49 protein-coding genes, 2 pseudogenes and 1 CRISPR repeat array are annotated in these 57671 nt (G+C 60.8%); of the genes and pseudogenes, 25 read left to right on the top strand and 26 right to left on the bottom strand.

The window, feature by feature from the left end:
• Positions 1-1043: 1043 nt before the first annotated feature.
• The 5 genes from QZ648_RS24970 to QZ648_RS12430 all read left to right on the top strand — a co-directional run bounded on the left by QZ648_RS24970 (position 1044) and on the right by QZ648_RS12430 (position 7603).
• On the top strand, positions 1044-1481 hold the full coding sequence (locus QZ648_RS24970) for a tyrosine-type recombinase/integrase (RefSeq protein ID WP_366144132.1): 438 nt from the start codon (positions 1044-1046) through the stop codon (positions 1479-1481).
• A gap of 698 nt (positions 1482-2179) precedes the next feature.
• A complete protein-coding gene (locus tag QZ648_RS12415; RefSeq protein WP_291997244.1) occupies positions 2180-3235 on the top strand; it encodes a hypothetical protein in 1056 nt (351 codons plus the stop codon).
• A gap of 652 nt (positions 3236-3887) precedes the next feature.
• Positions 3888-4382 carry a hypothetical protein gene (locus tag QZ648_RS12420; RefSeq protein WP_291997245.1) on the top strand — a complete coding sequence of 165 codons (495 nt, stop codon included), beginning with the start codon at positions 3888-3890 and terminating at the stop codon, positions 4380-4382.
• A 40-nt stretch (positions 4383-4422) separates the two neighbouring features.
• Positions 4423-4659 (top strand): hypothetical protein, encoded by a 237-nt coding sequence (locus QZ648_RS12425; RefSeq protein ID WP_291997246.1) that lies wholly within the window; start codon positions 4423-4425, stop codon positions 4657-4659.
• Between the two features lie 1315 nt (positions 4660-5974).
• The gene (locus QZ648_RS12430; protein WP_291997247.1) at positions 5975-7603 is read left to right on the top strand and encodes a DUF1254 domain-containing protein; all 1629 of its coding nucleotides are present in this window, start codon (positions 5975-5977) and stop codon (positions 7601-7603) included.
• A gap of 1224 nt (positions 7604-8827) precedes the next feature.
• On the opposite strand, the gene QZ648_RS12435 is transcribed toward QZ648_RS12430, so the two are convergent.
• The 3 genes from QZ648_RS12435 to QZ648_RS12445 all read right to left on the bottom strand — a co-directional run bounded on the left by QZ648_RS12435 (position 8828) and on the right by QZ648_RS12445 (position 10746).
• Positions 8828-9142 (bottom strand): nucleotide-binding protein, encoded by a 315-nt coding sequence (locus QZ648_RS12435; protein ID WP_291997248.1) that lies wholly within the window; start codon positions 9140-9142, stop codon positions 8828-8830.
• A 340-nt stretch (positions 9143-9482) separates the two neighbouring features.
• Positions 9483-9644, bottom strand: coding sequence for a hypothetical protein (locus QZ648_RS12440; RefSeq protein ID WP_291997249.1), 162 nt, complete (start codon positions 9642-9644; stop codon positions 9483-9485).
• Position 9645: 1 nt separating this feature from the next.
• Positions 9646-10746, bottom strand: a complete 1101-nt coding sequence (locus QZ648_RS12445) for a competence protein CoiA family protein (protein WP_291997250.1) — start codon at positions 10744-10746, stop codon at positions 9646-9648.
• A gap of 175 nt (positions 10747-10921) precedes the next feature.
• Between QZ648_RS12445 and QZ648_RS12450 the strand changes: the two genes are divergently transcribed.
• A complete protein-coding gene (locus QZ648_RS12450; RefSeq protein ID WP_291997251.1) occupies positions 10922-11872 on the top strand; it encodes a hypothetical protein in 951 nt (316 codons plus the stop codon).
• 457 nt (positions 11873-12329) lie between these two features.
• On the opposite strand, the gene QZ648_RS12455 is transcribed toward QZ648_RS12450, so the two are convergent.
• The 7 genes and pseudogenes from QZ648_RS12455 to QZ648_RS12485 all read right to left on the bottom strand — a co-directional run bounded on the left by QZ648_RS12455 (position 12330) and on the right by QZ648_RS12485 (position 17510).
• Positions 12330-12530: a hypothetical protein gene (locus tag QZ648_RS12455; RefSeq protein WP_291997252.1), complete on the bottom strand. Its 201-nt coding sequence runs from the start codon at positions 12528-12530 to the stop codon at positions 12330-12332.
• Positions 12531-12835: 305 nt separating this feature from the next.
• Entirely contained in the window at positions 12836-14944 is a 2109-nt protein-coding gene (locus QZ648_RS12460; protein ID WP_291997253.1) for an SIR2 family protein, read from the bottom strand.
• A 477-nt stretch (positions 14945-15421) separates the two neighbouring features.
• Entirely contained in the window at positions 15422-15706 is a 285-nt protein-coding gene (locus QZ648_RS12465; RefSeq protein ID WP_169068583.1) for an integration host factor subunit beta, read from the bottom strand.
• Between the two features lie 221 nt (positions 15707-15927).
• Positions 15928-16910: pseudogene (locus QZ648_RS12470) on the bottom strand (tyrosine-type recombinase/integrase).
• Between the two features lie 26 nt (positions 16911-16936).
• Positions 16937-17032 carry a hypothetical protein gene (locus tag QZ648_RS12475; protein ID WP_291997254.1) on the bottom strand — a complete coding sequence of 32 codons (96 nt, stop codon included), beginning with the start codon at positions 17030-17032 and terminating at the stop codon, positions 16937-16939.
• Positions 17029-17226 carry a type II toxin-antitoxin system RelE/ParE family toxin gene (locus tag QZ648_RS12480; protein ID WP_291997255.1) on the bottom strand — a complete coding sequence of 66 codons (198 nt, stop codon included), beginning with the start codon at positions 17224-17226 and terminating at the stop codon, positions 17029-17031. The genes QZ648_RS12475 and QZ648_RS12480 overlap by 4 nt, the downstream gene beginning before the upstream one ends.
• Positions 17219-17510 (bottom strand): annotated as a pseudogene (locus QZ648_RS12485) (type II toxin-antitoxin system ParD family antitoxin). Before QZ648_RS12485 ends, QZ648_RS12480 begins: the two are co-directional and overlap by 8 nt.
• A 224-nt stretch (positions 17511-17734) precedes the next feature.
• On the opposite strand from QZ648_RS12485, the gene QZ648_RS12490 reads away from it, so the two are divergent.
• From QZ648_RS12490 to QZ648_RS12510, 5 genes are all read left to right on the top strand, one after another.
• Complete coding sequence (locus QZ648_RS12490) at positions 17735-18013, top strand: antitoxin of toxin-antitoxin stability system (RefSeq protein ID WP_291997256.1); 279 nt, start codon at positions 17735-17737, stop codon at positions 18011-18013.
• The gene (locus QZ648_RS12495) at positions 18010-18294 is read left to right on the top strand and encodes a type II toxin-antitoxin system RelE/ParE family toxin (protein ID WP_291997257.1); all 285 of its coding nucleotides are present in this window, start codon (positions 18010-18012) and stop codon (positions 18292-18294) included. Before QZ648_RS12490 ends, QZ648_RS12495 begins: the two co-directional genes overlap by 4 nt.
• 329 nt (positions 18295-18623) lie before the next feature.
• Positions 18624-18869 carry a hypothetical protein gene (locus QZ648_RS12500; RefSeq protein ID WP_291997258.1) on the top strand — a complete coding sequence of 82 codons (246 nt, stop codon included), beginning with the start codon at positions 18624-18626 and terminating at the stop codon, positions 18867-18869.
• A 351-nt stretch (positions 18870-19220) separates the two neighbouring features.
• On the top strand, positions 19221-19679 hold the full coding sequence (locus QZ648_RS12505; protein WP_291997259.1) for a hypothetical protein: 459 nt from the start codon (positions 19221-19223) through the stop codon (positions 19677-19679).
• 1453 nt (positions 19680-21132) lie between these two features.
• A complete protein-coding gene (locus tag QZ648_RS12510; protein WP_291997260.1) occupies positions 21133-21909 on the top strand; it encodes a pentapeptide repeat-containing protein in 777 nt (258 codons plus the stop codon).
• A 519-nt stretch (positions 21910-22428) separates the two neighbouring features.
• Here QZ648_RS12510 and QZ648_RS12515 read toward each other — a convergent pair.
• The 6 genes from QZ648_RS12515 to traJ form a co-directional block, all read right to left on the bottom strand.
• The gene (locus QZ648_RS12515) at positions 22429-25062 is read right to left on the bottom strand and encodes a zincin-like metallopeptidase domain-containing protein (protein WP_291997261.1); all 2634 of its coding nucleotides are present in this window, start codon (positions 25060-25062) and stop codon (positions 22429-22431) included.
• A 5-nt stretch (positions 25063-25067) separates the two neighbouring features.
• Positions 25068-25331, bottom strand: a complete 264-nt coding sequence (locus QZ648_RS12520; RefSeq protein WP_291997262.1) for a protein TraD — start codon at positions 25329-25331, stop codon at positions 25068-25070.
• Positions 25332-25418: 87 nt separating this feature from the next.
• Complete coding sequence (gene traF / locus QZ648_RS12525) at positions 25419-25955, bottom strand: conjugative transfer signal peptidase TraF (protein WP_291997263.1); 537 nt, start codon at positions 25953-25955, stop codon at positions 25419-25421.
• A complete protein-coding gene (locus QZ648_RS12530; protein WP_291997264.1) occupies positions 25952-27862 on the bottom strand; it encodes a type IV secretory system conjugative DNA transfer family protein in 1911 nt (636 codons plus the stop codon). Before QZ648_RS12530 ends, traF begins: the two co-directional genes overlap by 4 nt.
• Positions 27859-29787, bottom strand: a complete 1929-nt coding sequence (gene traI / locus QZ648_RS12535) for a TraI/MobA(P) family conjugative relaxase (protein ID WP_291997265.1) — start codon at positions 29785-29787, stop codon at positions 27859-27861. Before traI ends, QZ648_RS12530 begins: the two co-directional genes overlap by 4 nt.
• 35 nt (positions 29788-29822) lie before the next feature.
• Positions 29823-30191, bottom strand: a complete 369-nt coding sequence (gene traJ, locus QZ648_RS12540) for a conjugal transfer transcriptional regulator TraJ (RefSeq protein WP_291997266.1) — start codon at positions 30189-30191, stop codon at positions 29823-29825.
• 328 nt (positions 30192-30519) lie between these two features.
• Here traJ and QZ648_RS12545 point away from each other — a divergent pair, with 328 nt between their 5' ends.
• The 3 genes from QZ648_RS12545 to QZ648_RS12555 are packed head-to-tail and all read left to right on the top strand — an operon-like array spanning position 30520 to position 32071.
• A complete protein-coding gene (locus tag QZ648_RS12545) occupies positions 30520-30909 on the top strand; it encodes a TraK family protein (RefSeq protein ID WP_291997267.1) in 390 nt (129 codons plus the stop codon).
• Entirely contained in the window at positions 30909-31634 is a 726-nt protein-coding gene (locus QZ648_RS12550) for a conjugal transfer protein TraL (protein WP_291997268.1), read from the top strand. The genes QZ648_RS12545 and QZ648_RS12550 overlap by 1 nt, the downstream gene beginning before the upstream one ends.
• Positions 31634-32071 carry a conjugal transfer protein TraM gene (locus QZ648_RS12555; RefSeq protein ID WP_291997269.1) on the top strand — a complete coding sequence of 146 codons (438 nt, stop codon included), beginning with the start codon at positions 31634-31636 and terminating at the stop codon, positions 32069-32071. Before QZ648_RS12550 ends, QZ648_RS12555 begins: the two co-directional genes overlap by 1 nt.
• Before the next feature lie 88 nt (positions 32072-32159).
• On the opposite strand, the gene QZ648_RS12560 is transcribed toward QZ648_RS12555, so the two are convergent.
• The 6 genes from QZ648_RS12560 to QZ648_RS12585 all read right to left on the bottom strand — a co-directional run bounded on the left by QZ648_RS12560 (position 32160) and on the right by QZ648_RS12585 (position 36999).
• On the bottom strand, positions 32160-32504 hold the full coding sequence (locus tag QZ648_RS12560; RefSeq protein ID WP_169068659.1) for a KfrB domain-containing protein: 345 nt from the start codon (positions 32502-32504) through the stop codon (positions 32160-32162).
• 263 nt (positions 32505-32767) lie between these two features.
• Positions 32768-33652, bottom strand: a complete 885-nt coding sequence (locus tag QZ648_RS12565; RefSeq protein WP_291997270.1) for a DNA-binding protein — start codon at positions 33650-33652, stop codon at positions 32768-32770.
• An 899-nt stretch (positions 33653-34551) separates the two neighbouring features.
• Positions 34552-36216, bottom strand: a complete 1665-nt coding sequence (locus QZ648_RS12570) for a DEAD/DEAH box helicase family protein (protein WP_291997271.1) — start codon at positions 36214-36216, stop codon at positions 34552-34554.
• Positions 36213-36410 (bottom strand): HNH endonuclease signature motif containing protein, encoded by a 198-nt coding sequence (locus QZ648_RS12575; RefSeq protein WP_291997272.1) that lies wholly within the window; start codon positions 36408-36410, stop codon positions 36213-36215. Before QZ648_RS12575 ends, QZ648_RS12570 begins: the two co-directional genes overlap by 4 nt.
• Positions 36407-36682: a helix-turn-helix domain-containing protein gene (locus tag QZ648_RS12580; RefSeq protein ID WP_291997273.1), complete on the bottom strand. Its 276-nt coding sequence runs from the start codon at positions 36680-36682 to the stop codon at positions 36407-36409. Before QZ648_RS12580 ends, QZ648_RS12575 begins: the two co-directional genes overlap by 4 nt.
• 17 nt (positions 36683-36699) lie before the next feature.
• Positions 36700-36999 (bottom strand): hypothetical protein, encoded by a 300-nt coding sequence (locus tag QZ648_RS12585; protein WP_291997274.1) that lies wholly within the window; start codon positions 36997-36999, stop codon positions 36700-36702.
• Positions 37000-37154: 155 nt separating this feature from the next.
• Here QZ648_RS12585 and QZ648_RS12590 point away from each other — a divergent pair, with 155 nt between their 5' ends.
• The 11 genes from QZ648_RS12590 to QZ648_RS12640 all read left to right on the top strand — a co-directional run bounded on the left by QZ648_RS12590 (position 37155) and on the right by QZ648_RS12640 (position 52519).
• Positions 37155-37475: a hypothetical protein gene (locus QZ648_RS12590; RefSeq protein WP_291997275.1), complete on the top strand. Its 321-nt coding sequence runs from the start codon at positions 37155-37157 to the stop codon at positions 37473-37475.
• Positions 37472-38443 carry a CRISPR-associated endonuclease Cas1 gene (gene cas1, locus QZ648_RS12595; RefSeq protein WP_291997276.1) on the top strand — a complete coding sequence of 324 codons (972 nt, stop codon included), beginning with the start codon at positions 37472-37474 and terminating at the stop codon, positions 38441-38443. The genes QZ648_RS12590 and cas1 overlap by 4 nt, the downstream gene beginning before the upstream one ends.
• A 216-nt stretch (positions 38444-38659) precedes the next feature.
• Positions 38660-39277: direct repeats of the CRISPR family, unit length 36 nt; unit sequence GTCCGTCGCACCTGCCCGCTGATAGGGCTTTGTGAC.
• A 643-nt stretch (positions 39278-39920) separates the two neighbouring features.
• Complete coding sequence (locus QZ648_RS12600; RefSeq protein WP_291997277.1) at positions 39921-40757, top strand: hypothetical protein; 837 nt, start codon at positions 39921-39923, stop codon at positions 40755-40757.
• A 53-nt stretch (positions 40758-40810) separates the two neighbouring features.
• Positions 40811-41860: a hypothetical protein gene (locus QZ648_RS12605; protein WP_291997278.1), complete on the top strand. Its 1050-nt coding sequence runs from the start codon at positions 40811-40813 to the stop codon at positions 41858-41860.
• A gap of 3 nt (positions 41861-41863) precedes the next feature.
• On the top strand, positions 41864-42904 hold the full coding sequence (locus QZ648_RS12610) for a hypothetical protein (protein WP_291997279.1): 1041 nt from the start codon (positions 41864-41866) through the stop codon (positions 42902-42904).
• A complete protein-coding gene (locus QZ648_RS12615) occupies positions 42901-45885 on the top strand; it encodes a hypothetical protein (RefSeq protein ID WP_291997280.1) in 2985 nt (994 codons plus the stop codon). The genes QZ648_RS12610 and QZ648_RS12615 overlap by 4 nt, the downstream gene beginning before the upstream one ends.
• The gene (gene cmr4, locus QZ648_RS12620; protein WP_291997281.1) at positions 45882-46778 is read left to right on the top strand and encodes a type III-B CRISPR module RAMP protein Cmr4; all 897 of its coding nucleotides are present in this window, start codon (positions 45882-45884) and stop codon (positions 46776-46778) included. The genes QZ648_RS12615 and cmr4 overlap by 4 nt, the downstream gene beginning before the upstream one ends.
• A 10-nt stretch (positions 46779-46788) precedes the next feature.
• Positions 46789-47199, top strand: a complete 411-nt coding sequence (locus QZ648_RS12625) for a hypothetical protein (RefSeq protein ID WP_291997282.1) — start codon at positions 46789-46791, stop codon at positions 47197-47199.
• Positions 47200-47205: 6 nt separating this feature from the next.
• The gene (locus QZ648_RS12630; protein ID WP_291997283.1) at positions 47206-47994 is read left to right on the top strand and encodes a hypothetical protein; all 789 of its coding nucleotides are present in this window, start codon (positions 47206-47208) and stop codon (positions 47992-47994) included.
• 1751 nt (positions 47995-49745) lie between these two features.
• Positions 49746-50756, top strand: a complete 1011-nt coding sequence (locus QZ648_RS12635; protein ID WP_291997284.1) for a hypothetical protein — start codon at positions 49746-49748, stop codon at positions 50754-50756.
• Positions 50753-52519: a hypothetical protein gene (locus QZ648_RS12640; protein ID WP_291997285.1), complete on the top strand. Its 1767-nt coding sequence runs from the start codon at positions 50753-50755 to the stop codon at positions 52517-52519. The genes QZ648_RS12635 and QZ648_RS12640 overlap by 4 nt, the downstream gene beginning before the upstream one ends.
• Before the next feature lie 39 nt (positions 52520-52558).
• Here the strand turns inward: QZ648_RS12640 and QZ648_RS12645 are convergent, their stop codons facing one another.
• From QZ648_RS12645 to QZ648_RS12660, 4 genes are all read right to left on the bottom strand, one after another.
• Positions 52559-54340: a hypothetical protein gene (locus QZ648_RS12645; RefSeq protein ID WP_291997286.1), complete on the bottom strand. Its 1782-nt coding sequence runs from the start codon at positions 54338-54340 to the stop codon at positions 52559-52561.
• Between the two features lie 230 nt (positions 54341-54570).
• On the bottom strand, positions 54571-55776 hold the full coding sequence (locus QZ648_RS12650; protein ID WP_291997287.1) for a hypothetical protein: 1206 nt from the start codon (positions 55774-55776) through the stop codon (positions 54571-54573).
• Positions 55773-56438: a hypothetical protein gene (locus QZ648_RS12655; protein ID WP_291997288.1), complete on the bottom strand. Its 666-nt coding sequence runs from the start codon at positions 56436-56438 to the stop codon at positions 55773-55775. Before QZ648_RS12655 ends, QZ648_RS12650 begins: the two co-directional genes overlap by 4 nt.
• Positions 56439-56540: 102 nt before the next feature.
• Positions 56541-56930 carry a hypothetical protein gene (locus QZ648_RS12660; RefSeq protein ID WP_291997289.1) on the bottom strand — a complete coding sequence of 130 codons (390 nt, stop codon included), beginning with the start codon at positions 56928-56930 and terminating at the stop codon, positions 56541-56543.
• Positions 56931-57671 lie beyond the last annotated feature (741 nt).

Below are 57671 nucleotides of genomic sequence, written 5' to 3' on the forward strand. Positions count from 1 at the left end.
GCCAGGACGCTACGGGCGCAGACCTAACAGCACCTTGATTGGGGCCTGGGGCTGGCCGCAACCGGCTGCGTTTTTTCCGGAAGCCATCAGCCTCCATCTTCCAGACTTTCCGCGACGGCTTGGGTGACCGCACACGAAGTTTAAAAAAGGCCGGCTGTGCACGTTGCCCTCGACGACCCAGCTGCAACGGAGCGATATCTTTCGAACGCCGCCGAGTTGCCACAATGATGCCCATATGTTCCTCTCGACACAGCGGGTCGTCCATTGAGTCCCTACGCCAGTGTATCCGTACTGGTGCGGCACAAACTCCTTTCAGTCCCTGCGGTCTTCCCCTCCAACAGGGCACCGATGCCCGGCCGGCTGATCGATTTTCGTCACAAGAACCTTTGCGTCGAATGCGCTGATAGCTTCCCCATGCTCCGACCCACAGTGGTACCCATGCTGGCACTGATGAACGCTACCTTGGTCCGCCCCAAGCAGCCCACTATACTGGTATGTGGAAAAGCTCGCCACTATGATTGTAGGATATCGTCGACGTATTCGGCGCTTGTTCGAGGAGCAAACGCCATGACACCGAATCGCCCCGCGCATACACCAGCCTTTTGCGCGAACGCCGCCCGCAACGTGGCGCTATCGAGACACTGTGCTACAGCTATGCTACGGCCTTCTTTGCTGTTCGGTTTTGCCGCAAGCGACTTGCGTCTTACGCCATCGCGCTAAGTCTTGAGCATATCGACGCCAAATTGGTGATGGACTTCTGCAGACCCTTTCACCGACGCCAACAATGGCCCGCGCGACTCACGCGTAACGCCCGCTGGGTGGCGTCAATGTCCTGCATTCCTTTATCTGAGCTCGCGTGCCGGGCAGCTGCGTGGAGACCAGCCGGCGCATTTTGGCGATCCCGGCGAAGCCCCGGGGGGGGGGATTCCCACTGCTCAGTTTCTTTGTCCGATGGATGGATGCGCCCGTTCTCACTGCGCCGGTCTCCAGCTCCACGACGGCATCCGCTAACCGCGCTATGCTCATCCTAGCTTCTCCGCTGGTTGCGCGTTTCGGAACTGGTCAACCTGCCGATAAATGCGATCGAGTGGCAACCATCGCCCAATGTGCGGATCATGGGCAAGGGCCGTCGGGAACGTTTGCTCCCACTCTGGAAGCAGACTTGCGTGGATTTGCGCGCGTGGTTGGCGGTGCGCGGTCCGGCGCCGGCGACGGAGTTGTTCGTTAATGCGCGCGGCCAGCCGCTAACTCGATCCGGCTTCGAGTACATTCTCAACAAATACGTTCAGACGGCCGCCGAACGATATCCCGTGCTTAAGCAACGGCACATCTCGCCGCACAGCCTGAGGCACAGCGCCGCGATGATGGTGTTGCAGGCAACGGGGATATCCGCAAAGTCTCGCTCTGGCTCGGCCATGCAGACATCCAGACGACCGAAATTTACTTGCGGGCGGACCCAACAGAAAAGCTGGATGCAATGAGCGCCGTTGTGCCGCTCTCACTAAAAAAAGGACGGTTCCGGGCGCCAGACAAACTGATCGCCTCGCTGCGGGGCGCTTGAATATGCTGAGCGATGGGAGCCGACATGGCCGTCAGCACAAGGCTCCCACGCCTGCAATTCTGCATATTCCTGGACTCTGCATATCGCCGAATATGTAGTGCACCGCATATTTGACGGTTCCCGCTTACAACCCCCAGTTGCAGCAGGGCCCGCTGCCGAAGCAGAAACCAGCGCGTTCCGGTCGCGGACCCCCGCCGTCATATTGTCCACCTCGACGTCCTGCAGCCGAAGTGTCCTGTAAAACAGACTGCCCAGCGCCAGGCGGGCTTCACCCTCTCCCATCGAGAGCCACCATTTCTGCCGCGCTGGTCTGACCGCTTACTTAGCTGCAAGCCGGTGACCCGCAGAGTGGCCCGGCATGATGGTCCATGCGGAAGTGGTCGCCGATGACACTGACGGGAAGTGTAACAACGGCTGGCCGCTGCTGCCCGACCCCGGCGCTTGGTCGCCGAGCCGAGGGCACGACCAGCGCCCGGAAGACTCCTTTGTGCAGACTTCCGAACGGCGCGGTTTTCTGGCCATGCCCACGCCAGTCCGGACGATTGACCGGACTCAACACTCACCCGCACCCTTGAAACCTGGCGTTGAAGTTCCTACGCTTACCGTGGAGGTGACCTTATGCAGACAAGTGTGCTTGAAGGCCGTGAACGGGAGATCCTGGTCGCGCGCAGCGAACCGCCAGCCCGCGACAGCGAGCTGTACCTACGGCAGACCGACCGCGTGCGGCCGGATGGTCGCCCCGAGACCCTGGTGTCGGGCGTCGATATCGTGCTCAAGGACGGCGCCCCGAACGGCATCTTCCGTCAGCTGAACCGTCCGCGGACAGAGAAGCTGAACGCCGACCGGCCGAAGGAGAAGCGCCGCAGCGTCGTGATCGTCGCCGATACCGTCACGCTGCACGGCGAGTTGTCGCTGCCGGAAACCGACGTCACGATCTTCGCCCGCCGGCTAGCAATCCGCGACGACGGCCGCATCAACACCAGTCCGTTGGATTGGGATGTCGCCAAGGCGCCGGACGGCGATCCCGTCAACCGCCGGAAGGCGGGCGACGGGATCGCCGGCCCGAGTGCCGGCACGATCACCCTCTTCCTTGACACCATTGATGCCCCGGCAGCGCAAAAGGCCTTCCTTGCGCTCGGTGGCCACGGCCAGGCTGCCGGGCACGGTTTCGACGGCCAGCCCGGCGACCGCATGTCGACGGTCAGCAACCAGTTTCAACTCCGAGATTCCGGCCACCTCAACACCGCCACGGCGAAATACCCGCATCCCTGCGTCTATGCCGACTTCCATTGGAAGTGGGGCTTCATCCCCCAGTACCACGGCCACTACGGCGCCAAGAAATGGCCGAGCAGCGGTCAGGACGCCGTTGAGCCGGGTGTGCCGGGCTCCGGTGGCAATGGCGGTGCCTTCACCACCAACGCGGCCTCGGTCAGGGCCCTGCTGGCCAACGGCGGCGGACGTGCCGGCGCCAAGGCCGGCGACGTGCGCGGCGGCCGGGCCGGCCATCCCACAACCTGCGCTCACTACGAGGTGACCAATCAGTTCGATCTGTTCCGCGCTACCGCCGCCTCCCACGTACGGTCGATCGACGGCAGCCCGATAGTCCTTCGTGGACGGCAAGAGCCATACCGCCCAGCCCGCCGCCCGCGGCGACGGGAAACAGGGTGCGGTTAGCCTGGTCGAGGCGCCGTCTGCTTGGCTGCATCCGCTGCAGCTGAGGACGGTGCTGCGCTATGCCCGCGAATGCGCTGCTTGCCGGCGAGCGCGAGACGGTGGCCGGGTTTCTTGAAGCCGTACATGGCCGCCCTCGCGCAGCCGATGCCGACGGCCGCAGGCGCCTGGGACGCGGACCTTACCGCCGCCTGGGCAGCCGCCAGATCCGACGCGGCATCGCTGCTGACCCGGCTCAACACGCAACTGGATGCCTTCGGCAATCCTTTGGGCTATCATGCCGCTGCTGGTCGCTGCCTCGACGGTCCGGCTGGCACGAGCGGCAAGCGGAACGGGGCCCTGGAGATTCTGCTGCTCGCCGCCTGGGTCGGCGATTCCGAGCGCAACGCCGAGAGTGCGGCCAACGCCATGGCCAGCGCGATTGAGGGACAACGCTGGTCCGAGACACCGATCGGGTGGTGTCCGGGCTGCACAAGGCGGAGGCGCGCGTCGAGGGCCCTGGATCAGGACCTGATGGCGCTTGGAGGAGCGCTTGGCGCGCCATGGGGCACAAGCTCGACGCCCTACGCACCATGCTGTACAACGAGGCCTTCGCCAGACCTGCATATCCGGGCGCAGATCAGTTCGTCATCAGATGGCCACGCGATCGCCCAGGGTGATCCCCTACGTCCAGCCGGCGGCGGGGGCACTCGGCGACCTGGCCAACGTGGCGGCAGACCTGACCGATTCCGATACCGACGTGCCGGACACCGTCAGCAAGATGGGCGACACCATCGACAATGCGCGTCAGGCGCAGAACAAGGCCACTGCGTCGAAGAAGAAGGCCGAGGCGGAAGCCAAGAAGGCCAGGACACAAGCCGAACAGCGGCAAAAAAGGCAGGCCTCGCTGGCCGCCAAGTGGCTGGGGGCGACGTGGCCTACTGGCATCGGCCCGCCGTTGCCCGCGCCGGCGAAGTCGTTCAAGGCGCTGCAGGTGTCCGACGCGCAGATCGAGGCGGAGTTGGCGAAGCTTGGAGGATTCCAGCCCCGAGTGGCAGACGGTCACCGGCGACCTGCTAACGCTGATGCCGACCAGGCGCGCATCTTCGGCGGACTTTGCGCGCTGCTGAACGAAATCGCCGGAGAGCTACGGCCGCCTCGCCGCCAATAGCCGACGCGGGTGCGTCTGCTGCAGGCGGAGAGGATGAACAATGTCGCTGCGACTCAGCCCGGAGGCGAACGAGGTCGTGCAGGGCATGGCGCAGAACGCCCGCCTGTCGCTGCAGTACAGCCTGTACCTGATGAGCAAGGCCTACGAGACGACTGTGTTCAAGCAGTTGTCCGTCGACTGGTCGTTTGTACGCCGTATTCGACGGAATCGTGACGCTGCTTGGCGGCCGCGACAGTCTAGAGGCCGCCTCCCTGACCGAAAATGGCAACCGCCCTGAAGCCGCTGTTCGACCAGACGGTCAACGACCTGCGCAGCCGGCTGCTGCAGGATTTCGACTTCAACAACACTCTGGTGGGCGCCGCTGGAGTTCGGCATGACCGACGCCCAGACGCCGGCGCTGCTGGACCGGCTGAACGCTGGCGAAGCGGTGGCCATCGACCCCCTGAGCGTCGGCCTCGTTCTGCCGCAGCAGCAACGCGCACGCGCGGTCAGCTTTGAATGCACCAAGCTGGAGTTCGAACCGGCCGGCCAGGCCCTGCCCGCCTCCGGCAACATGATCGTGACGCTGAGCCCCGGTATCGAGGGCACGGTGCGCCATGACGAACACCTCTACCTGGTACGCACCGACCGGCCGCGGCAATGGGCGTGGACCTTCAACTTCAGCGGCCGGACGCTGGAGGTGAATCCGCCGTCGCTGGCCGCGCTGGACCTGCTCAACCTTCTGCTGCAGTCCTCTGACGACGACGTGAAGCAGAAGCTGGCCGCCCCGCCCGCCTGGACCGACAACGCCGTCAGCGTCAGCTTCAGCCCGCCACTGCCAGCCGCAGCAAAGGCCGCGGATCAAGGCGTTGATCTTTCGTTGCCTAGTCGAGTCCCATGCCTGCGCCGCAGTCGCAGCGAGCGCTGGGACATCCGCGGCATCGGCCCGGAGTCGGAGATCGCGGTGGCCCCGGCGGACCTTGCGAGCCGCGCGGCGGGCATGGGAGCGAGCTACCGAATCTTCTCGAAGGGCCAGCAGGTCACCCTGACCGCGCCCGACTGCCAGGGCACCGGCCACTTCCGGGAATGGTCGCTGCTCGGTCGGGACCTGATTCGCTCGGAAAATCCTGAAACGCGGATCGAGCTGTCCGACAACATCGTGGCGATGGCGCAGTACGCCACCACGGTCGTCGAGACAGCGGTGCTGGAACGTTGCCGCGGGATGGACCCCGCCGCCCTGCACGGTGAAGTGGGCGATTCCGCCCAGGTCGAGGCGCTCGCTTCCATTTTCACGGCCCGCGCCGCGGCACCGACCTTGGCCGCCGGCGAGCCGACGCTGCTGCGCGCGGCGCCGGAAGACGCCGCGGCGGCGATCGCCCTGATCCAACCGGACGCTTGGCCGACGGACGCTGGAAGACGCCAGCGCCGGTTGGCAGAAGGTCCAGTTCGGCCCCGCCATCGGCTTCATCCGCGCCGCCTCCGTCAAGGCCTCAACGCAGTAGAGAAATCTCCGACTGCGCTCGTGCTTCTCTGGCCGCCAGCCGTTCCGTTTTCCGTTCGCCTAAAATTGGGGGATTACCATCCCCTTAACAAGAAAAAGGAAAGCACTAATTATGCAGATCCACAGACGACTAACAGTATGGACGGCCCTTGTCGTGCTTGCCTTGCCTGGCTTGGCCGCGACAGTACAGGCCGAAGTATCGAAAAAGACGATTGGCTCACTTGGCGCGCCCGACAGCGTCGAGACATCGATCGGAACGCTGAACTTCAAGGACGGCGCGCCCAGCGCCGACACTGCTCAAAAGGTATTCGATACGCTCGCCTTCACCCGCGCGCTTAACGTATACAACAACAGCTTTCGCGGCGCCTCCGCCCTGGGCTTCCACAAGGGCTTCCAGAGCATCGGCGCCAACTACAACGACGTCGTCATTACACCTAAACTGCTCGACTCCACGTCCCTATTCCTGACCGGAAACGCCGACACCGTCTACTACCTCTCCGTCATCGACCTTTCGAAGGGGCCGATGGTGATCGAACAGCCTTCGGATGGCGTCGGGACCATCAACGACATGTGGTTCTCGTGGATCATCGACGTCGGTGGCCCCGGACCAGATCGCGGCCGGGGTGGCAAGTATCTAATCGTCGGTCCGGATTACGATGGGCCGCTGCCCAAGGGTGGATACTTCGTCGCCCACTCCAAGACGAACCGGGTTCTCTACGCGTCGCGCGCCTATCTGGTTAATAACGATCCCAAGCCGGCGGTCGAGAACGTCAAGGCGAACATGAAGATCTACCCCTATGCCGCGGGCGGTTACGGCACCAGCATCGCTGAGGCGCTGACCGGCGCGGTCCGCCTCGGGGGAGACCCGAAGATCCCCGACACCAAGTTCATCGATGCGAGCAACCTGTCGTTCAATACCATCCCGCCCAGCGATTTCGGCTTTTACGAATGGATCAACGAAAACGTCCAGGCCGAGCCCGCCGCCAGCTATGATGTGGAGCTCTCCGGGCAACTCGCCGCCATCGGCATCGTCAAGGGCAAAAAGTTTGCGCCTGACGAACGAATGAAGAAGATCCTCACCGATGCCGCCGTTGTAGGCCAGGCAGCCGGACGGGTGCTGAACTGGCGCCCCTTCGAGGCTCACCCGGACTGGGCCTACTACCCGAACTCGATGTGGGGAAACATGCTCTGGGAAGGCGGCGCCTTCTTCGAGACTCCACCACCCGCGTTCAAGGACGGGGCATTCAAACCGCTACCGCCGACCGGTGCCCGCACCCTGGATTCGCGCACGGCCTTCTACTACGGCTACACCCTCGACAGCCCCGGCATGATCATGAACATCCCCGGCGTGGGATCGCAGTATCTGATGGGTTTCCTGGATGCCAACGGCGATGTGTTCGATGGGTCGAAGGCTTACAAAGTGACGCTGCCAAAGGGTATCCCGGCCAAGGCGTTCTGGTCGTTCACGCTCTACGATAACCAGACACGGTCGATGTTGCAGACGCCCCAGAAATATCCGCGCGCCGGGTCGCAGAGCTACCCTTCACCGGCGGCGAAGGCGGCTGAAGACGGTACCACCACGATCTGGTTCAGTCCTGAACAGCCAGGCGGCGTGGATCGCGGCAACTGGATCCAGACCGATCCTAAGAAGGGCTGGTTTACGATCCTTCGGCTCTACAGCCCGCTTCCGTCGTTCTTCGACAAATCCTGGCGGCCGAGCGAGATCGAATTGGTCCGGTGAGAGACGGTTCAGCCAGCCAACATCCGCATTCACCTGACTGGCTACAGCGGGCTTCGCCCGCCTCCGCCGGCAGGTGGTGTGGGACATTGAATGTCCGCTTCTTGAAAGCGCGACGGGCAGAAAAGGGTCGTTATGCAAAGTCGCCGATTATGGAAAGTTGTCGAGGTGCCTTGGTGACGACGCCAGGCAGGGACTGGCACGGCAACATCTAACGCTGCCACACGCTCGACATAATTTCTGCGTTTGGCTTACGTCGCAACCCTAGGTCAAAGGACATCTATGAACATCCATATCCCGGTTGTTGGTTGTCGTCTCGCCGAAAACGCTGGCCGGGCAAGGATCTTAAGTCTGACGAGGCAGGCAGGATCCAGCGCTATCGTCGTAGAGACCTGCAGACGCCCCCCATTGAGATGCTGCGATTATGTGTACGACCCGATGTTCATGCTCCCCTTCCGATGGCGGTTGGCGTTGAAAATGACAGCGACTTTCGATAATCGGCGACTTTGCTTCGCTTCCCGGAAGCGGCCATTCATCATCGAGTGCTGACGACCCTAAGCGGAAGTAGCTCGAATTGAAAAGCTGCCGTTCAACGTCGAAGGTGAGGGGCGCGGAGGCAGCAATCGAAGCCTGCTGGCGGAGTGTCCCTCTCGACCGCTTGGTTATGCGGCGGTCTTGCTCATCCTGCTGACTTCATTCGCCGGTATTCCCTGGACGCCGAGACTACTTGTTTCTTCGTATGGTCGTAATAGGTGGACCGGCCAACAAGCGTACGAAGATCCCCAGAAAGGTAGAGTACGACTGTCCCAACGATATAGCCCCTCCCCTGTTTGTCCTCGAAGAACAGGACCAGTTGCCCAGAGGTGAACCGCCCTTCGTAGTCGAAGACCCTAGTTCCTTCTGGCACCTCGCGCGTAATCGTGGCTCTTACGAAAGAGCCATGCTGCTCGATCTCAAGTGTGCTTGTTTCTGTTGATCCGGTTTATCTCCGTCTGGGAAGAAGCCCGCCCACGCGCCGGAGAGGTTCGGGACTGTTGAACTAGACTGCGTATCTTCGGCTGTGACTTTGAGCAGTCTCGGTCGCCCACCTAAGGCGCAAATGCGCTCTTCAATTGAAGTGCAGGCCGGACCAATGGCGGCATGGATGTTGCCGCTGGCCGTGTGGCCGATATGTGGCGGCGGAAATGCCCAGTAGAATCCGTTGGCAGCTTTAGGTCGTTGGTCTTGTCATACAGGAAGCAAGCAACGATTCCGCCCCAACCGGCCCATGAAGAGCCCAAGTTCGAACACAACGTTGTCGCGCGGAGAGACTGCGTCGTGATCTCGACTTTGTGTCAGGTCGTCGGGCGTCAGAACCAATACTGCAAAGTCTGAAGTCTCGATGGCCTTGATGAGAGATTCGAGATAGCTGTATGAAAGTTCAAAGACACCCTGGCTCCAGAGATTCACGTCGGCGAACCCGTCGAGTGCCTTTTGTACCGCTTTTGCGACCAGAAGCCCCTCTGAGGACGAACCGACGAAGACGGAAGCGCGTTGAGTCATGACGGTACCTCCACATATGCCGCATAACGAATAGCGTTTATCTGCCGCCCCGAAAGCGCTCGGCTCAACCGCTGCTGAAACCTCCGAAGCTAGGTCGATAGCATACGCCAAGATTGCTTCGCGTGCCGCTTCGTGATGATTCTTGCATCATGCATCGAGAGGCTCTTCACGACCCATAGCAGCCTGATGACGTCTGCAAGTGCTATGGCGGCTTTGTGATCAACAAGCTGCCGCTCGCTGACCACTGACCCCGGCGGCTGTTCGGCCAACGCTTCCAGTGGCAGATCGGTCGGTATCGGGCGGCAATTTGGCAGCAAGCAGTCGTTAAGGTACCCGCATGTTATTCGCCTTCGGGGAGCCGCGAAGCGGTAATTTCAGCTAGTGCTTGCTTCTCGGCCTCCTCGCGCCCGAAACCTGCTTCAAACTCAAGCAGCGCCGCACGTTCGTCGAATCCTTCCTGTAGGGCTGGATCGTCGAAATAGATCGGCTGGTCTATCGTCACTTCAGCAGGAGGGCGTGCCACTCGTTGCGGCGTTGATGGCGACGGTGAGGCACCGCCGCAGCACTCGAGGCACTCTTCTTGGACCTCGGCGCAGAGTTGCTGGAAGAATGCCTCGTTCTCGGAATGGCGATAGAACTCCCAACACCGAGCTTTTTTCGTTGAAGTGCCCATGATGTTTGCGCCCGAGGAGCTTGGTCCCTTCAAAGACTGACTCAGGTGCATATCCGTGTATCTTTAGTGAGACCCGCCGCTCGTTTCGGCCGACTCTTACCGTACAGCGGCCGAGGCTGATTTTGAAGTCTTCGATGTCTCTGTAGCGCTTGCGGGCTTCCTCCTTCAATTTCCGTTCAGCTTCTCCAGCGTCGAGCTTCGCGAGAAGGGCTTGTTCTTCCTCACTTCGCGTTGCTCTGATCTGCACTTCCAGTTGGTCGAGGGTGTGCTTCCCCTCATGATCCTTGGCATGAGCAAGCCAGACAGACCGAACTGATGTCTGGAACAGGCGAAGTTCCAGTGCCTCAGGGATCTCGTCAGGCGGTAGTTTCTCAATGTCTGCAACGTTGATCTCCAGTACGGAATATCCGAGGCGTTCAAGCCAGTCCTGCTTGTCGAACTCGACGCCATGGGTGTTGCGGATTTCAATCGCCAACGGGTGCCCCTCCAGCGACGCCAAGACATCCGGGCGCCGCGAGTCACCTTCGGACGTACTGTCGCCGATCGTCTTTTCTTGCGTGCAATCTGCCAGAATCTGAAGACCAGCAGACTGCACATCGACGGTGATCGTCTCGTTCCACACACGCTTTTTGCCGTGAATAGTCCGCGAGAGCTGCCTTTGCGGCACGAAAACGCTGCCTCGCTCAGCAATCATCTGTTTCGCCATGCGATGAATGGCTGCTTCGGCCGCATGTTGGCAGTTCGTCTCTTCGTCATGGGCGAAGTGCCAAACCCGAATGGCGCCTTGTCTTGCCCGTAATCGGACGCTGCAGGCGGCACAGATACACTCACATGCTCGTCCGTTGGCAACTTCCGTGGCCGTAACCATGCGCTGGCTGGGTACGTGACTCCCGAATGGAATACTATGTTGCAGATCGCTGTTTTTTTGCATTTTGCCTGGCCTCGTTTGATGACAAGGACCAAGCTAGGCCTTGGTGGCGTCCGTCAGTAGTCAGTTTGAGTCATTTGAGGGTGAGTTTATGGTGGTAAACGTTGAAGTAGATCAATCGGTTGGTTTCGGCTTGTGTGAGGCTACGCCGAGTGACTATGTGCGACTTGGAGAGATCTTGATCGAAGCAATTCCAAGTGACAGAAGGCAGATGTGGAGTGGGAAGGTGATGGCCTATCTGGCATCGCAAACGGCGCTTTCCGCAAGGCAAGGCAAGGGACCACCACGTGTGCCAACCAAGGCAATTCATATGGACCTGGAGGGTAATCCAAAGCTGGAGCCATCCGCGTGGCTAAGTTCAATCTGGAAGGACATTGAAACCCGACACTACCCAGAAATTGAGGCAAGGCTGATTGATCTTTGCCGTCAGGATGGATTGCAGGTGTATCCGGTCTTGGAAAAAGACAATGGCAAGCCTGCGTTTTATCGCTTGGGTGTGAAAGCATTGCTTCCCTCAGAATGTGCGCTAACCGAAGACGACGATGCGCTGCCGCCGAACACCATTCGTTACAAGCGCGATCTGTCCTTGGGATTATCCTGGCTGGGCAAGCTGTTCTTCAACCAAGGCCTCAAATGGACACCTTTTAAGCGCTACAGTTACCTGTCTTGGCAGCTACTGTTTTTGATAAGCGTGGTCGGATTCGACTGCCTGCTCTGGTTGATCCTTTGGTACCGAAAAGAACCAGTGACTGGCCAGGACTTGCTGGTTCTAGCGATGGCTATTGGGTTGCCGTGGGGCGCGTACTGGCACTTCAGCGGGATTTTTCGTCTGTTTGAGGATCGGATTATTATTGCTCCAGAGTGGATGCTGGCCTGGAAAGAATTTGGCGCAACGGTTGAAATCAGTCGCTCGAAAACTACCGATGCGCCAAGTACGATCCATGTGCATCGCTATTCAGCAAACTGCCCCATCTGTGAGTGGATGGTAAAGTTGGACCGGGGAGAGCCCGATTTCCCGCGCCGAATCGTCGGACGCTGCGAGGAGCATCCGCGAGAGCATGTTTTCTCATTCGATCGCGGCTCAAATCGAGGGGTGCTAATCCAATCCGGAATACGCCCGCCCAGTTAATCACCTGCATAATATTCGTCGCAAATCTAGTCACACTAAGGAGCACATTATCTTGCGGGGTTCGCAGTTATTGCAGGACTCTGCCGATTTGATCGTCGAAACTAGGGATTTATAGAAAAATCGGCCGCTACCATTCGGCCAGCGACCGTGGGGGTATTTTCATAACCCTGCTTTGCAAAAAACCCGAAAGCGAGCTCTTGTCTCTGTAGGCCCCCAGAAGAAAATACCTTAACTTCTTAAATAACCGTTAATCCGGAATTCTGATCGCTGGTAACCCGTTCCAGCAGCTAAGCCAAGCCGGATGCTATGAGGAGAATCGATCAACCCCATATTCAACAAGTCGTGATTGAAGCCATTAAACATGATGTTTCGATAGTTCGCGAAAGTAAATAGTTTATATCGCCCCTCTGGAATGTGGTGCCTTTCTTGGAGGCAAGAGAGGTGAACGCCGGAAGAGTCAGGAAACGATATACCATCTATTCCAAGAACCTCCTTTGACGCTGATTTTATACGCAACCCGATCAATTTCCGTTCGCGGAATCGTGTGCTTTCCAATCTGGCACTTTTCATTTTTAGAAACATTCACTTCGACGGATTGACGAGTCCAGAACCCATCATCTTCCAGTAGAGTTTTCACGATAGCTTCAAAGCTATCCACGGACTCTCCTCTGGTACCAAACATCGCAGGTAGGCCGCAGCGCAAATTCTGGCGAAGCTCGCTTGTCCCCGTTCTTGACCGCTGCGTTGAGCAACGTCAGAAACAATTGGCTATTGAGTTATAAATAGCTATGCTTTGTTGAAGTCTGCAATTACCATAGCGCGTTCAAGAGGCGAAGCCTTTTCTTTTGACTGCCGCAAAAACACAATGGTCGATCCAACGCAACCCTCGCTGTCTTTTTATGCGGCCACCGAAGGGTACCACCGAATAGTAGCCGTCAGCGATATCCTGTTAAGCAGATCAAGTTATGACAAGGCTTCCCGGCAACAGAACTTCAGTTTCTCGCCAGAGCCACAAGGACATGCGCTATATGGGTTCAAGTCAAATAGCTCGCAGTGGCTGGCTAGAATTGCGCGACTCCGCTTTCGCCAACCAGCAATACAGACATCGGAATTTCTCAAATCGCCGAACACGGCGGGCGCAAGCTTGGCGATTCTTCCGCGCGGCTCAAAGAGCCCGGAAAGCTGATCCCGCGCTCTTTCGAGAACGGCCGGAGGAATCGCTTGCCGTAGGCCAGCGTTGACAGCCGTTGCGAGCAGTCCCCCCTCATTAGTTTCTAATCTCTGGGCGACTTCGCGGCGAAATATCTCACCGCCTTGAGATTGCCGAAAGGCGACAACTTGTGGTAGTAGCGTCGGGTCCTCCGCAAGCGACAACCCGACATCAGAATTGTAACGGCCGGTTAGAACGTAGCTCGCTGCATCGTCAGCCCACGCTTGACTGACCGACGTTGAAAATGCCGCACCAGCCAGACTCTCGCTTCCGAAAATCAAGCGAGCTGCAGATGCTCCGATCCGTTGGCAGATTATTCCCGTTGAAACCACACCTGCGAGTCGAAGCAGTGGGTAGGTCAGCCAGCGAGGTACCGACGTAAGCGGTGTGCCACGACTCATACCTAAGAGGCGGCGTACAGACGGGTGGACGAGAGCCGCACGTGTCCGCTCTGCCAGATTCAATGGCTCGCCAATGGAAAGGTCCAGCATACTGGACTCTAAAATCTGGAAGTATTGCTCAGCATCTTTCTCGCGTCCAGCGCTTGACGAAAGCTGTCGACGGATCGAGTCGCTTGCCGTTCGCGGCGAAAATTGTTCAAAGGTACTGCTGCGTGACCCAAGCGCTATAAATCCAAATTTCCCTACAACGGAGTCTTGATCCTGAAACACAACCGCAGGGTCAGGGGGCGGAATGACTACACGAATGGCCCCGTTGGCTACCAACTCCCAGAATATGGGTGACCCTAATAGCTCATGAACCCTGCCAACGCTTCCTATGCATATGCACAGTGCATCAAAACATACGAGACCCACAACGATATCGTGAAGGGCTGAGTAATTATTGAGCTGTATCTCACCATCAACATAGCCGGGGCCAACAATCATCTGTTTCACATCGCCGTTCGCCGACTCGACACTTATGGTTTGGGAGGTTTCACACGTGCCCGGGGTCATTAATTCGGGAAGAAAATAGATGCTTTCCTGTGCTTTGGTTGGTTGATTGCTAGGAAACTCAGCGGACACATATTGGAACTGAGTATAGGAGTCCGCGACCACCTCTAGCGCCGCCAGCGCCTCTCGATGGTCGGCCACTTCTGCGATATACCGAACGCGTTTAACGTTTGCAGGTAGACCTGAGGCATCGTTCGCCGTAACCACGAAGTGAGGTCCTGCGCCGAACAACGGGCGATCTCCAGCACTCCGCTCCAGAACACGGATCACATATTGATCATTCAATCCGTAGCCAATGAAAATAACGCGAGCATCTCCGAGGAGCCATCGCAATACACTCAAGTAGGTCTGGTTATGTGAAATTTCTTCATAGTCGCTCGATGCGAAAACTGCCGTTTCAACGGCGCTCGCGGAGCCATGCAATTTACAGATGAACGATCGGCGCTGGTGGATCAGGGCAGGTATGCGCTCAATATCAGAGTTCTGAACGAGAACTGGCTCATGGAAATGCCGTTCGAGAGATTCGTCAACGTTAGTGGTGACGAGAAATAATGGAGATATTATTTTAAGAGAACTCAGAAACCTGCTATATACTGCGGTCCCACCACGCGGCCCCAGGGCCCGCACAAGGCTATCGTTATATTTTACCCGATTGGCAATCTTCATATGCTCGAAAACCTTTGGATAATCGCCGTCTGATAACAGCTGGCTGGCTATAGTTTTATCATAGGCTCGCTCTTCTCGTGAAAACGTGGAGTGCATTTGACTCGTTAGCTCAAGCCACGACGGATACCCCGCCCACATGCTCGCACCCGCCCCAATCCAAAGAACCAAGGGGCGCTCCGAAGTGCCAACGAGACGAGCCAGTTCATCGAGAGCTGCGTAGGTTTCTTCATCTGAGGCAAACACGTAACCTCCCTAGTGTAGTGTTGCACGCTACGTGGCATATATATTTGAGCCGCCGCAAGGGCTTCTCTCTGTTTTCACCCCGATTGAGAGTTCCGTCAAGAATGCAGCACTACACAAGCTAGTTGCGTATCATCAGGATCTCGCGACTGGGGTGACGATAAAAAATAACTTACGCAAGAAATCGAATCGAGGAGGGGAGGCGCATTTTAGGCTGCTTAACTCGCTCGAACGGCTGCACGTCAAGTTGGCGAACCTTCTCTCTGGGTGGAATCATGGCGCAACGGAAAGCGAAAAGCTACCGGATGTCGTGATTCTCCCCCTAAGTCCGGTAGGAAAGCCGTACCGGCCGCCCCCGGGCCTGTGGCGCCAACGTCGTCTTCGGCCGAGTTGTGTGCATTGGCCCTCTGGCAGCTTGCGAAGTACAGCAGCCGTTCAGATGGCTGCTTGCCGGAATCATCGAACGACCGCAATTGGCCGTTATCTGCCCGAGTCGACCTTAGTACGCAGTTCTTTCCCCGCCTGAAAGTGGGGCACAGCTTTCGCTGGAACCCGCACGGCCTCACCGGTTTTTGGGTTGCGCCCAGTACGGGGCGGCCGGTAGTTGAGCCCGAAGCTTCCGAAACCGCGTATTTCAATGCGGTCCCCCTTCACCAGCGTGTTGCTCAGCGCTTCAAGAATGGCTTTGACCGAAAGTTCAGTATCTTTGGTTGTGAACTGCGGGAAAAGGGCAGCGAGTCGGTTGATGAGTTCGGAGCGAATCATAGGCAAATTTTACGCGGCACTTCCGCTCGAGAACGGTGGCAAACTACACAACGCCAAGCGCGACAGCATAAATGACGCATGGCAACTTCGACGCCCTCCGGATGTTGAGCGCCGTCCCTCAGTTCAAGCCACGGTGAGTCACCGTCGGCAGGATTTCGCGACGGAAATCAAGCGCAAAAACCCAGTGGGCGGTCCTGACTGATAAAGAACGATAGCATTCTCTAGTAGGCGACCTTGAAGGTCGGACTGTCCTCCGGCCGAGTCTTGCGGTGATCGTAAATCCGGGTCGTGGCGATGTTGGCGTGACCCAGCCACTCCTGCACCTTGGCAATGTCGGCCTGGTGGTCAAGCGCGTTGGTCGCGGCGGTCGCCCGCAACGCGTGCGCTCCAATCGCGAAACCCAGTGCCGCTGAGTATTGCCGCACCAGTTTGTAAACCGCGTCGGGTGTGATCGCTCTTTCCAGTGTGCCGGTGCAGTTGTTGCGGATGGGTCGGAACAGGGCGCCCGTATCGTCCGCGCCATGCCCCGCGACCTCAAGATAGTCGCCGATCAAGCCGCTGGCCGCGGGGTGCAGCGGGACATAACGGATCTTGCCGCCCTTGCCGAACACCTTGAGGTGCGGCACCCCGCGCCGCTCGTGCTTGAAGTCCTTGACCGTCAACCGGCACAGCTCGTCACGCCGCAGGGCGTGATAGAGCAGGGTGGCCAGGATGGCGCGGTCGCGCTTGCCCTTGAGCGACGCGCCGTCGGGCGCGTCCAGCAGCTTGCGCGCCTGGTGGTCGCCGAGGGCCGGGGTCTTGCCTTCGTAGCTTTCCACCGGTGGGCGCTTGACCCCCTTGACTGGGTTATGGGTCACGGCGTTCTTCTCGCACAGGGACTCGAACAGCGACGACAGTGCCGCCAGGCGATGCCGTACGGTCATGCCGCTCAGCGTGCGCTGCACCAGTCGTCGCGCCAGGCGATGACATGGGCGCGTGTGACGGTGCGAAATTCCTCGGGCTTCACGATGCCGGTGAACTTCATGAAATCCGCGAGGGCGTTTTCGTAGGCGCGACGGGTGGCCTTGTTGCCGAGATTGGCGAACCATTCGATCTCGGGCGGCACGTCGGCCAGGCGCTGGAACTGTTCGGCGGTCAGGAGCCGGGAAGCGAACGGCCGGGGATGGCGGGGAGGGGGCTTGTGTCGCTCACAGGGGGTGGTCATCCAATCCTTCGACAAGATCACGCGGGTCATAGATGGCTTTTGACATCCATGGCGTCGTGAAGCACACGAACAATCTCAAGACGCTGACCGTCGCGGCGATAGAACACCAGGTGACGTTTCACATGCAGCCGCCGTAGCCCGCTCGGATCAGATCGTACGGCGTCCCCAGCTCGGGAAACTTCAAAAGCCCCTGGATCTCGCGATCGAGGTCGTACAGATATTGATCCGCCTGCGCGGCGCCCCATTGCTGAACGGTGTAGCGCCAGATGTCCTTGAGGTCGCGGCGGTGCGCGCGGCGAACAAGCAGTTCAAGCATCCACGGAACCGCTCTTGGCCTCCTGGCGTGCTCCTCGATGATCGACGCCATTGCGAAACGGCACCGGTTCGCCGCTCGTCTCGCCCTCGACCAGGGCCTGACGTAAGGCGCTCACTTTTTGTTCGTGCTCTTCGAGCAGCCCGCATCGCGGCGCGCACCACTTTCGCTCTTGGACTCGAAGCGGCCGGCATCGATCTGCTTGGCGATGAAGCCTTCGAAGTGTTCACCCAGGTGACGCTGTTGTTTCTCGGCTGACGGCTCCTTTCTGGGCTGGTCTTGTGTATTAGATACTAATACAGCGGCGGTCTTGCGTGCGCAACAGCTTGCAGGCATTTGCTATTGATAAAATAGGTTATCAATAGTGCTGAAGCCTTGTCGAGCCCGTTGCCAAGCAGATGTGTGCCGGCACAGCTGATACAGCACCACTCGCCTTGTTGCACTTTGTGCGGCGCGCGATGTAATGATCATGTATATACTTGGTTAGTACCCTTTGACAGGAGGCCTGATCATGTCGAAAGAAGCCGTTTTCACAATGAAGCTGGAACCCGAGCTGCGCGCCGAGTTCATGGCGGAAGCCGAAGCCGCCCACCGCCCGGCGTCGCAGGTGCTGCGCGAGCTCATGCGCGAGTTTGTTCACCGCCAGCGCGAGGCACGGGACTACGATGAGTTCCTGCGCCACAAGGTCGAGGCCGGCCGGGCCTCGATGCGTGCCGGCCAGGGGCGATCGAACGATGAGATTGAAGCCGAGTTTTCCGCACGGCGTGCCAATGTGACGAATCGCCCGTGAGGGTCGTCTGGACACCAGAAGCGCAGCAGGACCGCACCGACGTATGGGACTACATCGCTGCCGACAACCCACGTGCGGCTTCGCGAATGGATGAGCTGTTCAGCGACGCAGCCGCCCTGCTGGCTCAGCATCCCCATCGTGGCAAGCCGGGGAGGATTCCCGGCACCCGCGAGCTGATCCCGCACGAAAGCTATCGCTTGGTGTATCAGATCGACGGCGAAACAGTGTGGATACTGACACTGGTTCATACGGCCCGCCTGTGGCCGCCTGTGCGCGATTAAGAAAGGATCTTAGCAACGACAAAGCAGCGCGCTAACCGACTGCTTTCGAGCCAGACCGTGGTCGGCGGTTGCCGGCCAGGAAGAGACGGTCGAGAAGTATGCCGAAAGCAGTCACTGAGCCGGCCTAGGTGTAGGATATGAGCCTAGCCTGCGGAGTGCCGATTTTCACGATTTTCTAATGCTGTATAGAAGCAACTAATATAGGGCGCAGAGCCTGCTTCGGTGAGGCTTTCAAAGCTCCGAGCGGCGCCAAGTTAGAGACTCGGCGTCGGAGTTATGTAGCAAAACTTCTCCCGATAACAAGGTCGGGCGTTGTGTAGAGGATGACTATGAATTCGAAGCAGCAAAAACTACTTATCGGCATGATTGCCGTGGTCATGCTGATGGCTCTTTTTCCGCCATTCAGATTTATCGGAGAAAACGGAGTAATTCTTAATGCTGGCTATGGATTCGTATTTTTTCCGCCTACCTTAGGGTCCTTCGTAGCTCAAGTGCATGTCGGAATGCTTCTAACTCAATGGGTGGGCGTCTTAATTGTTGGAGGCCTCGCCTTTCTGCTCTTTCGCGAGAAATGACCAATAGCAACGACGGCCAACTTGCCGAGTTGCCGCCTTCACGGTGCGCAAGAGTGCGCCCATTTCGATGCCGAGTCATGACCACTTCGGCGACTGACCCGAGCAGCGACCCAACACCGAACCGGCCTAGTTCCGGCTTTTTCACGCTGAGGTATCTCAGCGTAGCGCCGGACGCGACAGCGCGGCTATTTTCACTACACGGAGTAGCGCCTGTCGGCCAGGAAGAGACGGTGACCAAGTTGACCCGAAGCAGTCGTTGAAGCGATCTGGGTGTACGCTGTTGCCTACATTGCGACGTGCCGCTTTCTACACGGAACGACACAACCCCCTCAAACGTCACGGAGTTTCAATGTGGACTATTATCAAATGTGCTGCCGAGAGATATTTGGCTTCCACGTCGATGGCGATAAAAGCCAAGACGACGGCACCTTTTTTTCTCTATCGGGGGAGTTCTTAGAGGCCGCTCGGGTGTTACAGGCACGACCCCGCGGTCGCATAGGTTACTCGTCGGCAATTTACTACCTGCTCGGTCACTCGGCAGAGCTCTTGCTCAAGGCGTTTCTGTACAAGCACAAGCGAACAATTAAAGACCTGAAAACGATCAGCCACGACTTGGAAACATTAGCATCTCTTGCAATAGGTGCAGGTTTGCCCGAAACAGTGAAGCTTGAGCAAACCCTTCGACTTTCGGCTGCCTATAAAGAAAAGGCTTTGGAATACCGAACGAGGAAAGGAAAGACATTCCCGGCCCTCGGCCTCTTGACGGAGGAAATCGAAAAATTGCAGTCAGCCGTCTTTGACAAGCTGTAGGAGTGAAAAATCTAACACTGCGCTCCAAGGGAAGCTGCGCGATAAAGCCGCACAGCGCCGGTGATTTCAAACGTTGGGCGTCCGCTTTCCAAGACCTCGATTGTCCGCATCGGGTCGTGAAGAGCCTCTCGATGCATGATGCAAAAGTCATCACGAAGCGGCACGCTAAGCAATCTTGGGGTCTATGTCGTTTCGTGTGGAACGGACGACGACCGACCTGTGGGGCTGCGCAGGCATGGCCATCCCGAACAGCGGCGTTGAGGGCGCGGTCAAGGGCGGGCGAAGCCCGGCGGAGCGCACCCTTGACGGCGTCAGAAACGCCAGTACGCTCAAGGGCTTGGGGCTGGTTGCGGCTTTTCGCGGCCGGCCCCCGAGCCCGTCCGGCGGCGAGGACTTCACCGCCCTTGGGGGCGGGGCTAGGGGTGGGGGCGCCCGCAGGGCTCGGCACAGGCATCGGCTCCGTTCCACACGAAACGACACAAACCCCAATCTTGGCGTATGCTATTAACCTAGCTTCGGAGGTCTCAGCAGCGGTTGAGCTGGGCGCTTTCGGGGCAGCAGATAAACGCTATTCGTAGCGCCAAGAATTCCGTGAGATCCACGTGTCCCGTGACGACTTCGCCCGCTTGACTGTTGAAACCCTCGCGAAACGAGTGGGCGTCCGGTGCTCAAACCCCGCGTGTCGCAAGCAAACTGCAGGACCGAGAACCTCTGCCTCAGAGGCAGTAAACATCGGAGTCGGAGCGCATATCACCGCAGCAGCGCCCGGAGGGCCACGTTTCGACGGGCGCCTCTCCTCTACACAAAGACAGTCGATAGAGAACGCGATCTGGCTATGTCAGAACTGTGCAAAGCTGATCGACAACGACACCGGACGATACACGGTCGACATTCTGAAACAGTGGAAGCATCGAGCGGAGACCGCTGCACTGGCAGCGATTCAAGGCGAGAGTCAGGGCGGACTGGAAAGCTTCTGTCCTGATTCAAATGGCGATGGAGGTAAAGAGCTAGCCTGTGCATTCTGCGTCGGCACCGGGAGCGATCCGTTTGCAACCACACCTTGCAGCATCTGCAAGGGCAACGGAGTATTGACGGTGAGCAACGTGGATCGCAAACAGTGCCGATATTGCAAGGGGACCGGGCGCGACCCGTACGAGCAGGCCGTCTGCAAAGTTTGTGACGGCTTGGGTCTTATCTTGAGAGGAGAGCCGCCACTGGGCTCGGTTCGGCGGTGACAGCCTGCAGTCGGCCAGGAACGGACGGAGAGGATGTTATTCCTATAGCGAACATGCTATCGAAAAGTTTAATTGGTCTAGCTACGATGGACCAAGAATATAATCGCCTTTGTACTGATATTATTCCTGACTTAAAACTAACTGCGAATCAAGTTTAGTGTCAGGACGTCAACTTACAAGTTAGGCATAGTCACACCTAGTATTGATACAGCTAACCCATGACAAATCAGAAAACAATCTCTCACCGGATGCGCCGCTTCGTGCAAGAGGTCGAACCTTGGGGGGTCATCGTCGCGGCAGCATCTTTACTTCTAGCTGTCGCTATATCATGGTTGAATCTAGTTGAGGCGGTAGAGGATAGAAAATTTCGCGCTTGGCAATTGATACAAGCTCGGGTACCAGGAAACTCTGGGAAAGCTAGCGCCCTGGAATATCTCAATAGCCCGGATGGCCTATTCTGTTCTAAAATCTTTGGCGGCACGCTAGAGTCATCGCTATATCAAGGTACGAAATCTTGGTGCCTTTACAAAATAAAAGAAATCACATCCCTTCTGGGTGTCAATTTATCTTCTAGAGATCTCGATCATCCACTGTGGTTAGGCGGCGCAAAATTGAAAGGAGCCAATTTAACTCGGGCGGATTTCGAAGGTACTGAGCTTTTCGTGTCGGATTTGTCCTATGCAAACTTAGCCATGGTAAGTTTTAAAAATGCCGGACTGCAAGGTTCAGATCTAAGTTACTCCACCATTCGTTATGCAAACTTTGATGGTGCCACATTGCTTGGTGTGAATTTCGAGGGCTCTTTACTGGGTCACGCAACGTTTTCTGGAGCCAACTTAACTGACGCCAAGTTAGACGGAAGTCATCAATTGACAATTGAACAACTGTCTGGGGCATGTGGAAACGAACGCACATCGCTTCCGCCAGGTTTTGAAATAGCCATGTGTGAAAAAGAACAGCACACAAAAACAGAAGGAAAATTAGGCGTCCATTAATATGCGAATTTGCCTAGTTAAAAAGAATCGCAATTGCGATAATATATTGCCCAATAAGTTGTTCCAGCAGACTTCGAACACTCCGCGGCATTCTGCGAATGCCTTCGGCAGTACGTCGCAGAATGCCACTCCATCTTTTGGCGCCGCTGAACCAGACGTTGAACGTCTGCTTTCCTTCGCGCCGGTGGTCGGTTATGGGTCGATACCGGAAATGCAGTGTTATTGACAGCAGACGGTCATGCACATCGATCTTCGTGCGAACGCCGAACCTGTCAGATTCAAGCCTAATGGTCATTGCGTGAGCAAAACCATTGCTGAGTGGTCATTGTCAGCCAGCGAGTTCGCGCAAGCGATCTCGCCGTCTTGGGGGGAGCCTAGCGGCGGGGGTCTGCCGTAGGCAGTCCCCCAAGAGCGAGCTGCCGCTGAACACCTTGATGCCTTCTGAACCCCCTCACACACCGAGCACGAGCAAGCCAAGAACGCGTCATCGCAGCGCAACCTACGATGACGCCATATCTATTACCCCACCTTCACCGCCCTACGTAGCCGCTGCTCCCGTTTCTCCAGCTGCTGCTGCGGCTCGACACTCTGCGCCTGGTAACGCTCGATCACCTCATCGACCACCGAACGAACCTGCCGCTCGATACCTTCCCGTCCCAACACGCTCTTGGTGGCCAGATCATTGAAGTCGGTGAAACCCTTCGGATTCGCCGTTTGCTCGCCAGGCGCGAAAATCGGTAGCAGGGCTTTTCCGCCAACCGCCTTTGCCGCTTCCTCGGCCTTGCTACGGCCGGGATTTATTCCCTGCGTGGCTTCGAGGTGTCGATCGTCGTCGCCGGCGATCAGGATGGGCTTGTCCGGGAATTTCGCGTGCAAGGCCTTGGCGACGGGTAGCAGGTTGCCCGAGTCGAAGGCGGCGACGGTCGCAAAACCCAGCGTCTGCTGCAAGCTGCTGGCCGTCGCGTAGCCTTCGCCAATGACCAGGGCAGGGGCCTTGGCCAGGGCGTCCAGGCCGCCGATTGCATGGAAGCAGCCTTCCTTGCGGCTGTCCTTGGCGAAGCGCTTGGTGCCGTCTTCCTGGATGTATTGCATCGTCCATTGCTTGCCATCGGTGTCGGTGGCCGGGATGTAGGTTCCCCGGCCTTCCTTGTCCGTGAAAACGCCCGCCTGCGGTTCGATTCCCTTGGTTTGCATGTAGGTGGTCGGTGCGATAACCGGCAGCAGGTGCGCCATCTGCTTGGCTACCCGCTGCGCCGTCTGCTCTTGCAGGCGCTCCTGCTCGGCAGTGCGCGCTTGCAACTTGTCGGCCGCTTCGGCCTGTAGCCGGGCTTTCTGCTCGGGGTCGAGCGCGTAGCCTTTCGACTTCCACTTCATGTCGACGCCGGTCTTGTTGTTCTTCACGTAGCCGGCCGGGTGGCCGTCTAGGTGGCCCACGTAGAAGCCCGAGCCGGCTTTCTCGCTGAGTTTCTCGCCTTCGACGCTGATGCGGTGTTTCTTGCCGTCCATCATCGGGTGCTCGCCGCTCACCACACAGCCGATCGAGCGCAAGGCCTCGGCGAACTCGTCTCGCGGCGACATGGCCGGCCCTTGCTGGCCAGGGACGTTTTCCGGCAACCAACGTTGCAGCCGGCTCTTGTCGGCCTTCGCGCCGGCAAACCAGGATTTCGCGGCCTTGTCCCACAAAGCGCCGGCGGCCTTGGCTGCGGCGCGTTCGCCATAGGGAACGGCGAGATACTGGCGCTCCTGAGTGCGCTGCTTCTCGGGCTGGGTCGGACGTTCCGGGGCCGCGGCATCGGGTTGCCGTGCCCATTGGGCGAAGGGAGCAGTGTCCTTGATACCTCCCGGAAGAAACCAAGACTGTTCCTGACGATCCCAGCGCGCACCCAGCGCCTTCGCTTCGTCTTTCTGGTGGTACGGCACATCGAGATAGGTTTTCTTCGCCGGCTCGGCGTCGTTCACCGCCGGCGCCGGCGGCTTCTCGCTCTCGATCTGTGCGACGCGCCGCTGGATATCGGCGTCGTTGAGCACGACGGCCAAGTCGGCCGACTTGCGCGCCTCTCTCGCAACGGCAATCTGCTCGTCGGTGCTGTCGGGATCCTGGCGAACCCGTGCTTCCTCGAGGCGCGCCAGTTCGGCCGCCTGCTCGTGCGCGTTGGCTTCGCTCTGCGTCAAGGTCTGCATGCCTGCCTCCTGATTTTCGCTGTCGGAGATCACCGGCGCGATCGGGTCCTGGCTTTGCTCGGTGCTCTGTTCCTGAACCTGCTTTTGCTCCAGAGCCAGCACATAGGAGTGGATCTTCTCGGCGTCCGCTGCCGCGCGAAAAACTTCGAGTGGATCGTCTTTCAGGACCTTGATCCACGTGCCGACATAGGCCGCGTGCTGGCCGGGATCGTGACCGATTCCGAGCTCATCGCCCATGATCATGCTGGCGATTTCCGCCCGCAGTTCTTCCTTGGCGTAGGCCTCACTGCCGAAAGGATGCTCCAGGTCACGAGCAAGGCGTGACGGGTGACCTGTCCAGTGGCCCAGTTCGTGCAGCGCTGTCGCATAGTAAGTGTCGGCGCTGGGGAACTGACCTTTTTCGGGAAGGTGGATGCTGTCGGATCCCGGCCGGTAGAAAGCCCGGTTTTGCGGGCCGTGCTGGATCAGCGCACCAGAGGCCTGCAAGATGTGTTCAACTCGTTCGAGGGCATTCCATTCCTGCTCCTTGCGCGGCTGTACCGGCGGCAGGCCGTCGATCTGCTCAGCATTGAACACGGTGGCAAAAAACACCCTGGGCCGTTCCAGACGAACATCGTCTTTCACCGGCTGGCCCTGGGCATCGAGGACCGGCTTGCCGGCCTCGTCGGTCTTGGTCTGTTCTTCGCTGAATTTCCAATACTGGATCGGCGTCCCTTTCTCGCCCTTGCGCACCTGCGCGCCGGCTGCCGCCGCCTGCTTGTAGGTCATCCAGCGCTGATCGGTACGCCCCTGGCCCAGCAACTGGATGGCGTTGATGCCGCGATAGCGCTTGCCGGTCGTCGGGTTGAGCGGGATGAAGGATCCCGGCTCGCCTGGATGCCATGGTCTTTGCCAAGGCGCGGTGCCCTGTTTCAATTGCTCGATCAGTTGCTCGGCAACCTGTTCGTGAAATGCTTTCTTGGTCTCGGCCATCGTCCTTACCCCTTCGCCTCGGTGGTGGCAGCCGGCGCCGTGGCATCGACCAGGTCAATGTCGCTCTCGACGGCGTCCTGTTCGCTCAGGGCATCCTCGACGAAAGCGCCGGCCTGTTCGGCCTCTTCGGGATCGAACTCGGCTTGATAGCCAGGAGTCATCGCGTCGGCGAGCTTCTCGTACAGCACGGCGGCGGCGTTGGCCGTATCGGTGGCAGCACTGTCATTGGCAGCCTCCGCGGTGGGCAGAACGGTGTTCCGGGTAGTCATGGTCTCTACTCCTTGAATTGGCTGTAGGCGGACCTGGCCTTGGCCAGGCCGGGCTTTCCTGCGATGAACAAGCTCATGAATTCCTCCTCACCACGTAAAAACGGGGCGGATGACGCCCTTGATTTGCGAACGATCGATCGGACCGAAGTAGCGGCCATCGAAGGAGATACCGCTGACGTCCGACATCAACAGCAGTTCGGAACCGCTCAGCGTGAAGCGCTCGGCCTGAAAACGCGGCAGGGGCCGGCCAGCCAAATCGGCCTCGATCGGGGCGCTCAATGGCAGCAGTTCGCCATTCACGCGCACGCCTTCGGCGGTGATGCTGACGGCGTCGTTTTTAGCGGCTAAAACGCGCTTCATCATGTAGCCGTACTCACCGGGGCAGAAGCCGGCCCCGATGTAGCCCCTTGCCTTGGCCTCATCGAAGACGCCGGCTTGCGGCGGGCAGAAGATGACGTAAGCGCCTTTGACGACAGGGTCGCCGCTCAGCCAGTACACGCCGACTGGAATGCTCCGCGTGCTGTTCACGCGCGCACCGCTTGCGTAGGCCATTGCGCCCAACAGCAGCACGGCACCGCCGGCAACGGCAGTCGCCACGCTGACGCGCTTGAGGAGGCGGCTCATATCGTGATGGCCTCTGCTGCTGGCACCGTGTGCACGTGAAGCAGCTTGTCGCTGTTCTCCGGCGCAGGGATGGCGGCGCGGGCCTGGAACAGTGGATCCTTGAAGTAGAGCGGTTGCTTGCCGTAGATGGCCGGATAGCCGGCCACGTACACCACCATGTCGCCGGCCTCGTCGATATCGCCGTTGGCGTTCTTGATTGCGCCGGGCATGCGCAGGCACTCGTCGGGAGTGAGCAAGGGCCGCTGCACTTCCTGGATGGTGCGCGAAACCTGGCCAAGCAAGGCGCTCGTGCGACGGCCACTGGTAGTGACTTGCTCCTTGGCGACGGTGGTTTGCCCGGTCAGCTTCGAAAGGTGCTCGGCCGTCTCTACCCGGTTCGGCGGGTAGGCGGTTTGAACGTGACAATTGGAGGTGATGCTTTCGTCGTGCCCGTAGCCGGTTTCACGGCTCTTGAGCTGGTTGATGTCCTGGCAGATCAGGTAGCACTTGATCCCGTAGCCGGCCACGAAGGCCAGCGACTCCTGCAGGATTTCGAGTTTGCCAAGGCTGGGGAACTCGTCCAGCATCAGCAGCAAGCGGTGCTTGTAGTGCGCGACCTGGCGGCCGTCCTTGAAGTCCATCTTGTCGGCCAGCAGGCGCACGATCATGTTCACCATGATGCGCACCAGGGACCTCAAGCGAGCCTTGTCGTTGGGCTGGGTGACGATGTACAGGCTGACCGGCTGCTCGTGGTGCATCAAGTCGCGGATATTGAATTCCGATCGGCTGATGTTGCGGGCGACGATGGGATCCCGGTACAGGGCCAGGTAGGACTTGGCGGTGGACAGTACCGAGCCGGCTTCTTCGTCGGGGCGATCCATCATGTCGCGAGCGGCCGATCCGACGGCCGGATGGTTCTCGCCGCCAATGTGGCCGTAGGTGCGCATTTCCATCCACAGCTCGGCGATGTCCCGATCGGGATCGGCCAGCAGGGCATCGACGGCCGGCAGGGTCGCCGCCGTTCCCTCGTTCCTGGCCTTGTAGAGCGCATGCAGGATCACGCCGACGAGCAACGCCTGGCCGGTTTTCTGCCAGTGCGATTCAAGCCCCTTGCCGTCCGGATCGACGATCAGGGTCGCCAGGTTCTGCACGTCGCCGACCTCGTTTTCGGTACCGGTGCGGATTTCGTCCAGCGGGTTCCAGCAAACGCTGCCGTTGGCGGAGGCCGGCTCGAAGCGCAGCACCTTGTTGTGCGCGTGCTTCTTGCGCCATCCGGCAGTCAATGACCAGAGCTCGCCTTTGAGGTCGGTGATGACGGCGCTCTCGCCCCAGGAAAGGAGAGTCGGCATGACCAGGCCAACGCCCTTGCCGGAGCGCGTCGGCGCGTAGCACAAGACATGCTCCGGGCCGTTGTGGCGCAGGTAACGCTGCTTGCCCTGCTTGTCCAGCCAAGCACCGACATAGACGCCAGCGCTTGTGGGCAGCGCCTTCCCGGAGAGGAGCTGCCAGAAGCTACGTGGCCGGGGCAACAGCCCGGAAGCCTCGATATCCTTCACGTTCGCCCAGCGAGCTGAACCATGCAGGTAGGGGTTGAGCTTGGCCGAGTTCGCGAGAACCATCTTGGTGACGGCCAGGCCGAGCAAACCCGCTGCGCTAACGGTCATGCCGATACCGCCGGCACGCATGACGGCGTCCGGGTACTGGCCGTACCACGTACTGACCCAACCCAGGATCGACCACGGCGCATACACGTGGTTGAGGTGAGGACCAAGGACCGCCTGGTACTGGAAATCGTGCGCAAAGAACTGGGTGGCGGACTGCAGGCCCGCAACCAGCGACGCAACACCCAAGGCTGGGATGATCTTGTCGGCCTTGGCTTTCGGTGCGCGTACCTGCGGACCGACGGCGTTGTTGAATTTGTCTTTCACCTGCTTCGCCCTTTTGTCTTGGTTGAACCCGGCTGAGTGACGGTGACGGCATCACCGACGACAACGCGCTTCTGGCGTTGTGCGGACACTTCGGCAGTCGGCACCCCCTGCATTTCCTCGCCGTGTTTCAGCAAGGCCGGCGATTGACCCTCGCCCTGGTGGGTGCCGGCGGAAGTATCCGCCCCGCTTTTATGATCAGTATATCGTATATTGTTCTTTATATCGAAATGCGGAGAAGGCCCCTGGGCACGCTTTTTGATGTGTTCCCCAGTCAACGCCATGGCTGGCGACACCACTCCTGTCCGGGAAAAATCCGGCCGCAGCCCGTGATCCGACCGTTCTTCCTGTTGCTCCGGGCGAGCACGGCCCGCCATGCCTGCTTCGCTCAAGAGCACTTGTCGACGCCGCTCCAGGACGGCGTCTTCAAAGGTGAGCGGAAGATTCCCGAGCGCAGCTGCGCCGGCGACCTGCTCCCGGAATTCGGCGGTGCCGTTGACCGTGATGCGGTTCCCGTACCGCTCCATCGCCATGCGCAAGGCTGCCTGCAAGCCGTCCTGCGTGACTCCCCGAGAGACTTTCAGCTTCTCGCCGTCGTCCCTGACCGCCGACGAGCCAAACCGGTAGATGATGGTCCCCGTCTTGGTGATGCTGTCCGGGCGCGCCTCGGCTACTTGGTTTGCCTGCTGCCCGCCTGTAGCTGCCAGCGTGTTTCCCTTGAGACCCTGCGCAGCATCGCGTGCGCGCAGGGCGGCCAGTGCCTCGCGATCTCCTTCGGTGGCCTTGCGGCGCAACCAGTCGGCCCAGCTCTGACGCTGGCACTTCTCGTGAATGGCTTGTCGATCCTTCAGGTACTGCTTGTTGATCTTCTCGATTTCGTCCCGGAGCGTCTTGCTTGCGAGCGCATAGAGTGCCTTGCGGCCAACACCCGGGTCACCCAGTAGCTTGATCGCGGCGCGCTTCAGGCGACCGCTCCGCTTGGCGGCTTCAATCAAGCGATTCTTCCGGTCACGCGCCTGCGTCCAGGCAAGCGAACGCGAGGCGCCGATGTCCTGCTGCTCGGCTTTGTACCTGGCGTACAACTCAACCGTATCGACCCGTGTACGAATGGGGCGCGGCTCGTACTGCCGTGCCGGCTTCGCCGCCTGGTTGGCCGTCCACTCCGCTGAAGCTTCGAAAGGACCAAGCCGAGCTTCGAGCTTGCACTTCGACAACTCGCGGGCAACGGAACTCGCCTTGACCATCGTCCCCGACTGGTCGGCAATGATCAAACCGTTGCCGCGGGCCCGCAGTTCCAGGCCGTTGTCGCGCATCACTGCATGCAGGTCCGCCCAGGACTGCGCGGCCTGGATCTCCTTCAGGCATTCGCGCTGGATCCAGCCAAGCAGGCTTTCGACGCCTGCATGACGTTCCATATCGGCCGCGCGATTCTCCGCGCCGCGCTTCTGCGCCTGGTGGTTGTCACGCTCCAGGCCGTAGTCGAGTTCCAGCCGCTCGCAAAGCTCGCCCAGGATCTTGTGGTCGTTGTAGGGCGTGTGGATCGAATAGCGGGTGGGGTGAATCTTGTTGATCGCAATATGGATGTGCAGGTTGTCGGTGTCGTGGTGAACGGCACTGACACGCTGGTGATCGCCGTAGCCGAGCCCCTCGCAAATGCGCGCCTCGATAGCATTCAAGGTGGTTTCGTCGGGCTCGTCGCCGCGGAAGCTGACAATCAGGTGATAGGTCTTGTCGGACTCGGCGCGGGTGTTCTGGACCTGGGTGTTGATGACCTCGAAAATCGCCGCGTCCGGCCGGCCTGACTGGCAATTCGTGACAGTCACGCCACCAACGCGCTCGGCTTTCTGCTGCGCGTTGGTGATGTACTTCACCAATTCGGCGAAGTCGCTCTTCTTGACCGACTTCATGGGCACTTGCTTGACGATCATGCCTGCCCCCCGGCGTTTTAGCCGCTAAAATTTTTTCAGTCAGCCCTGGGCCTGACCACCGTCCCCATGACGTGAATCATCTGGTCCTGCGTGGACTCGATCCGGGACAGCACCGCCCGGATGGTGGCCTCACCGACCGAAGCCAGACGAGCGTCGTCGGTCAGCCAGAGCTTCAGCAGGCCACCGAGTCGGCCCAGGTCCCCATTGATCCTCGCCAGCTCTTCCACCTGCTTGTTGTCCACGATGCCGCGCACCTGATAGCCAATGCCGACGTTCAACAAGAAGGTCGACAAGCTCAGGCCAGTCGCGGCCGCATTCGCCTGAATCTGGTGCCGCTCTTCGGGCAGGCAATACACCTTGATCGGCGGACTGCCTTTGCGCGTTGCCTTGTTTTCCTTCTCCATCGTTCCCCCAGTTGTGGCGGCGACAGCCGGCTGCCTCGCAGAGCAGGATGTCCGTTGAGCACGAAGTGCGAATAAGGGCCTCGTGAAGAAGGACGACCCGCCTGCGGGTGGGCCTACTTCACATATCCTGCCCGGCCCAACAGCGTTGTTACGCCAGAAGTGACAAGACACAGCGCGTTGCCGGGGCGTTGCTGCAGCGTTGCTCTGCCTTGCATTTCGATATATCGTATCATTGTTGAAGACAAAACCCGACACGCAGCGGCTAAAGCGCGGTTTCAAATCGGTGCGTCAGGCAGAAGAAGGACGGAACAATGCTTACGAAACGGTCATGACGAAGAACTTGTCGGTGCGCATCGCAGAACGCGCAGCCCAGAAGAAGCCGTCCCGTAACGGACAGAACCGGGCGACCTTTCTGGCCATACGGGGGGATGTCAAACAGGCCCTCGATGACGGCTGGCCAGTCAAGACCATCTGGGAAACGCTGCACGAGGAAGGCAAGGTTTCCTTCAGCTACCAGGCATTTCGCGGCTACACGAACCGCCTGCTCCTGTCCTCGTCAGCGAGCAGGGCAACAGTGTCGACGCCGATGGCCGTCGACTCACGGATCGGCAAACAGCGCGACCCGGCAACAGCCCAGGCGACCGAGAAAAACCCGGAGGGGCCGACGACAAGCGGCTTCACATTCAACAGAACACCGAAGAAGGAGGATCTACTCTAATGGCCAAAATTCACATGGTCTTGCAAGGCAAGGGCGGCGTCGGCAAGTCGTTCATCGCGACGGTGATTGCGCAGTACAAGATGAGCAAGGGGCAGCAACCCCTGTGCATCGACACCGACCCGGTGAACGCCACCTTCCACGGCTTCAAGGCGCTGAACGTTCGGCTCCTGGAGATCATGCAGGGCGACGAAATCCAGACCCGCAGCTTCGATACCCTGGTCGAACTGATTGCTCCGTCGAAAGACGACGTGATCATCGACAACGGCGCCAGTTCGTTCGTACCGCTGACGCACTACCTCATCAGCAACCAGGTGCCGGCGCTGCTACAGGACATGGGGCACGAAATGGTGGTACATACCGTGATCACCGGAAGCCAGGCCCTCCTCGACACCGTCAGCGGCTTCGCCCAGCTGGCCAGTCAGTTCCCGGCCGAAGCCCTGTTCGTGGTCTGGCTCAATCCCTTCTGGGGAGCGGTCGAGCACGAGGGCAAGAGCTTCGAGCAGATGAAGGCCTACACAGCAAACAAGGCTCGAGTGTCGGCCATCGTGAAAATCCCGGCGCTCAAGGAAGACACCTACGGCCGCGACCTGAGCGACATGCTGCAGGAGCGCCTGACTTTCGACGAAGCCCTGGCGATGGACACCCTCACGATCATGACGCGGCAGCGGCTCAAGATCGTCAAGGGACAATTGTTCAGCCAACTGGATAGCGCGGCGGTGCTGTGATGGCCGACCAGGTCGAAGATCTGATCAAGGAAATCGCGGCCAAGCACGGCATAGCCGTCAGCCGCGATGACCCGATCCTGATCCTGCAAACAATCAACACCAGGTTGATGCAAGACAGCGCCAAGGCCCAGCAAGTCATGCTCGATCAGTACAAGGAAGAACTGGAAGCGCTTGCGCTGCGCTGGGGAAACGATGCCAAGACCAAAGCGGAAAGGATCTTGAATGTGTCTCTTGCAGCCAGCAAGGAAGCCGCGGCGAAGCTTATGCAAGAAGGCGCGAAGGAAGCGGCAGCTTCGGTGCGTGGTGAAATCGATGTGGCTCTGCGCCGCGTCGCCGGCCCGGTTCGCGACGCCCGGCGAATCGGTGCCTTGAACGTGGTGGCGTCGTGCATTACGTGTATTGCGGCAGCGATCGCCCTATGGGCTGCTGTCCATTGAATGCAAACCTGCCGCCACGGCACGCATGTCGTCGAAGGCATGCAATGCTGGGCGCGGGAAACCCTCGATCTTTAGCGGCTAAAGGGTGTCATCGGGACAATCCACGGCTCAAATGCGCCGCCAAGACCGAAGCAACCGCCCTGCCCTGGTCGTATCTGATGCTCGCGTTGCTGCCGCTTTCAGGCACCTTGTCGAAATCGGACCGAGCATGCTTGATGAAGCTCTTGCCGACCTGTTGAAAAACACTTTCTTTGTCGGCGTACAGAATCACGCCATCGTGGGTCTTGTTCTTGTCGGCTTGACTGGCTAGATACAGGTTGTAGATGCCGGGCTTGACGGTTCCGGCTCTGTCCACCTTGTCGTTCTGCCACTGCCCTTCCTGCTCATGCTGAACGATTCGTTGGCCGTTCATCACAAGAAGGCGCTGTTTCATGGGTTGATCCTATCCGAGAGTGCCGCCACATGGCTGTCAGGTAGAGCGGCGTGCACAATGAAGTTCACTACCTGCAGGTTAAAAACAGCGTGCAAGTCTAATACGATAGGTCGCAATTGGAAACCACGAAGAAACGATTATTCGTTTCTAAACAGACTGTTACGCGGCTTTGCGCGAGCCGTCTAGAAAACAAAAGTCGTCCAATAACTCATTGACTTAGCATCTTCAGGAGTGGCTTTCGGATAGGTGCAAGCGCTTCGACTTTATCGGTCTTTGGGGAAATCATTTTCGGACGTTGTACCAGCGACCCGCCCTGTCTTGACGGCTTCAAGAAGACTGCGCTGCTGCTCCTTCAACGCCTCGACCTGACCGCGCCAGTTTGAAGCCTCCTCGCGCGCCGATCCGACCTCTTTGCGCGCTTCGTCGCGCTCCATTTGAGTAGCCGCAAGACGCTCGGCAGCCCGGTGCGCCTCCTGGGCGGCAGTCTTCCGCTGTTCCTGATGCGCCTGCTCGGCAGACTCGGCCTTGGCCCGCAGGGCCGCAACCTCGCTGCGCACCTGCGCAGCATCCTGGTGGGCAAGGTCCAGCTCTGCCCGCAAATCCGCCGCACGGCGATCAATTTCGATTGCCCGCTGCTCGGCTATGGTCGCCCGACTGTCGGCAGCCAGCTTGGCATTCACCGTTTCTTGAAGCTGCTGCGCAAGTTCGGTCGAGCGCTTCTGCTCAGCGTGATTCTGGGCGCTTAGCTCCTCGATTTGCCGGCATGCGGTCTCCAACTCGACCGCCTGGGCGTCATAGGCATCGCCCAGTTGCTTATTGAGCGTTTCCGCCTCGGCCCGCTCGGCTTCCCACCCCGCTTGCGCAGCGCGCAGCGATTCGTTTGCCGTGTCTTGGGCGGACTGCCACAAGGCGGCCAGCGCCTGGCTATGAAGCTGATGTACAGCATCCGGAACAGTGATCGCCACCGGCGCCGCCTGGGCGGTCTGGGCGCGCCGCCACTGCTTCATCGCGGTAGCAGCATCGTTCATGTTGACCTTGGACGCCTTGCGGACCGCATCCACCGTAGGAAAGGAGCCCCGGCCGGCCTGCTCATAGAGCGAGTCAGCGGCAGTGAAAATGCGGTCGCGGGTGTCTTTGTTCAGTTCCATGTGCGGCGGCTCCTTCGGTATCAAGCGGCAAAAATAACCGTAATAATAATTATATTCTTCTTATTCTTCTTTGTTAAGGTTTCCGGGCTGGGGCACGCCAAGGCCGACTGTGTTCCGCACGCTGCAAACTGTTTCATGGCGCACGGCTGCGCGTCGGGACATATTGAGCGCGGCTAAACATAGTCCGGATGGTGACCGTACTCAGAATATTGAGCGATCTGTACAGGGGCGCAGAGTGACAGGTCGCGACCGCCTCACCGAAGGAGCAACGGCGCTGCTCCTGCGTCGAACGGATGGAATTGCTCGCTGCAGAGGAAAGGCCGGTGGTGAGCATCCGGCCGGACGATGACTTGGAGGTGTTGGATCGGACTCGGCGGCTGGTAGGCCTGTCCACCAGCCGAAACGACGCAGACCCGCGCATGCGGTTGCGTCGCCGCCTGGCTGAAACCCCAATCGAAATCTCTCTACGGGGGGCGAGCATCCACCAAAGCCGCCAAGCCTGGGAGGATTATGAATTGCGCATGCAGCGGGCCGGACTACCAACCTCCTTGAATCAATATCATCATTTCGACCGTTCAGGAAAGTGAACGCCTTAAAACTGTTTCCTGTTCCGTTAGCCCCAGGATCTATACGCCCAACTCGTCAATTGGGCGAAGGAGCATCTGGTCGTTCCATTACCAGACCGACCACTCACTGCGGCACGGCCGGCTGCGATCAACGCGTCGGCGCGTTTCGCCGGGGCACTCCTTCCAGACTTGCACGAACGAAAGTGTTTCGACGAGCGAGCCGCGCCCATGGAATTCGACGGCAAATTAACCGGAACGATCGCTGAAGGACGAGCGCACGAAGAGATGTCTCGAATGGCTCATCGAGCGTCGCAAGGCGAAGGCTGAGCCGGTTCATTGGGCGACGAGAATCTTTCGCAGCCGTGCCCAGCTTTCGTCAGGTAGCGTTTGGAGAATCTTCACCAGCTTGCTGTCGCCGCTCCTGAGGATCAGATTCCGCACTGCGGGAGCAATCTCTTCGGCGGCCACTACCTCGCTCTCGTCGATGTCCATCCCGCGCACGATGGCCCCGGTGCGCAGGGCTTCATCCAGCGTCAGCGTGAAGTTCTGCGCGAAGCTGGCGCCGCAGGCATGGCAGGCGGTTGCGCTTACCGGGTTGAGTGCTCCGCACTCGCCGCAGGGCTTGAGCCGCTGCGGCCCGACCGGGAATTCGTGGCCGCATTCGGCACAGCAGCGCTCGCCGAGCGCGCATTCCCGAGCACAAGCCGGACAGCGTTTGGTCTTGGGCTCGCCGGACGGAACACGCGCCGCGAGCGACATTTCGTTTTCGACCCGCCGCGCAAACGTCTCGAAGGTCTCGAAAGACGGCATCAGCACGTAGGCTCGCGTATCGTCGTCGTGACCGGCGGTGCGAACCACGCGTCCGATGGCCTGGCGGAAGGCCAGTTCGGTCAGAGCGTTCGGCAGGTAGACCAGAACGCGCAGGCGCTTGATGTCCACCCCTTCCGAGACCATCGCCACCGATACCAGCCAGCGTTTGTCGGTGTTGCGAAAAGCGCGGATGCGTGACTCCGGGTGTGCCAACTGGCTGTGCACCAGGAGCGGCTTCTCGCCTTCGATCTGCTCGATCAGATCGACCATGTACTCAGCCATTTCAATTGACGGCGCGATCACCAGCCCGCCAGCATCGGGCATGCGGTGGCGAAGGTCGGTCAGTTTCGCGCTGCCCCACTCGAGCATGGTCGCCTGGTAGCCGGTGAGTAGCGGCGTTCTGCCGTCGCGCTCGTACTGCGGCGTACGCGCCAGACGATAGAAATCGAGCGCCGTCTGCAGCCCCGGGATGCGTGCCAGATCCGCCGGAATCGCGGCCTTCTGGTGGCCGGAAACACGTATCGTGTGGCCACCCTCGAGATCGACGGAAAACAGTCCCTGATGACGATGAAAGGTTACCGGCCGGCAGTAGCCGAGATCCACCGCATCGCCGTAGGTCAGCGTGTAGGTGCCTTCCTCCGGCTGGTCAATGGCGCCGGCGTCGTCGTAGGCGAGCCAGATCGACTGCGCACCGTCCGAGCGGATCGGGGTGCCGGACAAGACCAGCACAAAGCTCGCATCGGTGAAGGCACTGTCGGCGCTATCGCCCCAGGCGGCCTCGATTGCGGCGTGATGATGTTCGTCGCAGATCACCAGCACCCGCGCCGCGCGACACACCGCCTGCAGTTCCGGCTGCAGGCCCTGAATGGCTGCCCAGGTCGCGCAGACATCGATGCCCAGTTCGCCGATGTCGCCGTCACGGGCGGTCACCTTGCCCATGTGGCGGCCGGTGACCCGTCGGAAATCATCGGCCCACTGGCTGACGATCTCGGAGCGCGGCGCGACGACTATTACCCGGTCGATCTCGCCGAGTTCGATCAGTGTCTGGGCGATCGCGCAGGCCGCCAGCGTCTTGCCGGCGCCGGGCGCGGCGTTGATCAGGAAGTGGCGGTCGAGTCGCTTCTGGACCAGCCAGGCGATCGCCTTGTGCAGCGCCTGTTGTTGCCACGGACGAAGCTGCAAGTTCATTTCGCGCCCTTGCTGAGGTTGCAGCTGGCGCAGAGCGCCTGCCCGTTGTCGGTCACCGTCCGGCCTCCGCGCGAGAAGGCAAGGACATGGTCGGCGTGAAAGCGCGTGCCAAGCTCGGCGCCACAACGCTGACAGCAGCCACCGGCCCGCCAGGCGAGCACGCGTTTTTGAAGACGATTGAAAGTCCGTTTCATTTGCTCACCCAGTATTCCGTCAACTGCACCTCGCGGACCGGAAGGTTGGCTGGCGGCTGCAAGACCGCATGTCGATTGATCCTTACGGCCGCCGCCGCATAGCTGACCAGCCGTGACTCGATGACGAAGCCCTGGCGGCGCATTTCCTTGATCAGATCCGGCAGGTTGGCAACGCCGTAAAGCACCATCGCCTCCAGGCGGGTGATTGCCTGCCCCGATATCAGATGCTCCTTGGCGGCCATCGCCAGCCCATAGCGCAAAGTTTTCATCATCGTTTCCCCTGTCTCAGTCAGCTCACCAGCCACTCGCTGGGACGCATGCCACCGCAACCATCGCTGCTCTCCCAACCCATCCGGTTCCACTCCCGGCACAGGTTGCGCCAACCGCCGTCGGCCAGGGCCACGTCCACCGCTAGCATGTCCAGCGGCTGCCGCTCCGCCCGCAGGTCGTAACCCGTCGCGTCGTTGTCGAGCGAAAACAACTCGACCAGGGAAGCGGCGCAGGCCAGCGCCTCAGCCGCCGTGGCTTTCCCGCCCACGGTCTGCCGCAGTTCCCGGTAAATCGCTGTGACCTTCGCCGACTGCCGCATCGCCGCCTCCCGTTGATTGCTGTCTGAGCAGGCAACGACCGAAGGAAGATGATTTTCAAAAGCCGCCTGTGACGACCCGATGAGCATGTCGTGCCTTGCAATTCAGCATCCGGCGCACGTTGCACGGCTAACAGGGGATCAACTTCGGGACGACCATGAAGACAGCTTCGCAGCGCGACACCGACAACCAGAAGCTCACGGCGAGCAGCCCGGCGCACGCGGTTCCCGTCTATGTCGCTTACGACATATCGGAATGCCGCCGACGCAATCGTCTGCATCGCTTGCTGCACGGTTTCGGCGAGCCGGTGCAGGAATCCCTCTTCCTGTGCTGGCTCGACGCCGTTCGTCAGCGGCGGCTGCGGGTCCTGCTCGACGACTTCCAGCGCGCGCCGCACCGCGGGCAGGAAAGAGTCCATTGCATCGCCGCGCGCATGGGCACCGAGGCCGCGCCGGCAAGCGAATGGATCTGTGAATGAGCGCCGTCCTCTACATCGACCGCCACGGCGTCAAGGTCGGCGCCTCGCAAGGGCGCCTGACGCTAAAGACCCCGAACCAGCCGGACCAGACGCTGCCCTTGCACCAACTCGAGCAGGTCATTGTCCTGGCGCACGCGCACTTCAGTCATGACGCCATAAGCACGCTGCTGAAGGAAGGCGTACCGGTCATTTTTTCCGCCTTACGTGGCGGTTTTCGCGGCTCGCTGTCCGGCCATGCCGGACGCCAGGTCATGCGCCGCAAGCGGCAGTTCCTGGCAATGGATGACCCGGAAGGGCGGCTGACCGTCGCCCGTGCGCTGGTGCAGGCGAAATTGCGCGGTCACGGCCGGCTGCTTCGGCAATGGCGGCTGCCCGGCAGGCACGAGATCGCCGCCGGACTGCTCGCCAGCCACCACTGTGGGGACCTTGACACCCTGCGTGGTTACGAAGGTGCAGCCGCACGAGCCTTCTTCGACGGCCTGCGGCATCATCTGGAAGCCAGCCCCTTCCACTTTGAACAGCGTCGCCAGCATCCTCCGCCAGACCCGGTCAATTCCGTGTTGTCGCTGACCTACACCCTGCTGTTGAACGAGGTCGAGGTGGGTGTCGCCGCGACCGGGCTTGACGCGGCGGCAGGGTTCTACCACGCGGCCGATGACGGCCGGCCGACGCTGCTGATGGATCTGGTCGAGCCGCTGCGACCACTCGCGGACCGGCTCAGCGCAAGGCTCCTGACGAGTGAGCTGACCCCAGACGATTTCGAGACCGAGGGGGATTGCTGCCTTCTGCGCGACGGACGGCGTGGAATCGTCTACCAGGCCTGGGAGCAGCTGCTTTCCGGGCAGGTCAGCTGGCGCGGCGAAAAGACGGCCTGGCGCAGGCTCATCCACCTGCAGGCGCGAGAACTCGCGCACTGGCTCGACGGCAGTATTTCTGCCCCGCGCTTCTGGCACCTCGACGACAGCTGAGGCCGGCACGCGAAGTGCTAGACTCGAGGGCCTCGCGTTTATTGCTCTTTGAAAACACGGCAGTTGTTATTGTGGGGTTCACCCCGCTGCAACGCATTGATAGATCACAGGAAGACTTTTCCGAGGGATGATGGACGCATTTTCGGCCCGGTTTTTGACCCCGTTCACCTTTTCCACCCCGGAAAGGCAGGCGGGGCAAGGGTTGCAGAAGGCACTGTCCGTCGCACCTGCCCGCTGATAGGGCTTTGTGACTAGTTGGGACGAACCCAAAAAATGCTTGCTGCTCTTTTGTCCGTCGCACCTGCCCGCTGATAGGGCTTTGTGACACGGCGGCTAGGATGATCCTGCTTTTCGATTTGCCTGTCCGTCGCACCTGCCCGCTGATAGGGCTTTGTGACTTGTCAATGGTGGCCATGGTGATGGCAGTTACATTGTCCGTCGCACCTGCCCGCTGATAGGGCTTTGTGACTCATTGGTCTTTTCGTCCCGGACTTCCGTACCAGCAAGTCCGTCGCACCTGCCCGCTGATAGGGCTTTGTGACTCGGCACGCGCCGCTTCGGTGGTGGACGGGCTCTTGGTCCGTCGCACCTGCCCGCTGATAGGGCTTTGTGACCTGTCGCGCACCTCGCCGAAGACCTCTACCTTTTGATGTCCGTCGCACCTGCCCGCTGATAGGGCTTTGTGACCACCCCCGTTCTTCTGGCCGCCGCTTCCAGGTTCGCGTCCGTTGCACCTGCCCGCCGATAGGGCTTTGTGACTTGAAATGCTTCCAGAAGCACCACGCCGCGAGCATGCCGGTCCGTTGCACCTGCCCGCCGATAGGGCTTTGTGACCTGAGAAGGTTGCCGTTTCCCAAGGTGCCCCGACCCCAGCTGAACGTGAGATGCTTCAGAAGTTCCTTGATCGCCAGGACCGCAGCAACGAACGAACCAGCTCCTAGTAACTAACCTCCGGCCCCAACTAATTGAAAATACGCAAACTCTTTGTGAGAATCCTAATGAACGCCACTAGGCAGTTAGGACCTCCCGTTGAAGCTTTCATTCAGACGCTCATCGAGGTAGTCCTCGTGATCGCTGTGATTGGTTGGGTCTTTCTGGAGTTATGGACAAAGGCGCTGTGTGCGCCTTGGTGCGGGTGACCTGTCAAGGTCACGTCCGTCGCACCTGCCCGCTGATAGGGCTTGTGGCGTGATGACGTTGGCGGATTTAAAAGCGCGCATTGCAGTCCGTCGCACCTGCCCGCCAAAAGGGCTTTCTGGCATTGTCTCGAGTTCGAACGTGCAGCCATTACCCATGTGGTCCTTCACCGCCGCCCGCTGAAAGGGTCTGGTGACGGTTCGCCATCTACGGGATTGCGGATCCAGCACTTCCGCCCGCTTTGGCCTTTGCCTGTGCCCCTATCGGGCACAGGCTTTTTATTTTCGGCTTCCTCGTTTCGTTGCCTGCTTATCAACTGACTTCAGGCATAATCGATCACATGACAAACGGAAGCCGTTTTTGCGGTCTGAAAGTGTTCGGGCTGGACCTGCATTTCACGGCCAGCGGTCGTGGCAGTGGCTTTGCCGGGGCTGCGTGGCGAGGCCTGATGGGGCAAGCGCTGTTCGGTGCGGTCTGTTCGTTTCCGGAGCCGGCCTGCGCGACCTGCCCTGCACTTGCTGCCTGCGCCTACCCGAAGTTGTTCAAGCCGCTCGCCGATACGGCGTTACCACCGTTCTGGCTGCATGGCTGGCAGCGTGGGCATGCCGGCTGGAGCGTCGGCATCCGCTGGCTCGGCGCCGGGAGCGGTTTTGCGGTCGGTGAATGGCTGGCTGCACTGAGCGCCGGTGGTACAAATCTGTCCTTCGATGGCGCACCGGCGCAGTTGGAGCACGCGACTGCGCCGGCAACGGCCAGGCGGGCCTGGCGGCGTGGCGAGGGCTGGGTGAGTATGCCCGTGGCACTTGAACTGACGAACGGCCAGCCGCCGTCGTCGGCATGTCGGGTGCGCTTTGTCTCGCCGCTGGTGAGCAAGCATGTGGGAGACCCGCTGTATGGTGCCCTGCACACACGCCTGCAACGGCTCGTGCAGCAGTATGGCGATGGCGCCGAGCTGCCGCGACTCGCGCAGCCCTGGCGTTGCGAGGTGCTAGCGCAGAAAGCAAAGCGGATTCCGCTCGCACGGCGGATGCTCACCGGGACTGAATGGGAACTCGAACTGAACGAGGTGCACCCTGATGCCTGGCCGATGCTGCGCGCCGGGATTGAACTGCATGCCGGCGGGCAGACGGGCATGGGTTGCGGTCAGTATGAAATACTCGCCGCGGCCGAGCCTTGATCGGCTGCTGACAAGCTTGTAGTGCGAACGTGATCCTGGGAGGGACAACAACAATGAACGCACCGGAGATGCTTGCTTGCTTGCGCACGCCGCAGGCGGACGGCCTGGTCCTGCAGTTGAAGACGCTCACCCCGCTCTACACGGGCGGTATCGGCCAACTCGGCGATCAGATTCACCCGTCCAACCTGCTCGGTGGCATCCGGCAGATGTCATGCCTGGTGGCGCGCACCCTGGGTGATGGAGACTTTGAGGGTGCGGTGTGGGGTAATGCCGGCACGGGCAAGACGAAGGCCGAGGCCAAGCAAGTCGCACTGCGCTGGGAGACCACTGGCCTGGCAGCCGTGACACTCCCCGAGATCGTCAGAGTACCCAAAGCGGGAGGCGGCGACTCGCGCTGGTACTTCAATTCGGCTTTCGAGGGCCAGCTTGGCCTGCAGATCTCGAGGCGCGGCATTTCGGATGCGCACTGGCAGCTTCTGACCCTCACCCTGGCGATCCAGATTCGCCACGGCAGCTTCGGTGCCAAGGATCAATTTGGTCTGGGTGTGCTCGCACTGACCGAAGGAGCACGGCCGTTCGCCGTGCCTCTGGATCCTGACGTCGTATTGCCGGATGCGGTCAAGGGCGAGTCGGGCGAACTCAACCTGCTGCGCCATGCCTTCGGCCGCCTGCGCTTTCGTGTCGCACCCGGGCAGCGTCCGATCCTCAACCGCTCAAGTGCGCTGAATCTGGCCTTGGCCACCCGAGCCACCTTGCGCAATGCCCTGCGCGCAAAACCCGACGCATCCGGCACCGAACAGGCCCGCCTGACGGCCTTGCGTCACCAGATGCTCGGCAAACTCAATCAGTTTGGCAGCGCGGTGAATGTCTCGGCCGCCTACGCGACCGAGGATGGCGTCGAACTGCGCCTCGCGGTGGCGCTCAAGCCCGACACCGCCGCCGTGCGTGGCGAAGTGATGAACGCCTTTGCCGCCGCTGCCGGCCACATCGACACCATGATCGAGGGCATTGGCTATCGCGTCGACGGCCGGATCGACTGGGAATTCGGCGGCAAGCACCTGAGTAAGCGTGCGGCCTGGCTCAACAAGCTCGCAGGAGTCTGAAACATGAATTTTGAACTGCTCGCAGAAGAGCGCGTCGCCATCGAGTCCGGAGGCATTGCCGCCGCCCAATGGAGCTGGCAGGCGCACGCCGCGCACCTGCGGCGGGGCGTCGTCAAACCCGAAGACCTTACCGGCCGGCGCAACGACTTCATGGTCCGTCACGCGATGGAACTGCAGGGAGTTGAACTCAGGGACGTCCTCGACGACCCGAAAAAAGCACGCGGCAGCGCCCGCGCGCTGCCCTGTGCGACGCGCGAGATCGATCGCGCCGGCTTGCGCGTGACACCTGTCGACATCAGCGTGTTGCCGCCGTTTTCCGCGGCGATAACGCTGCGTTTTCGCTTGCTGGCGCCGCTGCTGACGCGTGACGACGATCCCTTCTATCTCTTCGACAACCCGGTCCGCAAGGACCATGTCTACGGCGTTCCCTTCCTCGCCGCCGCTTCGCTCAAGGGTCTCGCGGCGGACGCCTTCCAGCGCGGCTTCCCGCATGAGCTGCCTTGGCACGACCTGGGCAAGGGCGACCAGGTCAGGACCATGCGCTACCGTCAGGACACCGCTGCCGCAAAACGCTTGTTCGGCATTGCCAGCGACGATCCGGCAGAACTTGCCAGCGAGGCCGGACGGCTGCATTTTTCGCCACTGTGGTTCTCGCACGTGCAGTACCTGGTGATGAACCCGACCAGGACCGACGGCAGCGGCATCGGCACGCAGCCGATCCAGTTCGAGGCGGTAGCGCCGGTGACTGACAAAGGCAAACCGGTGCAGGCCGAGATCAACTTCTTCTACTTCAACCCGGCCGGCGCCAAGGACTCGGACGAAGCCACGGCGCGCGCCGACCTCGCCTGCTTCGTCGGCGCTCTGGCCGCCTGGTGGCCCGCGCTGGGGCTCGGCGCCAAGCGCCTTGCCGGTTACGGTGCGATCGCCCCGCTTGCCGCCACCTGCCGCGCTACCGGCTACCCGGACATGCCGCAAGCGCTCGAATTTTCCGGGGCGGAGAGCTGGCGACAACTCGCCGAGCGTATCGCGAAGGGCAAGGCATGATGGCGCCCTTCGACGACAACGCTCGCCGCCTCATCCTCGCCGTCGAAATCGCCGGCCTGCTGCACGATCTGGGCAAGCTGCACCCTGGTTTTGCCGGCGAGATGCTGGCGGGCGGGAAGAAACTCAGCAAGGCGACGACGAAATCCTGCCACATCGAGGCTGCGCATGGAGCCATCCTGGAGACTGGCCGTGTCTATCCGGATGCCGGCGAAATCGCTGACAAGCCCGAACTCGCCGCGGTGCTCGCCGGGCTGCTGGCCGACCCCGACTGGGCTGCGGCACTGGCGCTTCCCGCCGGATGGCTCAAGCCCGGCGCCGTGCAGGCGACTGGACTGGGCGCCGCGTTGCGGCAACACCATGCTGCCAACGCCTTCCCCGCCGACCAACTGTCCTTTCTGGGCGATCTCTATGCCTTCGGCGCCGACATCCGTGATTCCGCGCTCGACAAGGGATCCGGCGGCTCCGAGGGCAGCGAGCAATCACCGGTGCACGCGGAAATCGCCGACGCTTTCGGACAAATGCGCGATCCCTACTCGAACGATTTACTTGCCGCACGTTGGAATGAGGCGATCGCCGTCATCAGGAAACGGCTCTTCTCGCCCCTGGCTGCGCAGGACATCGCGCGAACCCGGCGTGCGCTCCTGGCCGACTTGCAGGGGATTTTCGGGAAAGCGCTGGCTGAAACGCGCCGCCCGACCAACGACGTCACCTTGTGGCACCACGCGCACTCGTCCGCCAGCTTCTTCAAGGCGGCCACCGCCGAGGGTGTGCTGCGCACCGATTTCAGCGCGCTGCAGAACGATCAGGGCCGATTCGATATTCCGCAACTCGGGCGAGTCCGCTTCCGCCTGCTCGGCGTGCGCTGGGATTGGCAGGCGCTGACGCGTGGCATGCTGACGACGACGGCGCTGGTCAGTCTTTCGGGACGGCGCCGCGAAGTAGTCGATAGTCTGCGCGAGCTCGTCGAGGAAGCCTCGCCGGTCGGCAACATCATCTACGAAGACGACGACGGTGTTCTGATCCTCGCGCCCGCTTTCCACGAGGACGATAGCGCCGCGTCCGACCTGCTCTTTGCCCGCCACATCCTCGACCCGCTGCAGGAAGCGCTTGCCCGCTGTGTCGAGCCGCTCGGCATAGGGACGCCGTTCCGCGTGTGCTGGAGCGCACCGGCCCTCTACCTCACGGACTACGCCGAGGCCTTGGGGCTGGACCCGGACAGCGCTCGCCAGCGCAGCCTGCAGGCCGGGGAACTCGAACTGCAGGCACTCTGGGATGCGGCCAACGCCGAGCAAGGCCGGCTGATGCAGATTTGCCCGCAGTGCGGCCTACGCCCGGCCGAAACGCGTGAGTACGCGCTGACCGAAAGCCGTAGCCGCGTCCAAAAGCTGTGTGACGACTGCACGGCGCTGGCCGACCGCGACGCCAAACGTCAGCGGGCACGTCATCTCGCCGGCGAATTCGGCTTCCGCAGCAGCGTGAGTAGCATCGAAGAACTGGCCGACGGCGGCGACAGCAGTCGTGTGGCGCTGATCTCGGTACAGGTCGACGCGGGCGCCATCGCTGCCGGTGCCACCTTGATCACCCAGTTGGCCCGGCCACTGGCGTCCTTGCGTTCAGGCCTGGCAGCGGCAGACGACAAGCAGCGGGAAAACAATGAGAAGCACAAGAGTGCGAACGTCTCCTGGCTCAGCGACAGCAACACGCTGGGCGACTGGTTCAACGTGCTTCTTGCCGGCTTGCGCACCGGCGAAATGCCCGCCAAGGACCATGCCATTCTCGCCCGCGCTTTGCTCGGCGAGAACTACTGGCTCGCGAATAACGACGGCCGTAGCGCCGCAGCCAACGCGGCACAGAAGGCGCTCGAGGTGGCTGAGGGCTTCCTCCTGCGCGAATCGGCCGCGCTGCCGCACGAGTGGCGACTCGCCCGCCACGATGGCGATCGCCTTGCCCTGTTCGCCATGCGCAAGCACGCTTCCCCGGCGCGCCTGCAGCGTCTCTGGGATGACCTGCGTGAGCTGTGGAAGGAGTTGGCAAATGAAGTCGCCGGCACACTCGATGGTCGGCTGCTGCCACTGAGCCTCGACGCACGCGGCCTGCGCTTCATCGTCGCCGCGACCGACGCCGACGCCACCGTGGAAATCATTGCGCGGCTGCTGGCGCAGCGACTGTCGAAGGTGCGCGGCGGCCTCGCCGCCCATGTTTCCTGCGCCGTGATGCGGGCGAAGTTCCCGCTCTACGTCGCGCTCGACGTCCTCGGCCGACTCGACGCCCGCGTGCCGCTGGTGCCGCACCAGACCTGGCGAGTCGAATCGGCGCGCAAATCGGCGAATGGCCGCGCCATCGACATCGCCTGGAGCACGCCCCAGGGCGAAGTTGATTGGCGCGTCGACACCGCCACCGGCGACCCTGCGCAGGACGATAAGTGGCACCCCCACGTCATCGCCAGCACGCGTGCCGGCAAGCGGGTCTCTGGCCCGAAACGACTCACGCATGTGCTTGACCTGCTGCCCGGAGACGAAGCGCTGCTGCCACCGATGACCTTTGACTTCTTGGTTCTCGAAGGCTCGGCGCGCCGGCATCAGATCGCGTATCGACGCGAAGGCGAGGAACTGCGCCGGCCGCACTGGGTGCTCGGTGACGCTGGTCGTACGCCCTTGCTGCTCGAGGGCTTTGCCGAGTTTTCGCGCCTGGTCAGGGACAGCGGCTGGGATACCTCGAAGATCAAGGGTCTGCAGGGCGAGATGGTCGAGACCTACGAAAAATGGGTGCGCGACGTTCCCGCCACCCTGCGCCCCACCGGCCGTGACGCCTGGCACGCCCATCTACGCAATATGTTGCTGCGCTACGTCACCGGCGACGATGCCTGCGAGCGACGCGAGCGGCTGTTCAAAGCAATCATGGACGGCCGCTTCTTCGACGCCGTCGAATGGACCACTTTCGTATCCAAGACAAGAAGATCACTCAGTGAGGAAAACGCATGAAATCGCACCCGCTCTACCTCTACGCGCTCGACCCGACCCACATCGGCGCCGGCGGCTATCGCATGGGCCGCGTCGACCTCACCATCCAGCGTGATGCGGGCAGCAATTTGCCGAAAGTGCCTGGCTCCTCGATCAACGGCGCCACGCGCTCGGCGGCGATCTATTCGCTCCCGGACGGCGATCGGCAGCGCGCCATGGCCTACGCTCGCGCCACCATCGACGAGAAGAACAAGAAGCATCCACACAAGGGTGGCGACGACCCGGTCGCGCGCATCTTCGGCTATGCTGAAGGTGATACCGAAGGCGAATCGCGCATCGGCGCGGTGTCCTTTCGCGACGCCGAGATCCTCGCCTTTCCGGTGCCGACGATGCTCGGTCCACGCTGGGTAACCACCGCCCACCTGCTCGAACGCGCCGGTTGCACCAAGGTGCCGCGCCCGGCCAGCGAGGAACAGCTGATCGCTCAGGCCGGAGCCGCAGCGCCCAAGCGATTGAACCTGGGTTGGCTGCTGCTGGCAGCCGAGGCCAGGGAGATTCCCTTCCCCGATGCCGCAAAAGGGCTGCCGGTGTTCGAGCACATCAAGGAGCGGCTGGTCGTGGTCCATGACAACCTCTTCCCGGCCATCGTCAACTCCAATCTCGAAACCCGCACCTCGGTGTCGATTGACTTCGAGACCGGCGCGGCAGCGGATGGTGCGCTATTCACCTATGAAGCGACGCCGCGCGGCACGCTGTTTCGTGGCCAGCTTGACCTGGACGACGGTCGCTTCCCGGAAATCGCCCCGGCGGCCTTGCCGCTGCTCGAAAAAGCGCTGGGCCTGGCGTGCACCCTGGGCCTTGGCGCGATGACCACGCGTGGCTTTGGCCGCATGCAGTTTGCACTGGTCAAGTGAGGAGGATGCCATGCTGAACCTCGAACCTCTCGCCGCACTGGCTGCCAACGAAATGGCCGGGCACGATCCGCAGCGCGCCAACGATGCGGAAAACATCATCACCAAGTCGCTGGCCGTACTCGCCGAGCAAGGGCTGTATGCCTTCGGCCTGTTCCTGGCTACACGCAAGCGTGAGCAGGACCGAACACCCGCCCAGCGCATCGACCAGGAAGCGCGCCGCTTGCTGCAGAGCACCGGGCTGGCCAGCGCCGATCAGGCGCGCGCGCCGGACATGCCGAGCTTCTACCGCAGCCTCACCGCCGCGCAGCCGGGCGAATCGGCCGCTGACGCGTTGCGCCGCCTTCTACTCTCGAAGCAGTTGCTCGAGACCACACTGACCTACGGCCGTTACGCCGCGAAGGCGCTGAAGAACGGGGACTGAGGCGAGATGACCACTTCAGCCACCTTCGCCAGCTTCTCCCTCGAACTGCTCTCGCCGCTGCACCTCGGCAGTCGGCGCGCCGGTGTCGTGGCGCAGACCCATCGCCATGCACCCGGACATCTCTTCGTGCATGCCCTGGCCGCGGCCGTCGGCGCCGCACGCGGTGGTTCGCCGGGCCACTTTGCCGACGCGCTCGATGAAATCATGCGCCGTTTTCGCTTCGGACCGGCGTTCTTCATCGACGGCGAACGCCGGCTCGCTGATGCCGAGGTGGAAAACCTGCTGCTTGCCAGCAGCCACCACGTCACGCTCGACGGCACCAGCCGTTCGGCGGTCGAGTCGGCGCTCTTCGAAGTCGAGCAACTGGTCGTCCCGGCCGGCCGAGTTATACGCTTATGCGGCGGCGTGTGGTTCGACGAAGACCGCCTCGATGCCCGCCCGCTGCGCGACTGGCTGTCGACCATGCGCCTTGGCGGGGAGCTAAAGATCGGCTTCGGCCATGTTCATTGCGACGGCTGGCTGGCTGGCGCCGTGCGCTATCCCGGTGTTGCAGCTGCCAATGGAGATGGCGTACGCTTGGCGGCCGGCGAATTGCTGCCCGGTGCCGCCACCGACGGCGTCGGCGGCGTGCCTTTGCAGCCCTGGCTGGGTCGCCGGCATGATCCAAAGTTTGGCTTCGGCCGGCGCTTGTCGCAGGCGGTCCTGGTGAGAATGCATGGCCGCAGCGAGCACGATGCCCGCTTTCTTCCCTGCGCTACCGGTACGGCTGCGGGGTGTTGGCAGGTCGCAGTCTGACTTGCCTATTTTGCGGTCTGAACAAGGCCCTTTTTCTTTAACAATTCAAGCAGAAGCAGAAGAGACGTGAAGCCGGGGCGTTCACCCCACTGTAACGTGTTGATAGATCACAGGAAGAATTTTCCGAGGGATGATGGACGCATTTTCGGCCCGGTTTTTGACCCCGTTCACCTTTTCGACCCCGGAAAGCCAGGCGGAGCAAGGGTTGTAGAAGGCACTGTCCGTCGCACCTGCCCGCTGACAGGGCTTTGTGACTCGGAGGATGCAAGGGTCAGGGCGAGCTTGATGTGTCCGTCGCACCTGCCCGCTGACAGGGCTTTGTGACTGGGCTTCCCGTTCGCGAGCTTGCGAACCCGGACAAGTCCGTCGCACCTGCCCGCTGACAGGGCTTTGTGACTTGCCGGGGGAACCTTTACTCGGGGGAACCTTTACTCGGGGGAACTCCAGGCGTCCGTCGCACCTGCCCGCTGACAGGGCTTTGTGACCTGTGCCGGACAGACGGGAGCAGCATCATGCTCCCCAGGTCCGTCGCACCTGCCCGCTGACAGGGCTTTGTGACCGGCTCCATGATCGGGTTGTAGGTGTACGCCCCAGGGGTCCGTCGCACCTGCCCGCTGACAGGGCTTTGTGACATCTTTGAGGGCTCGGCGCGCTGCGTCCTCTGGTAGTCCGTCGCACCTGCCCGCTGACAGGGCTTTGTGACCTCAACGCCTTGATGCTATCCGTACCTGCGGTCTTGTCCGTCGCACCTGCCCGCTGACAGGGCTTTGTGACGCAGTAGACAGCGCCTTGATGCTGTCCGTGCCTGCGGGTCCGTCGCACCTGCCCGCTGACAGGGCTTTGTGACAAATAGTGCTTTTTCGAGCAAAAAATAGACATTGAAGTCCGTCGCACCTGCCCGCTGACAGGGCTTTGTGACACCGCCTCGGCAATATTCCCAACGCCAAGCCAGAATTGTCCGTCGCACCTGCCCGCTGACAGGGCTTTGTGACTCCTCAAGTGTCCGCTGAGTGACCTTGCAGCAAGAATGTCCGTCGCACCTGCCCGCTGACAGGGCTTTGTGACCAGTATGCCCGAACGGTGATGCACGCCACACCGGGCGTCCGTTGCACCTGCCCGCTGACAGGGCTTTGTGACATGGCCAGCGTTTTGATATTTGCTGTGAAACCTGCCGTCCGTTGCACCTGCCCACTGACAGGGCTTTGTGACCCGGCTTCAAAGATAGCGGGCGCTTGCCCTCTGCAAGTCCGTTGCACCTGCCCGCTGACAGGGCTTTGTGACTTGCTTCCGCCAGCCGCCTGGACGACCTGGCGCAGTCGTTGCACCTGCCCGCTGATAGGGCTTTGTGACATCGCGCCTTCGCGGGCAATGCCTTTCTGGATTGTGTCGTGCGTCGCACCTGCCCGCTGACAAGGCTTTGTGACCAGACCGTTCTGCTGCCGATGACGTACCAAATTTAGGGGTCCGTTGCAGTCATCAAGGATTACGCGTATCTGTCCCAAGCGGACCCTACTGCTGATATGCTAAAGAAGTATCGCGACGGCAGGGGCGATTGCGCCGCCGACGAGCGGGCGTGCCTGGTGCTGTTGGCGCAGCAGTGCGTCGATGAAAGGCTATCGACGGAATTTCCCGAAGGTGGATGTTGGCTCTGCCATCTGGTATGAGAATGGCCGCAACACGTACCTTCCGATCCACCAGACCACCGCCTGCTTCGGCGTCGGGCTGAAAGCTTCACTTGAATGGCGACCCACATGACATCCAACAACCGTCCAGCACGGAATTTCAGTTCGTCTTCGAGAGCCAATCTATGGCTCGCCATCGGTGACGAAACCGGGAGTTTCGAGGACCCGCCTTCTGCCAGCATGCACGGCGTGGGACTGATTCTCGCCCGTCCGGCAACTCTACTCGCCGCGCTCGACGAAAATCTTGACGGTCGGACGATTCGCGGTCGAATGGACGCGCCGGTCGAGGGGCTCAGGAGCTGGTTGCTGTCACAAGGTGCCGAGAAGGCCGACGAGCTCACGAAACATCATGTGCGCGAGGCGTGGCTTTACCTTCGGACCAGAAAGGAAGTAGCGGGGGAGTATTCACTCGATGCCACCCCCAGCGATCCGGTCCTGACCCACCTGCTGGCGGCATTTCGCTGGTTGGCAGGACATCCGGGAATCGTGTCGCTCGGCATTCACGGAAGTGGCAAGGAGGTGATGACCGACTTCTCGACAGGTAGCGATCCGATGGCCACCATTGGCGCGCTCTACGGCAGAATCCTCGCGCTGGTGAGGCCGTTTCTGGGCTCGTCGCCACGAATTCGTGTCCTTCCCGGTTGCCGGACCGAAGAAACCAACACCGCGTCGATCCTGCGTGCCGGACGAGAGCTCTCTGGGCCTTCATCAGGCGGCCGGCTGGCAACCAGCAAGACAGGCGGCAACCGCACTCTCCTGGAAACGATGGAGAGACAATTCTGGGCAACGCTGGCCACAACGGCAGGCCATTGGCCTGTGCCATCGACCGCCGCGGCGCGCCAGATTGCCTTCGCCGGCTCTATGAACAAGACGGAGTTGGTCAGCGCCCTGGAGAGAGAGGACGCGCAGGCGGCCAAACTGCTTAGCGCGGAGGAGAGCCGCTTGAACAATCTCGCCGACCTGGCGTGCAGCTTGATGGCCGCAAGCTGCGATTCTGCGCAGCGTGATCTGCGTATCCGCTTCCCCAATCCGGTCGGTCCCAATGTCCGCTTCTTCTCGGCGCGAGAGGTAATGGCATGAGTCGCTGGCGCTTTCAGCTGGCTCTCGATAGTGGCCTGGCTCTTTTCGCAGGGCAAACCGTCGATCTGGCGTGGCACGCGGAGGGTCCGCGCCCGCAGATCGACGTAGCGTCGACTGCCGGCGACGATCGGCTGACCAATCAGGGCTGCGACGTATTGCTGGACGCTGTGCGGATGCAATCCTTCTCGGTTTCCGGTCGGGGAGGCGAGGTCGCTGCCGTACCGGCGCCGTGGAGCGTCTGGGTCAAGCCGGGAGCGCTGCCTTTGGCGACCGAGCTGTTGTCGGCCGAACTGGCTATCGAGCTCTGGTTGCTGCCAGCGCGGGAGATCAATGACCTCGATGCGGCGAGAAGGGCGCTGGACGCGCGTCGAGGGAATCTGCCCGCAGACGTGCGCGAGGCTCTGGCTTACTGGTTGCTCGGGTCGACGCATCCACTGGGCGGTCGGCCGGACTTGAAGAAGTCGTGGCGCAGCGATACCGACGAGGTATTGGTCCGGCGTTCGCCGGACTGGACGAGCCGGCGTTGCCCACCAGAACCCCTGCTGGCTGCGGCACAGCGTCTGCTTCAGGAGCTCACGCAGCGGCGGTGCGTCGCCGTAACTCTCGCCGACTACGAGAAACTGGTGGCTTCCCTCGGTGACGGGACAGCATCGCTTCCGATCGCTTTTCGTCAAGCCATCTGGTGGGAGGCCGCCTATCAGCTGGCCGCTCGCGGCCTGCATCCCGAAGCCGATGAGGCGACGCGACGTTACCGGCAGGCCTGCGACGATCTGCTGACCCGTCTGCCGGGACTGGCCGAAGCTGATATTCCTGGATTCGGTGTCAGCATTGGACAACGTGCGTATTACGCCGGCGAGTTTCGAATCGCGCTCGATGCCTATCGAAAGGAGTGGCAATCCGGGTCCGAGCAGCACCGTTCGCGCCTGCAGCGCCTGATCGCCAATGTTTTCACTGATCTTGGTGCGCTTGGCGCAGCCGCAAAGCTGGCCGACGCGGCCTTGTACGATCAGGAGGTGGCCGGCGACCCCGAAACCTACAAGACGCTCGGCCGCTGTGGCGAAATCGCCCTTCGTTGCGGTGATCTGGAGCGTGCCGCCGACTTCTATCGGCGATCCCACGAAGCTCAGCAGGTTTTGCTGGGCACTGGCGTGACCGGGCAAACGGCCGTCTATCGGGGGCACGTGGCCTTGCTGGCCGGCGATCTGGACGAGGCTGCCGCCTGGTATGCCGAAGCACATGATTCCGACGCGGCCAAGGATTCCCGGCTCAATGCCTATGCCTTGATGGGCGAGGCGGCGCTGGCCCTTCGCCGCGGTGATCATAGCGCCGCGCTTGCCTGCCTCGATCGACTGGAGAACACCGACAGAGCATCGATCAATGGCGATGCGCTGCCAGTTGCAGTGGTCACGCTTGGCGCGGTCGCCGCCGGCGCCCCACGGGAGAAAGGCCGGCTTGCGCTCGAAGCGCTGCTCAAGAACAACTACATGGCTGAAGCGCTGGCGCTGCTGCCTCTGGTGTACCACCACGTGGGAATGGCGAGCAAGCCGCTCAACCGCATCGCCGATACGCTGCGGCAGTGGGAGAAGGCTCTTCTCGCAATGCCGCAGCTGGTGGGCGAGAGTATGGATGGCGATCCGACCCCCAAGGCCTTGCTCGCCGCGATTGCCGAAGTGAGGAAGCGTGACAGTTGGCAAGCGCTGGCCCCGTTGCGCTCACGAATCTTCCCGACAAATCTGATCGCAGTGGCCAAAGCGGCCAGCTGATCGACGTTTTCGCGCCACCGGCAACGTGGCGAGGGGCTGTCAAAGCGGCATTACGCCGAGACGCGCAGCGCTTGTCGGAAGCTCGTCCGCATCGCTTTCAGTCTTTTCTCTCGCTGCCACTTCCGTCAAGGTTTCGGTAAAGTCAGTGGCCTCGCTCAGTTCAGCGAGGATATACTGGCGCCGCTGCTGAAAGCGTACCAGGAGCCTGCGGCGCTTGCTTTCCCGATCTGCAAAACCAGAAATCGAGGCGGCTTCAAGAAAATAGCGCGCTCGCTCCAGCGCGCTCAAAGCCCGGTCCAGACTCTCCCGCGGCGCTGCATCTTGAAGATGCAGGTAGGCGATGGTGTAGGCCCATGGGCCTGGATCATCGTCGGTGAGCCTGTCTTCGGCATGATCCAGCCAGATTCGGGCACTATTCAAGCACGCCGAATCCCGAGATGCCCAGGCGTAGGCGGCAAGCGCCCGGAGCAAATAGGCGCTGGTCTCGTTGCCATGACCGACGTTTTCCGGGGCCTCGCTGCCAAGTCGCTTCGCGACCTCGGCAGCGAAGTCGGCCGAAACATCCTCTGACACCTGCCCGGCGAGCATTCCCCAGGTGGCCAGATAGAGTTGCCACGCCAGTTCGCGTCCGGTATCGACCGGTGCGCGTTTGCGCTTGGTGGTCATCAAGTCCAGTGCAATGTGCAAGCTGCCGCGGCGCGCTTCCATGCGCGCTGCCCAGTCGAGGCGCTTGAATTCCGCGCTGAAGCTCTCTTTCTGGTCATCCAAATGGCAATCTTCATGACGCTGGATGATCGTCGCGGCACTTTCTGGCAGGTCGAGGTCAATGAAAAGATTCGCCAGTGCGCCAAGGATCTCGGCTCTCTCCTTGACCGGCAAGTCCGGGATTCCGAGGCCAAGCGACAGATACTTGGCCATCTGGACATAATTGCCGACGCGGCGTGCGGCAGCAGCCAAACCCCGGATGGCCTGCGGCGACCGGGAATCGCCAATCCGTTCGGACAATTCCTGCATGGCCGGATGATGGTGTTTCTCCGCAAGCCAAAGGAGCGGTGACCACATCCATTCGCGCGTCAATGGCCAAGCGTGCGGAGATGCCGCGTGTTGATAAGCTGACAGAAATTCTTCGCGCGTGCTTTCGTCGTCGAGCGGTGGCCGGCGCCGATCGCCGTGCGCGTTGTCCCAGCTCAGCCTGTTCCATTGGGCGCACGGCGTCGGGTCGATGTCACATTCGCCCCAGATCGTGAGCGTACGAGAATTGGGCATGGCGCTGAGTGCGCGCTCCGCTCGCCCCAGCCAGGAGATGCTTTCCTCGGAAGCTCGGCCCGCAAGAAAATCTTCAAGCAAGCACGCCATCTCCGGTGCCGAGAGGTCGGACGTCGCCGCGATGACGCTGCGGCACCCCTGTTCCAGCAGCCGCCGAGCCAGCTTGTCCATGGCGCCTTCGACGTTGCAGGCGAGCAGCCAGATACGCTCCGGCATCGGGTAGGCAACAGGCAGATCGAACACGCGCCCATCGCGATCGACCAGTCCATTGGCGCGGCCATGGGCCATGATCAGCAACTCGCTGGCAGCACTCATCTGTTCCTTGAGAAAGGCGAGTCGGCAGCTGCGCAGCTGTCCTGACCGAAGCCATGGCTGCAGCCGATCCACGAAGGAAAACTCCGCCGGTGGGAACAGATCGAGAAAGCGGATCGTGTTACCGACGTTGCGTCGCGCGAGGCCCCAGACGGCATTCCGCACAACCAGTGCCTGTGACGATAGCGGTCGTCCTGACAGCTGCAGTGTTTCCCAGCGCAGGTTCAGCCAGGGCGCTGGCAAGCTTGGTTCAAGCAGCAGCAGGCAACGAGAACGAGGAGCCGGTGAGCGTAGGGTTGGCGCCAATTCTGGAAGGAATTCCTCTACAGCCTTGGCGCCGGCAGCTATTTCCGGAAGCGGAATGGTCTGGTGGCACTCTCGGCTGAGGAGGTGCAATACTGCATTGTCCGTGGAGTGGACTTCCTGCCACAAGGCGACGAATGGCCGCGCAGTCTCCAGCGCAGAGCTGGCGACTATTCCGATTCCTTTAGCGGCAGTTCCAGCCGCCTGCCGCCTGCCGTAAACAGCACAAGTGTAGTGCTGCCGCTGTCCCAGGCGATGGTATCCACCGCGCCGGCCGGAAGGTCAACCCGCTCTTCGACTTGAGACCCCTTGCGTACTTCGACGACGAGCAGTTCCGTTCCGACGGCAGTCACTTCCATCCGTCCATCGCCTTCAGCGGTCACTTCGTCAATCCGTAGTCGTGCGACGTCGGGCCACGAGAGATCGGGAAAATCAGCAAGGTCGTCGCCGCTCATTGCCATCGCGACCCTTGGCTCCGGGAGAAGAATCTCCGCAGCTTTGCCGGCCGCAGCAATCAGGCGATTCATCAGCGTTCCCACTTGGCCGACGGGGACGCCGGCCAAAGCCCGCAACGCCAGGCGAGCCGGTTCGCGAACCGCTTCTGCGGCTTCGAAGTAGAGTTGCTGGTAGCGATTCCTGGCATCGTGTTCATCGCCCAGGGGGCTGCCGGTGCTTACGCGCAAGCCTGCGGAAGTAGTTCGCGATGCCACTCGCCCAGGCCAGCAGGGGACATCAGCCGGTGGTTCTACCGCCACGAAGTCGGCTGCCAGCGAACGCACCGCCTGCAAACGCGCTGACGACAGTTGCCCGACAACGCGCGCCGCCATAGGCAGGTAGAGACGTACCGGGTTCCATAGCTGCACCATCGCCGCTTCCGGGTCGAAGTGTGCGTCTTGTTCCTGGAGCACGAAATCCCACCAGCCAGCATATTCGGTTTCGGCAGACACCAGCCAGCCGTGCCAGACGGCCGGTGCTTCAGCTGGTGCATCGAGGAGGACAAACAGAGGAACCAGCATGATGGCGTCAAGCTGCCCCGGTCGTGGCGTGACGATCTTTTCGGCCGATACGATCTGACCAGGCGCCGGGAGGGGCGTGGAGGACAACGATAGTGCGGCAACACGACGCTGGATCAGATCCCTGATCGCTTCCGGGACGCTTGGCTTGGAATGGAGCACTTCTGGCGACGGTTGTGCTGAGGCTTGATCATCCTGGATGTCGGCGTGGTACTCACTCCATTCCATTGAGCGGCGCACGGCTTCGGCTATACCAGGCGAAGTCTCGCCGCGCTTGGTCGCATCGATCAGGCCTTCAGAAACGCCGAAGAGGTGGCGCTCGACAAGCTCGATGGGAGGGGAGAGGGGGAGTCGGTCTTTCATTCGGCAGCCTCCTGCTGTTCTGCCCATGTCAACGCTTCAAAGCAGAGGATCTTCAAAGCCCCGAGGATCAGGAGACTGTTTTCCGGGTGGAGTTCGATGCCGAGCGAGCCGGTGATCCAGCGACCGAGCAGCGTTTCGGCAAAGCCAGCGACATCGCCGCCGCGCCAGTTGAAGCCTAGTTTCTCTGCCTTGTAGGCTTGTGACTTGATGCCCTTGCGTTTGGCCAGGTGCACGAGGGGTTCCGAAAGCGCGGCATCGGGGCAGTTGGAAAATGCTACAAAGATGGGCACCCATTCCTCGCTGGCAACGAGCCACGCTCTGGCCGAAGCAGCGACTTCAATTGGCGGAAAGCCTGCTTCCGCCAATGCGTTCAAAGGATCCGTGCCGGTAGTTTCGGCCTCGGGTGCTTCATCAAGGGACGGGGGAGACTCGCCTTCCGCGTCGTGTTTGTCGCCAATTTCCCTCTTTTCTCTCGATTGCTTGCTGCGAAGAAGGTCACGCAAATAGCGCTGATAGTAGACTCGCAGCGCGCCGACGTGATCGCATCGGCTCGTGAGGTCGAGACGCAAGACCTTGTCCTCAAAGAACTCCTGGATGTAGACATTGCGGTCCTCTGGCAAGCCCGCCAACTCACGCGGCTTGTAGTTCATCAGCACGGCCATGGCGATTTCGTATAGTCGCGTCCAGCCGGCCGTATCAAGATCACGCCGGCGACACCACAGAGCACACAGTTCGCCATCAAGTGGGTGGTTATCGCTCATGGTTCAGTAACGCGACTTGAGCCACGCCAGGAGTTCGATACGCGCGGTTTGTGGCATGACGCCAATTTTTCCGCGCAGCCGCTGGCCCGGCACCACTTCGTAACGGCAGCATGCAAAACTGCGGCGACCGTTGGTTGGGCGAGACCACATGATTCGCTGTTCGTCGAGTGCGAAGAAATCGGGCAACTCGGTGCTGTCTTTGGTCGTACACGGAAGGACGACGAAGCGGGGACCATCGTTCCGGATTGCCACCACCGGCCGGTGAGCGTTTGGCTCTCGACGGTCGCTACCGAACATGAGAGCAGCCTGGTCGCAGACATGAACAAAGCCGTCTGCCTTGCCGGCCTCGATGACGGAATCCGGCAAGACGTCGGCTTGACGAGCTCGAAACATGGTGTCCCCCCCGGGCATGGCATGTCCTACTGTAGGTCGACAGCATACACCCGGAGCAGCTGCCCGTCGGCTTTCGAGACCTTCCAGCCAGCAGCAGTGGTACTGGAGGCAGTCGAGCTTGCTGGGGCTGGGCGACTATCCTGTCCAGCCGATAAGGCGAAGATCAGGGCAAGTTGGCGAGCGACGGCTCCACCGTTGATAGCTGACCTTCACAACGCCGAATAGCGAAGAGCTCTTATGGATTCGCTGAAGACCATCGTGAACTTTTGCTACGGATTTCCCGATAGTGGCGAAGGAGGTCTTCTCCTTATGCCTACCCTACTGCTTGTTCAGTAATGGTTTGTGTTTCCGAGAGGCCTGGCGTGAGCAAGCTAGCATCGGGTCGGTCGGGTCTTTTCTTTGGAGTTCAAACTTGAACGTATTGGGTATGCAAACGTTTTCAAGGATGGATGGGAGTTTTGGGGAAGTAGAAGAGAGGCCGTAGGGGTAGATAAGAGAGTCTTTGTTTGGTTATAAAAGGTTAAAAAATGGTTAACGGCCCAGAAATAGGCCGAAAAACCATTACAAAACAAGTTGGTAAGAAAATAGCCTCTGCGTCATCTGTCACGGTTTCATGCTTCATCTGTCACGATCTCATGCTTCATCTGTCACACCTTGCGCAGCGAAGTGGCCAATTTCATGCGTCATCTGTCACGAGACATGCGTCATCTGTCACGGTTGGCGGCGGTTTGGTGGATCTGG

Source organism: Candidatus Accumulibacter sp. ACC012, assembly GCF_907163155.1.
Classification (GTDB): Bacteria; Pseudomonadota; Gammaproteobacteria; order Burkholderiales; family Rhodocyclaceae; genus Accumulibacter; species Accumulibacter delftensis.

Coding starts and splice junctions, on each gene's coding strand:
- QZ648_RS12570 (WP_291997271.1), bottom strand. CDS start 36,216: ATGAACTTGCAGCTTCGTCCGTGGCAACAACAGGCGCTGCACAAGGCG.
- QZ648_RS12445 (WP_291997250.1), bottom strand. CDS start 10,746: ATGCAAAAAAACAGCGATCTGCAACATAGTATTCCATTCGGGAGTCAC.
- QZ648_RS12430 (WP_291997247.1), top strand. CDS start 5,975: ATGCAGATCCACAGACGACTAACAGTATGGACGGCCCTTGTCGTGCTT.
- QZ648_RS12655 (WP_291997288.1), bottom strand. CDS start 56,438: ATGGCCGTGCTGATGAACTACAAGCCGCGTGAGTTGGCGGGCTTGCCA.
- QZ648_RS12610 (WP_291997279.1), top strand. CDS start 41,864: ATGAATTTTGAACTGCTCGCAGAAGAGCGCGTCGCCATCGAGTCCGGA.
- QZ648_RS12605 (WP_291997278.1), top strand. CDS start 40,811: ATGAACGCACCGGAGATGCTTGCTTGCTTGCGCACGCCGCAGGCGGAC.
- QZ648_RS12600 (WP_291997277.1), top strand. CDS start 39,921: ATGACAAACGGAAGCCGTTTTTGCGGTCTGAAAGTGTTCGGGCTGGAC.
- traJ (WP_291997266.1), bottom strand. CDS start 30,191: ATGGAGAAGGAAAACAAGGCAACGCGCAAAGGCAGTCCGCCGATCAAG.
- QZ648_RS12560 (WP_169068659.1), bottom strand. CDS start 32,504: ATGAAACAGCGCCTTCTTGTGATGAACGGCCAACGAATCGTTCAGCAT.
- QZ648_RS12465 (WP_169068583.1), bottom strand. CDS start 15,706: ATGATTCGCTCCGAACTCATCAACCGACTCGCTGCCCTTTTCCCGCAG.
- QZ648_RS12500 (WP_291997258.1), top strand. CDS start 18,624: ATGAATTCGAAGCAGCAAAAACTACTTATCGGCATGATTGCCGTGGTC.
- QZ648_RS12550 (WP_291997268.1), top strand. CDS start 30,909: ATGGCCAAAATTCACATGGTCTTGCAAGGCAAGGGCGGCGTCGGCAAG.
- QZ648_RS12425 (WP_291997246.1), top strand. CDS start 4,423: ATGTCGCTGCGACTCAGCCCGGAGGCGAACGAGGTCGTGCAGGGCATG.
- QZ648_RS12580 (WP_291997273.1), bottom strand. CDS start 36,682: ATGATGAAAACTTTGCGCTATGGGCTGGCGATGGCCGCCAAGGAGCAT.
- QZ648_RS12545 (WP_291997267.1), top strand. CDS start 30,520: ATGACGAAGAACTTGTCGGTGCGCATCGCAGAACGCGCAGCCCAGAAG.
- cas1 (WP_291997276.1), top strand. CDS start 37,472: ATGAGCGCCGTCCTCTACATCGACCGCCACGGCGTCAAGGTCGGCGCC.
- QZ648_RS12640 (WP_291997285.1), top strand. CDS start 50,753: ATGAGTCGCTGGCGCTTTCAGCTGGCTCTCGATAGTGGCCTGGCTCTT.
- QZ648_RS12515 (WP_291997261.1), bottom strand. CDS start 25,062: ATGGCCGAGACCAAGAAAGCATTTCACGAACAGGTTGCCGAGCAACTG.
- QZ648_RS12590 (WP_291997275.1), top strand. CDS start 37,155: ATGAAGACAGCTTCGCAGCGCGACACCGACAACCAGAAGCTCACGGCG.
- QZ648_RS12585 (WP_291997274.1), bottom strand. CDS start 36,999: ATGCGGCAGTCGGCGAAGGTCACAGCGATTTACCGGGAACTGCGGCAG.
- QZ648_RS12415 (WP_291997244.1), top strand. CDS start 2,180: ATGCAGACAAGTGTGCTTGAAGGCCGTGAACGGGAGATCCTGGTCGCG.
- QZ648_RS12510 (WP_291997260.1), top strand. CDS start 21,133: ATGACAAATCAGAAAACAATCTCTCACCGGATGCGCCGCTTCGTGCAA.
- QZ648_RS12635 (WP_291997284.1), top strand. CDS start 49,746: ATGACATCCAACAACCGTCCAGCACGGAATTTCAGTTCGTCTTCGAGA.
- QZ648_RS12480 (WP_291997255.1), bottom strand. CDS start 17,226: ATGCTTGAACTGCTTGTTCGCCGCGCGCACCGCCGCGACCTCAAGGAC.
- QZ648_RS12520 (WP_291997262.1), bottom strand. CDS start 25,331: ATGACTACCCGGAACACCGTTCTGCCCACCGCGGAGGCTGCCAATGAC.
- QZ648_RS12660 (WP_291997289.1), bottom strand. CDS start 56,930: ATGTTTCGAGCTCGTCAAGCCGACGTCTTGCCGGATTCCGTCATCGAG.
- QZ648_RS12565 (WP_291997270.1), bottom strand. CDS start 33,652: ATGGAACTGAACAAAGACACCCGCGACCGCATTTTCACTGCCGCTGAC.
- QZ648_RS12615 (WP_291997280.1), top strand. CDS start 42,901: ATGATGGCGCCCTTCGACGACAACGCTCGCCGCCTCATCCTCGCCGTC.
- QZ648_RS12490 (WP_291997256.1), top strand. CDS start 17,735: ATGTCGAAAGAAGCCGTTTTCACAATGAAGCTGGAACCCGAGCTGCGC.
- QZ648_RS12625 (WP_291997282.1), top strand. CDS start 46,789: ATGCTGAACCTCGAACCTCTCGCCGCACTGGCTGCCAACGAAATGGCC.
- cmr4 (WP_291997281.1), top strand. CDS start 45,882: ATGAAATCGCACCCGCTCTACCTCTACGCGCTCGACCCGACCCACATC.
- QZ648_RS12575 (WP_291997272.1), bottom strand. CDS start 36,410: ATGAAACGGACTTTCAATCGTCTTCAAAAACGCGTGCTCGCCTGGCGG.
- QZ648_RS12435 (WP_291997248.1), bottom strand. CDS start 9,142: ATGACTCAACGCGCTTCCGTCTTCGTCGGTTCGTCCTCAGAGGGGCTT.
- QZ648_RS12630 (WP_291997283.1), top strand. CDS start 47,206: ATGACCACTTCAGCCACCTTCGCCAGCTTCTCCCTCGAACTGCTCTCG.
- traF (WP_291997263.1), bottom strand. CDS start 25,955: ATGAGCCGCCTCCTCAAGCGCGTCAGCGTGGCGACTGCCGTTGCCGGC.
- traI (WP_291997265.1), bottom strand. CDS start 29,787: ATGATCGTCAAGCAAGTGCCCATGAAGTCGGTCAAGAAGAGCGACTTC.
- QZ648_RS12555 (WP_291997269.1), top strand. CDS start 31,634: ATGGCCGACCAGGTCGAAGATCTGATCAAGGAAATCGCGGCCAAGCAC.
- QZ648_RS12650 (WP_291997287.1), bottom strand. CDS start 55,776: ATGAAAGACCGACTCCCCCTCTCCCCTCCCATCGAGCTTGTCGAGCGC.